The sequence below is a fragment of the Acinetobacter sp. ANC_7511 genome (assembly GCF_056779975.1).
On record NZ_JBWYIY010000009.1, the window covers coordinates 1 to 57,671 of the forward strand.

Annotated in this window: 55 protein-coding genes and 2 tRNA genes (1 of these 57 running past the window's edge); 19 read left to right on the forward strand and 38 right to left on the reverse strand. The window is 38.9% G+C overall.

Annotated elements, in window-relative coordinates; genetic code table 11:
- The 3 genes from AC1M9L_RS07310 to AC1M9L_RS07320 form a co-directional block, all read right to left on the reverse strand.
- A partial coding sequence (locus tag AC1M9L_RS07310) for a hypothetical protein (protein ID WP_481591762.1) occupies positions 1-347 on the reverse strand: 347 nt, incomplete at its 3' end.
- A 164-nt stretch (positions 348-511) separates the two neighbouring features.
- The gene (locus AC1M9L_RS07315) at positions 512-937 is read right to left on the reverse strand and encodes an SMI1/KNR4 family protein (protein WP_481591763.1); all 426 of its coding nucleotides are present in this window, start codon (positions 935-937) and stop codon (positions 512-514) included.
- A gap of 78 nt (positions 938-1,015) precedes the next feature.
- A complete protein-coding gene (locus tag AC1M9L_RS07320) occupies positions 1,016-3,910 on the reverse strand; it encodes a valine--tRNA ligase (protein WP_481591764.1) in 2,895 nt (964 codons plus the stop codon).
- Positions 3,911-4,097: 187 nt separating this feature from the next.
- Here AC1M9L_RS07320 and AC1M9L_RS07325 point away from each other — a divergent pair, with 187 nt between their 5' ends.
- Positions 4,098-4,778 (forward strand): hypothetical protein, encoded by a 681-nt coding sequence (locus tag AC1M9L_RS07325; protein WP_481590626.1) that lies wholly within the window; start codon positions 4,098-4,100, stop codon positions 4,776-4,778.
- Between the two features lie 18 nt (positions 4,779-4,796).
- Positions 4,797-5,603 carry an SDR family NAD(P)-dependent oxidoreductase gene (locus AC1M9L_RS07330; protein WP_481591765.1) on the forward strand — a complete coding sequence of 269 codons (807 nt, stop codon included), beginning with the start codon at positions 4,797-4,799 and terminating at the stop codon, positions 5,601-5,603.
- Between the two features lie 162 nt (positions 5,604-5,765).
- Here the strand turns inward: AC1M9L_RS07330 and AC1M9L_RS07335 are convergent, their stop codons facing one another.
- The 8 genes from AC1M9L_RS07335 to sdsA all read right to left on the reverse strand — a co-directional run bounded on the left by AC1M9L_RS07335 (position 5,766) and on the right by sdsA (position 16,397).
- Complete coding sequence (locus AC1M9L_RS07335) at positions 5,766-6,206, reverse strand: YbjQ family protein (protein WP_092766865.1); 441 nt, start codon at positions 6,204-6,206, stop codon at positions 5,766-5,768.
- Positions 6,207-6,215: 9 nt separating this feature from the next.
- Positions 6,216-6,566: a YbjQ family protein gene (locus AC1M9L_RS07340; RefSeq protein WP_092766864.1), complete on the reverse strand. Its 351-nt coding sequence runs from the start codon at positions 6,564-6,566 to the stop codon at positions 6,216-6,218.
- Positions 6,567-6,664: 98 nt separating this feature from the next.
- Complete coding sequence (gene adeK, locus AC1M9L_RS07345) at positions 6,665-8,116, reverse strand: multidrug efflux RND transporter AdeIJK outer membrane channel subunit AdeK (protein ID WP_035267849.1); 1,452 nt, start codon at positions 8,114-8,116, stop codon at positions 6,665-6,667.
- Positions 8,116-11,292, reverse strand: a complete 3,177-nt coding sequence (locus tag AC1M9L_RS07350; RefSeq protein ID WP_481591766.1) for an efflux RND transporter permease subunit — start codon at positions 11,290-11,292, stop codon at positions 8,116-8,118. The genes adeK and AC1M9L_RS07350 overlap by 1 nt, the downstream gene beginning before the upstream one ends.
- Positions 11,293-11,304: 12 nt before the next feature.
- The gene (locus tag AC1M9L_RS07355; protein WP_035267853.1) at positions 11,305-12,546 is read right to left on the reverse strand and encodes an efflux RND transporter periplasmic adaptor subunit; all 1,242 of its coding nucleotides are present in this window, start codon (positions 12,544-12,546) and stop codon (positions 11,305-11,307) included.
- Positions 12,546-13,181, reverse strand: a complete 636-nt coding sequence (locus AC1M9L_RS07360; RefSeq protein ID WP_035267854.1) for a phosphatase PAP2 family protein — start codon at positions 13,179-13,181, stop codon at positions 12,546-12,548. Before AC1M9L_RS07360 ends, AC1M9L_RS07355 begins: the two co-directional genes overlap by 1 nt.
- Before the next feature lie 163 nt (positions 13,182-13,344).
- A complete protein-coding gene (locus AC1M9L_RS07365; protein WP_481591767.1) occupies positions 13,345-15,396 on the reverse strand; it encodes a site-specific recombinase in 2,052 nt (683 codons plus the stop codon).
- Positions 15,397-15,419: 23 nt separating this feature from the next.
- Complete coding sequence (gene sdsA, locus AC1M9L_RS07370) at positions 15,420-16,397, reverse strand: All-trans-nonaprenyl-diphosphate synthase (RefSeq protein ID WP_035267858.1); 978 nt, start codon at positions 16,395-16,397, stop codon at positions 15,420-15,422.
- Positions 16,398-16,804: 407 nt separating this feature from the next.
- Here sdsA and rplU point away from each other — a divergent pair, with 407 nt between their 5' ends.
- The 5 genes from rplU (at position 16,805) to serS (ending at position 20,588) form a co-directional block, all read left to right on the forward strand.
- Positions 16,805-17,116: a 50S ribosomal protein L21 gene (gene rplU / locus AC1M9L_RS07375; RefSeq protein WP_035267860.1), complete on the forward strand. Its 312-nt coding sequence runs from the start codon at positions 16,805-16,807 to the stop codon at positions 17,114-17,116.
- A gap of 19 nt (positions 17,117-17,135) precedes the next feature.
- A complete protein-coding gene (gene rpmA, locus AC1M9L_RS07380) occupies positions 17,136-17,393 on the forward strand; it encodes a 50S ribosomal protein L27 (RefSeq protein WP_035267862.1) in 258 nt (85 codons plus the stop codon).
- Positions 17,394-17,610: 217 nt separating this feature from the next.
- Entirely contained in the window at positions 17,611-18,309 is a 699-nt protein-coding gene (gene lolA, locus AC1M9L_RS07385; protein ID WP_035267863.1) for an outer membrane lipoprotein periplasmic chaperone LolA, read from the forward strand.
- A gap of 109 nt (positions 18,310-18,418) precedes the next feature.
- Positions 18,419-19,204 carry an RsiV family protein gene (locus AC1M9L_RS07390; protein ID WP_481591768.1) on the forward strand — a complete coding sequence of 262 codons (786 nt, stop codon included), beginning with the start codon at positions 18,419-18,421 and terminating at the stop codon, positions 19,202-19,204.
- A gap of 112 nt (positions 19,205-19,316) precedes the next feature.
- Entirely contained in the window at positions 19,317-20,588 is a 1,272-nt protein-coding gene (gene serS / locus AC1M9L_RS07395; RefSeq protein WP_481591769.1) for a serine--tRNA ligase, read from the forward strand.
- A gap of 54 nt (positions 20,589-20,642) precedes the next feature.
- Here serS and AC1M9L_RS07400 read toward each other — a convergent pair whose 3' ends face one another.
- The 5 genes from AC1M9L_RS07400 to AC1M9L_RS07420 form a co-directional block, all read right to left on the reverse strand.
- On the reverse strand, positions 20,643-21,662 hold the full coding sequence (locus AC1M9L_RS07400; protein ID WP_481590631.1) for an AraC family transcriptional regulator: 1,020 nt from the start codon (positions 21,660-21,662) through the stop codon (positions 20,643-20,645).
- A 156-nt stretch (positions 21,663-21,818) separates the two neighbouring features.
- Entirely contained in the window at positions 21,819-22,661 is an 843-nt protein-coding gene (locus tag AC1M9L_RS07405; protein ID WP_481591770.1) for a hypothetical protein, read from the reverse strand.
- A gap of 60 nt (positions 22,662-22,721) precedes the next feature.
- Entirely contained in the window at positions 22,722-23,807 is a 1,086-nt protein-coding gene (locus tag AC1M9L_RS07410) for an LLM class flavin-dependent oxidoreductase (RefSeq protein ID WP_481591771.1), read from the reverse strand.
- A 30-nt stretch (positions 23,808-23,837) separates the two neighbouring features.
- Positions 23,838-24,359, reverse strand: a complete 522-nt coding sequence (locus AC1M9L_RS07415; protein WP_179997732.1) for a flavin reductase family protein — start codon at positions 24,357-24,359, stop codon at positions 23,838-23,840.
- 45 nt (positions 24,360-24,404) lie between these two features.
- On the reverse strand, positions 24,405-25,655 hold the full coding sequence (locus AC1M9L_RS07420) for a dienelactone hydrolase family protein (RefSeq protein WP_035267873.1): 1,251 nt from the start codon (positions 25,653-25,655) through the stop codon (positions 24,405-24,407).
- 199 nt (positions 25,656-25,854) lie between these two features.
- Here AC1M9L_RS07420 and cysG point away from each other — a divergent pair, with 199 nt between their 5' ends.
- From cysG to AC1M9L_RS07440, 4 genes are all read left to right on the forward strand, one after another.
- Positions 25,855-27,240: a siroheme synthase CysG gene (gene cysG / locus AC1M9L_RS07425; RefSeq protein ID WP_481591772.1), complete on the forward strand. Its 1,386-nt coding sequence runs from the start codon at positions 25,855-25,857 to the stop codon at positions 27,238-27,240.
- Between the two features lie 28 nt (positions 27,241-27,268).
- Positions 27,269-27,748 carry a tRNA (cytidine(34)-2'-O)-methyltransferase gene (locus AC1M9L_RS07430; RefSeq protein ID WP_035267879.1) on the forward strand — a complete coding sequence of 160 codons (480 nt, stop codon included), beginning with the start codon at positions 27,269-27,271 and terminating at the stop codon, positions 27,746-27,748.
- Positions 27,749-28,198: 450 nt separating this feature from the next.
- Positions 28,199-29,533 (forward strand): solute carrier family 23 protein, encoded by a 1,335-nt coding sequence (locus AC1M9L_RS07435; RefSeq protein WP_481591834.1) that lies wholly within the window; start codon positions 28,199-28,201, stop codon positions 29,531-29,533.
- A 108-nt stretch (positions 29,534-29,641) separates the two neighbouring features.
- The gene (locus AC1M9L_RS07440; protein ID WP_481591773.1) at positions 29,642-30,616 is read left to right on the forward strand and encodes an isopenicillin N synthase family dioxygenase; all 975 of its coding nucleotides are present in this window, start codon (positions 29,642-29,644) and stop codon (positions 30,614-30,616) included.
- Between the two features lie 61 nt (positions 30,617-30,677).
- Here the strand turns inward: AC1M9L_RS07440 and AC1M9L_RS07445 are convergent, their stop codons facing one another.
- Positions 30,678-31,757 (reverse strand): hypothetical protein, encoded by a 1,080-nt coding sequence (locus AC1M9L_RS07445; RefSeq protein ID WP_481591774.1) that lies wholly within the window; start codon positions 31,755-31,757, stop codon positions 30,678-30,680.
- 167 nt (positions 31,758-31,924) lie between these two features.
- Here AC1M9L_RS07445 and AC1M9L_RS07450 point away from each other — a divergent pair, with 167 nt between their 5' ends.
- Complete coding sequence (locus AC1M9L_RS07450; RefSeq protein WP_481591775.1) at positions 31,925-32,377, forward strand: hypothetical protein; 453 nt, start codon at positions 31,925-31,927, stop codon at positions 32,375-32,377.
- A 36-nt stretch (positions 32,378-32,413) separates the two neighbouring features.
- Here AC1M9L_RS07450 and AC1M9L_RS07455 read toward each other — a convergent pair whose 3' ends face one another.
- From AC1M9L_RS07455 to rpoD, 7 genes are all read right to left on the reverse strand, one after another.
- On the reverse strand, positions 32,414-33,955 hold the full coding sequence (locus tag AC1M9L_RS07455) for an outer membrane protein transport protein (protein ID WP_481591776.1): 1,542 nt from the start codon (positions 33,953-33,955) through the stop codon (positions 32,414-32,416).
- Positions 33,956-34,262: 307 nt separating this feature from the next.
- Positions 34,263-35,657 (reverse strand): APC family permease, encoded by a 1,395-nt coding sequence (locus tag AC1M9L_RS07460; RefSeq protein ID WP_035267885.1) that lies wholly within the window; start codon positions 35,655-35,657, stop codon positions 34,263-34,265.
- A gap of 267 nt (positions 35,658-35,924) precedes the next feature.
- Positions 35,925-37,109: an iron-containing alcohol dehydrogenase gene (locus AC1M9L_RS07465; RefSeq protein WP_481591777.1), complete on the reverse strand. Its 1,185-nt coding sequence runs from the start codon at positions 37,107-37,109 to the stop codon at positions 35,925-35,927.
- 2 nt (positions 37,110-37,111) lie between these two features.
- Positions 37,112-37,645 (reverse strand): hypothetical protein, encoded by a 534-nt coding sequence (locus AC1M9L_RS07470; RefSeq protein WP_035267888.1) that lies wholly within the window; start codon positions 37,643-37,645, stop codon positions 37,112-37,114.
- Between the two features lie 77 nt (positions 37,646-37,722).
- Positions 37,723-38,379 carry a lipoyl(octanoyl) transferase LipB gene (gene lipB / locus AC1M9L_RS07475; protein ID WP_035267889.1) on the reverse strand — a complete coding sequence of 219 codons (657 nt, stop codon included), beginning with the start codon at positions 38,377-38,379 and terminating at the stop codon, positions 37,723-37,725.
- 128 nt (positions 38,380-38,507) lie between these two features.
- Positions 38,508-38,795, reverse strand: a complete 288-nt coding sequence (locus tag AC1M9L_RS07480) for a YbeD family protein (RefSeq protein ID WP_035270687.1) — start codon at positions 38,793-38,795, stop codon at positions 38,508-38,510.
- A gap of 127 nt (positions 38,796-38,922) precedes the next feature.
- Entirely contained in the window at positions 38,923-40,860 is a 1,938-nt protein-coding gene (rpoD, locus tag AC1M9L_RS07485; RefSeq protein ID WP_228133303.1) for an RNA polymerase sigma factor RpoD, read from the reverse strand.
- Between the two features lie 297 nt (positions 40,861-41,157).
- On the opposite strand from rpoD, the gene AC1M9L_RS07490 reads away from it, so the two are divergent.
- Complete coding sequence (locus AC1M9L_RS07490; protein WP_092766845.1) at positions 41,158-41,364, forward strand: PA3496 family putative envelope integrity protein; 207 nt, start codon at positions 41,158-41,160, stop codon at positions 41,362-41,364.
- A 66-nt stretch (positions 41,365-41,430) separates the two neighbouring features.
- On the forward strand, positions 41,431-41,955 hold the full coding sequence (locus tag AC1M9L_RS07495; protein WP_179997742.1) for a YecA/YgfB family protein: 525 nt from the start codon (positions 41,431-41,433) through the stop codon (positions 41,953-41,955).
- Positions 41,956-41,981: 26 nt separating this feature from the next.
- On the opposite strand, the gene AC1M9L_RS07500 is transcribed toward AC1M9L_RS07495, so the two are convergent.
- The 3 genes from AC1M9L_RS07500 to trhO form a co-directional block, all read right to left on the reverse strand.
- Positions 41,982-42,590 carry a DedA family protein gene (locus tag AC1M9L_RS07500; protein ID WP_481591778.1) on the reverse strand — a complete coding sequence of 203 codons (609 nt, stop codon included), beginning with the start codon at positions 42,588-42,590 and terminating at the stop codon, positions 41,982-41,984.
- Between the two features lie 67 nt (positions 42,591-42,657).
- The gene (locus tag AC1M9L_RS07505; protein ID WP_481591779.1) at positions 42,658-42,999 is read right to left on the reverse strand and encodes a hypothetical protein; all 342 of its coding nucleotides are present in this window, start codon (positions 42,997-42,999) and stop codon (positions 42,658-42,660) included.
- A gap of 195 nt (positions 43,000-43,194) precedes the next feature.
- Complete coding sequence (gene trhO, locus AC1M9L_RS07510) at positions 43,195-44,127, reverse strand: oxygen-dependent tRNA uridine(34) hydroxylase TrhO (RefSeq protein WP_481591780.1); 933 nt, start codon at positions 44,125-44,127, stop codon at positions 43,195-43,197.
- 91 nt (positions 44,128-44,218) lie between these two features.
- Between trhO and AC1M9L_RS07515 the strand changes: the two genes are divergently transcribed.
- Positions 44,219-44,725, forward strand: a complete 507-nt coding sequence (locus tag AC1M9L_RS07515; protein ID WP_180027954.1) for a DUF1289 domain-containing protein — start codon at positions 44,219-44,221, stop codon at positions 44,723-44,725.
- A 58-nt stretch (positions 44,726-44,783) separates the two neighbouring features.
- Here the strand turns inward: AC1M9L_RS07515 and panD are convergent, their stop codons facing one another.
- The 9 genes from panD to AC1M9L_RS07560 all read right to left on the reverse strand — a co-directional run bounded on the left by panD (position 44,784) and on the right by AC1M9L_RS07560 (position 50,687).
- On the reverse strand, positions 44,784-45,164 hold the full coding sequence (gene panD / locus AC1M9L_RS07520; RefSeq protein ID WP_035269276.1) for an aspartate 1-decarboxylase: 381 nt from the start codon (positions 45,162-45,164) through the stop codon (positions 44,784-44,786).
- A 147-nt stretch (positions 45,165-45,311) separates the two neighbouring features.
- Positions 45,312-45,890 (reverse strand): aminoacyl-tRNA hydrolase, encoded by a 579-nt coding sequence (gene pth, locus AC1M9L_RS07525; RefSeq protein ID WP_035269278.1) that lies wholly within the window; start codon positions 45,888-45,890, stop codon positions 45,312-45,314.
- A gap of 19 nt (positions 45,891-45,909) precedes the next feature.
- Positions 45,910-46,206, reverse strand: coding sequence for a 50S ribosomal protein L25 (rplY, locus tag AC1M9L_RS07530; RefSeq protein WP_035269282.1), 297 nt, complete (start codon positions 46,204-46,206; stop codon positions 45,910-45,912).
- Positions 46,207-46,304: 98 nt separating this feature from the next.
- Entirely contained in the window at positions 46,305-47,258 is a 954-nt protein-coding gene (locus AC1M9L_RS07535) for a ribose-phosphate pyrophosphokinase (protein WP_035269283.1), read from the reverse strand.
- 36 nt (positions 47,259-47,294) lie between these two features.
- Positions 47,295-47,369, reverse strand: a tRNA-Gln gene (locus AC1M9L_RS07540).
- Between the two features lie 91 nt (positions 47,370-47,460).
- Positions 47,461-47,535, reverse strand: a tRNA-Gln gene (locus tag AC1M9L_RS07545).
- Positions 47,536-47,540: 5 nt separating this feature from the next.
- Positions 47,541-48,371 carry a 4-(cytidine 5'-diphospho)-2-C-methyl-D-erythritol kinase gene (ispE, locus tag AC1M9L_RS07550; protein ID WP_481591781.1) on the reverse strand — a complete coding sequence of 277 codons (831 nt, stop codon included), beginning with the start codon at positions 48,369-48,371 and terminating at the stop codon, positions 47,541-47,543.
- Between the two features lie 12 nt (positions 48,372-48,383).
- On the reverse strand, positions 48,384-48,968 hold the full coding sequence (lolB, locus tag AC1M9L_RS07555; RefSeq protein ID WP_092766842.1) for a lipoprotein insertase outer membrane protein LolB: 585 nt from the start codon (positions 48,966-48,968) through the stop codon (positions 48,384-48,386).
- 6 nt (positions 48,969-48,974) lie between these two features.
- Positions 48,975-50,687 carry a tetratricopeptide repeat protein gene (locus tag AC1M9L_RS07560; protein WP_481591782.1) on the reverse strand — a complete coding sequence of 571 codons (1,713 nt, stop codon included), beginning with the start codon at positions 50,685-50,687 and terminating at the stop codon, positions 48,975-48,977.
- 76 nt (positions 50,688-50,763) lie between these two features.
- Here AC1M9L_RS07560 and hemA point away from each other — a divergent pair, with 76 nt between their 5' ends.
- Positions 50,764-52,047: a glutamyl-tRNA reductase gene (gene hemA, locus AC1M9L_RS07565; RefSeq protein ID WP_481591783.1), complete on the forward strand. Its 1,284-nt coding sequence runs from the start codon at positions 50,764-50,766 to the stop codon at positions 52,045-52,047.
- Positions 52,048-52,070: 23 nt separating this feature from the next.
- On the opposite strand, the gene AC1M9L_RS07570 is transcribed toward hemA, so the two are convergent.
- Both AC1M9L_RS07570 and AC1M9L_RS07575 read right to left on the reverse strand, forming a co-directional pair.
- Positions 52,071-53,966: a DNA primase gene (locus AC1M9L_RS07570; RefSeq protein WP_481586485.1), complete on the reverse strand. Its 1,896-nt coding sequence runs from the start codon at positions 53,964-53,966 to the stop codon at positions 52,071-52,073.
- 129 nt (positions 53,967-54,095) lie between these two features.
- Positions 54,096-55,112, reverse strand: coding sequence for an outer membrane protein assembly factor BamD (locus AC1M9L_RS07575; RefSeq protein ID WP_481591784.1), 1,017 nt, complete (start codon positions 55,110-55,112; stop codon positions 54,096-54,098).
- A gap of 71 nt (positions 55,113-55,183) precedes the next feature.
- On the opposite strand from AC1M9L_RS07575, the gene rluD reads away from it, so the two are divergent.
- The 3 genes from rluD to AC1M9L_RS07590 form a co-directional block, all read left to right on the forward strand.
- Entirely contained in the window at positions 55,184-56,236 is a 1,053-nt protein-coding gene (gene rluD, locus AC1M9L_RS07580; protein WP_481591785.1) for a 23S rRNA pseudouridine(1911/1915/1917) synthase RluD, read from the forward strand.
- 17 nt (positions 56,237-56,253) lie between these two features.
- The gene (gene pgeF / locus AC1M9L_RS07585; protein WP_481591786.1) at positions 56,254-56,994 is read left to right on the forward strand and encodes a peptidoglycan editing factor PgeF; all 741 of its coding nucleotides are present in this window, start codon (positions 56,254-56,256) and stop codon (positions 56,992-56,994) included.
- A gap of 333 nt (positions 56,995-57,327) precedes the next feature.
- A protein-coding gene (locus tag AC1M9L_RS07590) for a hypothetical protein (RefSeq protein ID WP_481591787.1) crosses the window boundary here: on the forward strand, positions 57,328-57,671 show its beginning. The gene runs 952 nt beyond the window's last position; only the first 344 of its 1,296 coding nucleotides appear in the window; its start codon is at positions 57,328-57,330; its stop codon lies off the right edge, out of view.

The window sequence follows — 57,671 nt, forward strand, 5'->3', positions numbered from 1 at the left end:
GAATTTTCGTAAAGCTCAGAAGCCTGAGCCATTGCTGAAATTTCATAAACCTTAGAAGCTAGAGTTATTGCTGAATTTTCGTAAAGCTCAGAAGCCTGAGCCATTGCTGAAATTTCATAAACCTTAGAAGCTAGAGTTATTGCTGAATTTTCGTAAAGCTTAGAAGCCTGAGCCATTGCTGAAATTTCATAAACCTTAGAAGCTTGGGCCATTGCTGAATTTTCGTAAAGTTTAGAGGCTTGTGCTATTGCAGAGTTATCAGAGAATTTAGCAGTCTGAGCTAAAGTAGAATTCTCTGTTAAAGCTTTAATTTTTTCTAATGTTAATCTTCCCAAGCTTGTTTTCATGTTATGAAATTCTTAAGACGTAATTAATTGTTATTATAAATAAAACCCCCTCACTAAGAGGGGGTTTTTTGAATCAAATTACAGCATTAAAGCGCTGCAATCTGCTCCATATTCGCTTTAATTTTGGTCAGAGAATTCAGCACTTTATAGTCGAATAATACAATTTAAATGATTCCTTTATTTTGCATCACTTCTTTTAAGAAATCCTCAAAACGATCACATACTTTTTGTTGAGAATTACAAACTTCATATATCCCTAAATCATTACCAGTTTCATCGAGTTGAATAGCGTAGGCAGATATCCAAAGTAAATACTCAGAAAAAACGAAATAGTTAGGATAAGGGAAATCTTCTAAACCTTTGAAAATCTGAACAGGCTTAAATTCTTCCAAGCTAAAAAATGAAAATCCTTCATCACCTAAATTTCCTTCTCCTGTCCCATTAAAAAATAAAAAATATGCTTTTAAAATTTCAGGTAATCGAACTTGATAAGTTTGTTCAAAACGATCCATCTTTAGCTGAGTTGCAGGCTCATTGATTCGTAAGCCTTGTTTTAAACAATGTTGTTTTAATTCTTCAATCATCTTCATCGTTATCTCATTTATTTTAATGAAAAAGGGAAGCTACATAGAGCTTCCCTTTTTTAAGATTAAATCGCAAGCTTTAAATTAAAGCGCTGCAATTTGCTCCATATTCGCTTTAATCTTCGCTAATTGATCAGCGAACTCAGCAAGTTTCACTTTCTCGCCTTCAACCACAGCCGCAGGTGCTTTTGCCACAAAACCTTCGTTAGAAAGTTTGTTGGCAATTTGGTCATGCTGTTTTTGAACCTTGTCTAAGTCTTTTTGCAAACGACCCAATTCCGCTTTAGGGTCAATTAAGCCCTTCATTGGAACGAATACAGACACATGACCTACAACAGAAGAAGATGACAATGGCGGTTGTTCAGCATCGCTTAGGAAGGTAATGCTTTCAACTTTAGCCAATGCTTTAAACAACGGTTCAATACGTGCGATTTGCGCTTTCTCGCTATCCGTCGTGTTTTGAAGCAGAACAGGCAACAAGCGAGCATTACCTAAGCCCATCTCACCACGGATATTACGTACCGCACCAATCAAACCTTGAAGCCATTGCATATCAGCTTCAGCTTGTTCATTAATTAACGCTTGGTCAGCAACAGGGTACTGCGCCAGCATAATCGTTTCGCCAGAAATATTTAACTTCGGCGCAAGCGTTTGCCAAATTTCTTCTGTTAAGTAAGGCATTAATGGATGTGCCAAACGTAAAGATGCTTCCATCACAGAAAGAAGAACACGACGCACTTCAGCTTTACGCTCAACCGATACATTTTCATCATTGAGAACAGGCTTAGTCAGTTCTACATACCAGTCACAGTATTCATTCCAAATGAACTCGTAAATCGCTTGTGCAGCCAAGTCTAAACGATACGTATCAAATGCCGTTTGTACCGCTTGTTCCGCTTTTTGTAGACGGCTCACAATCCACTGTTCAGGCAATTCCCAAAGGTCTTGACGCACCTCTTGACCAATCACTTGCTCTTCACAGTTCATCATCACGAAACGGGTAGCGTTCCAGATTTTATTCGCAAAGTTACGGTAACCTTCAACACGTTTCATGTCGAATTTAATGTCACGACCCGTGTTTGCAAGCGCACAGAATGTGAAACGAACTGCGTCTGTACCGTAAGATTGAATACCTTCTGGGAATTCTTTACGGGTTGATTTTTCAATCTTCGCTGCTTGTTTCGGGTTCATCAAACCTGTTGTACGTTTTTGTACTAAAGTTTCAAGATCAACACCGTCAATCAAATCTAGTGGGTCAAGCACGTTGCCCTTAGATTTAGACATTTTCTGACCTTCGCCATCACGTACCAAACCGTGTACATACACAGTTTTGAACGGCACTTGTGGCGTACCATCTTCATTTTTCATGAAGTGCATCGTAAGCATAATCATACGAGCAACCCAGAAGAAGATGATGTCAAAACCAGTCACCAATACATCAGTAGGGTGGAAGGTATTTAAGAAATAGTTTTCTTTATCTTTCGCTTCGTCACCTGTCCAACCTAAAGTTGAGAATGTCCAAAGACCCGATGAGAACCATGTATCAAGTACATCTTCATCTTGATCTAATTGAACATCGGCAGGAATGTTGTTTTTCTCACGAACTTCAGCTTCATTGCGACCAACGTAAACATTGCCTTCCGCATCGTACCAAGCAGGGATACGGTGACCCCACCACAATTGACGAGAGATACACCAATCTTGAATGTTGTTCATCCAAGCCATGTACATGTTGCTGTACTGCTCAGGTACGAACTTGATACGGCCATCTTTTACGGCTTTGATTGCAGGTTCAGCAAGCGGTGCAATCTTCACGTACCATTGGTCTGTTAATAACGGCTCAACGATTACACCTGAACGGTCACCGCGAGGTGGCTTCAATGTGTACGGTTGAATTTGGTCTAACCAGCCTTCAGCTTCCGCTTGCTCTACTAACTTTTTACGCGCTTCAAAACGCTCTAAACCAATATAGTCCGCAGGTGCAGGAATGGTTTTAGAAATTTGCTCGCCCGCTTTTGCGATATATTCAAACTCAGCCAACACTTCAGCATTTTTGTTGAAGATGTTGATGATTGGCAATTCGCAACGTTTACCTACTTCATAGTCATTGAAGTCATGTGCAGGGGTGATTTTTACACAGCCTGTACCGAATTCTTTGTCAACATATTCATCTTTAACGATTGGAACAGCACGACCTGTAATCGGTAGGATAATGTTCTTACCAACTAAAGCTGCATAGCGTTCATCATCAAGCGCAACAGCAACCGCTGTATCACCTAATAATGTTTCAGGACGAGTCGTTGCCACAACGATATGATCTTTACCATCGTGCGTGCGAAGTGACTTATCTTCAAAGAAGTATTTGAAGTGCCACAATGAACCTTGTTCTTCTTTATCAGACTCAACTTCAAGGTCAGAAAGGGCAGTTTGTAATTTAGGATCCCAGTTAACAAGGCGTTTACCACGGTAGATCAAACCATCTTCGTGAAGTTTTACAAACACTTCTTTCACAGCATTTGATAAACCTTCATCCATGGTAAAGCGTTCACGTGACCAATCAACAGACGAACCTAAACGACGAATTTGACGGGTAATATTACCGCCAGATTGTTCTTTCCATTCCCATACTTTTTCGATGAATTTATCACGACCCAAGTCATGACGGCTTACGCCTTGCGCACCTAACTGACGCTCTACAACCATTTGCGTTGCGATACCCGCATGGTCAGTACCTGGTTGCCAAAGCGTGTTAAAACCTGACATACGCTTATGACGTGTCAAAGCGTCCATGATGGCATTGTTAAAACCATGACCCATGTGCAAGCTACCAGTGACGTTTGGTGGCGGAATCATGATACAGAAAGACTCGCCTTTTTCAGACGGCTTAAAGTAACCGCGTTCTTCCCAAGTTTGGTACCATTTTTTCTCGATCTCGGTCGGATCGTAGGTTGTAGCAATATTTTGCGCTGAATCAGTCATAGTTCGAACAGATCAAAAGTAGATAAAAAATTGCATCTATTGTAGCAAAAAAAATGCATGGAGAGGCACGTTAAGCAAATGCATTCTCGTTTCAAATCACACACAATCGAACAGTAATTGATTTTGAATAACACTAAAGCCAGCGTCAACTCGCGGAATCGGCCTGACAATAAAGGATAACAATCGCATGACCTATACTATTTCTTTGCGCTTACAACCTGAAACTTATCAGCAATATCAAACCATTCACCAAAAACTCAATGCAGGAGATCGTGAAGCGCAAGCTAAAATTCTTGGAGATAATCTGTCCAAAATTGCTTGTGAGATTATTGATCAAGCCTTTGGCACACTGGTCAAAGATTCTAATGCAAAGGATCAAGATTCAGCAAAAGTATTGAAACAAGTGCAAGATGCAATCTTGAAATACATGCCTTGGTCGGTATCATTTTTTGGTAATGATCGCTTAATGCCTATGGTGAATCATGTACAAAGTTTGATGTATGAACAAGATGGAAAATACTATATTTCATACCCAGTTGAAAAAGTTATTGTGAATGAGTTACTGGGCTGTGCAGAACGTATGCGTGAAGGTCAAAATCAATATGTTGCTCCCGGCTTAAAAGCCTTCACTAAAGTGGTTGATCAAGGCGTTACGAGCTTAATTCGTGAACCTAAAAAAATGCTGAAATTTAATATGGTGGTGGATAAAACCTTAAATGGTGTGATCAGTTTGACCACAGGATTAGGGTATAAGCGATTTGAAAATTTAAGCAAAATTCATGATGCACAAAGTATCGTGAAGTACTTTGACCATTTTTTGGTTTTTCTTGATAATGAAGGACAGCAAAAAGCAAAATTAAATGCTTAAACCATAAGGATAAAGGGAATGGCAAAGTTGGAACAGCTTGATCAGAAAGTGGTGTGGATTACAGGTGCATCATCGGGTCTTGGTAAAGCATTGGCTGCTGAATGTGCCAGCTTAGGGGCACAGGTTATATTGACGGCTCGTCGTTTTGAAGAGCTGGAAACGGTAAGACAGTCTTTGGCACACCCAGAACGACATATTTCCATTAAAGCGGATATCACAGATGAATCACAAGTTCGTCATGCTTATGAACAAGTTCTCCAACAAAAGGGACGTATTGATTGGTTAATCAATAATGCAGGTCTATCACAACGTGCATTAATTAAAGACACGACCATGCAAACTGAACGTGCGATCATGGAAGTTGACTATTTCTCTCAAGTCTTTTTAACCAAAACGGTTTTACCGACTTTTCAGCAACAAAAGTCAGGACGAATTGCCTTTATCTCAAGTGTCGCTGGGTTATTGGGCACACAATATCGTGCGACTTATTCGGCAGCCAAAGGTGCGATTCATATGTGGGCGAATAGCTTACGTGCTGAAGTTGCGCAAGATGGTGTGGGTGTCTCGGTAATTTTCCCGGGATTCGTGAAAACCAATGTATCCTTTAACGCTTTAAACGGTGAAGGAAAGCCCCAAGGTTATCAAGATGAGGCTATTGAAAATGGTTTAGAAGCAGAGGAATTTGCTACACAAACCGTACAGGCATTATTGAAAGGGGATGAGTATATTGTCGTGGGTGGGGCAAAAGAAAAATTAGGCGTCTTTATTTCACGGTTATCACCAGCAATACTGTATCGAATGATCCGAAAAATGAAAGTAAAGTAATTTTTAATGATCGTGACCCGCGTATCGATAAGAAAAATTTTATCAACTATGTCTGGTTTTCTATCTCAATGATCATGCGAGCGATAAGGGGTTTGAAGACTCCTCAAATAAAGTATAGGGCTTGAGTGACTACTACATACCTGTAAAGAAAAAGAGAGACTTTTAGTCTCTCTTTTGTATAGCAGTTCCGTAAGCGAATACTTCAACCATTCCACCTTGAAGTCCTAAATCTGTGGTGCTGAGTCTTAACCCTAAGATTTCAGTTGCGCCCATTTTTTCAGCTTCAAGTTTAAGTCTAACAATAGCTTCACGTCTTGCACGTTCAACAATACTTTCATAACTGCGTAAGCGTCCACCAAAGAAATTTTGGATTTGCGCAAGTACAAACTTAAAATAATCATGCGAAATCACAACATTACTGCTGATCATTTGTCCATGGTTTTCAGAAGTTTTAAAACGCTGACTATCTAACTTGATATAAGCTAAGCGCGCTTCTTGTTCATCAAGTTGCTTAAGATGCTTTTGTTCATTATAGCGACCAAATCCAAATCCAATACAAAATAGGATGAGAAAGATAACCACCTGAAAAATGATACCATCCATAACGAATCCTTAAGAGGTGAATGGATCAGGAATTTTAGGTGCATTCGGTGTGACATACACAGCTGTGCCATAAACAAATAATTCGGAAGCACCTTGGGTAATATTGGAAGTCGAGAAACGAATTCCGACAATCGCATTCGCCCCTAAGCCACGCGCTTTATCAATCATACGGTTCATTGCTTCTTGACGAGACTCTTCAAGTAATTCCGTGTATGCGGTAAGTTCTCCACCGACGATATTCTTAAGTCCTGCGAGTAAATCACGTCCAACGTGTTTACTTCTGACGGTACTACCATATACCACGTCAAATTGTTGTTGAATTTGATGACCAGGTACAGATTCTAAATTACTTAACAGCATGTGATTGAAGTCGTTATAAAAAGGATAATTAATGACAAAATATCAGTATTTGGGACAATAAAAAAGCCCACCGAAGTGAGCTTTGTTTAAACAAAAAATTACTTCTTGTCGTATTTTAAATCTGAGCTTGAAGGCTGATAAATCACTTGATCCGTAGTATTAGTTTTTAAGCCACCACCGAGTGATTTATAGAGCTCGATTTGGTTGTTAAGGTTCGCTTGTTCAAGCAGCAATAAACCTTGCTCAGCACTATACGATGTACGTTGCGCATCTAATACAGTTAAGAAACTGTCAATACCAGCGCGGAAGCGGGCATTTGAGAGTTTGTAGGTTGTATTGGTCGCATCAACTAAACGGCGTTGTGCAGTTAAACGTTCACCGATATTTTGACGCACTGCCAAAGCATCATTCACTTCACGGAACGCAGATTGAATTGATTTTTCATAATCAGACAATGCAATCTGTTGCTGTGTTTCAGAGACTTTAATATTGGCACGACGTGTACCCCAGTCAAAGATTGGAATATCTAGACTAGGACCAACAGACCAAACAAAAGCGCCAGACTTAAATAAATCACTTAAGTCTGTTGATGCATAACCTGCTGAACCTGTGAGGCTAATGGTTGGGAATAAACGCGCTTTTGCAGCACCGATATTCGCACCAGCCGCACTCAGCTGATATTCAGCCGCTTTAACATCTGGACGGTTGTTGAGTAGATCACTTGGCAAACCAGCCGCAAAAGCAGTGGTTGATGTCACACGTGTGATTCTCTCTTTAGGCAATAAATTGTCAGGTAGTGGTTGACCTACAAGGAGGTTTAACGCATTAACCGCTTGTGCAATTTGAGTCTTGTATTCAGCAACATCGCCACGTGCCGTTTCAACAGAAACTTGAGCCTGACGAAGCGGAACTTCACTGTCGATTCCCACATCAAAACGTTTTTTGTTGAGATTGTAAGATTCAAGTTGAGCTTTCAGCGTCTGTTCAGCGAGCTTAAGATTCGCTTGCGCATATGAGTAAGCCAACCAAGCTTGAGCTGTTTGGCTAATCAAGGCAATTTGAGTGGCATCACGTGCGCTTGCAGTTGAAAGATAAGTGTCTAGGGCATTGTCTTTCAAGCTTCTAACACGACCCCAAAAATCAATTTCATAAGCCGTTAAACCTAAACCTACATTATAGGTTGTTACTGGGCTTGGCGAATTGACCGTGTCTTGTCGTAAAACACCACCACTTGCACCAATCGTAGGCAATTGATTGTTTTGGCTGATTTGAAATTGTTGACGTGCTAATTCGATATTTAGCGTCGCTTTACGAAGATCACGGTTATTTGCCAAGGCTAAATCCAAAACTTGGATTAAGCGTTGATCTACAAAAAAATCTTTATAACCTTGCTCCGCAATAGATGGACCAGAAGCATTGCCAAGATAACTTCCTGGAATATTGGCTTGAGTGACCGGTTCTGGACCACGCATGCTTTGACATGCTGTCAAAGCAAGCGCAATTGCAGATACCGCAATGCTACGACCTGTAATAGACCATACGTTTTGCATCACGAAATTTGCTCCTGTTTATTTTGTTTTGGTTTTGTTTTAAAGATACTTCGGATCCATACATAGAACACTGGAATAAAGAAGATCCCTAAAAGTGTTGAGCTGATTACACCACCAAGTACACCATAACCCACGGAATGTTGACTTCCTGCACCTGCGCCAGAAGCGAGAGCTAGTGGAAGAACACCAAAACCGAAAGCCAATGTGGTCATAATGATTGGACGTAAACGCATTTTCGCGGCATGTAAGGTTGCTTCGAAGAGTTCTTCACCTTGATCTTGAAGCTCTTTCGCAAATTCTACAATCAAGATCGCATTCTTCGCGGACAAACCAATCACGGCAATAATCGCCACTTGGAAGTAGATGTTATTTGAAAGGTTTGGATCTTTCAAAATAATCATTCCCAAGAATGTTAAGGCAAGTGCACCAACAATACCCAATGGCACAACCATGAGTACAGAGAATGGGATAGACCAACTTTCATATAAGGCTGCCAAGCAGAGGAAGACAATCAATAACGAAAGAGCATAAAGGAATGGTGCTTGTGCGCCAGACTCACGTTCTTCGAGAGATAAACCTGTCCATTCGTAATCGAAGCCTTGTAAGCCCATTGAAGGAAGCTTTGCAATGATTTCTTCAACCGCGGCCATTGCATCACCCGAACTCACACCTGGAGCTGGAGTACCTGTGATGTTCATGGAAGAAACGCCGTTATAACGCTCTAAACGTGGTGAACCATAAGTCCATTCGCCTGTTGCGAACGCTGAGAATGGAACCATCGTACCTTGGTTATTGCGGACATACCACTTGTCTAAGTCTTCAGGCATCATACGAGAGCTCGCTTCACCTTGGACATACACTTTTTTCACACGACCACGATCGATGAAGTCATTAATGTATGAACCACCCCATGCCATACCCATCGTACTATTGATTTCAGCAATGCTGACTCCCATAGCACCTGCTTGAGCATGATCGACGATGACACGATATTGAGGCGTATCTTCTTGTCCGTTAGGACGAACACCTGTTAAACGCTGATCTTGAGAAGCTAAGCCGAGTACAGCATTACGTGCTGCTAATAATTGCTCGTGACTTTGACCTGCAGCTGCTTTTAACTGTAGGTTAAAGCCTGCACTCACGCCCAACTCCGGCATTGCTGGAAGTTGAAGAGGCATGATATAGCTGGCATCTTTCACAATCATATTCAGTGCCATACCACGTTGGATAATGGCACCGACCTGAGATTCAGGAGAGGTACGGTCTTTCCAGTCTTTCAACTTAATGAAGGCAAGACCCGCATTTTGACCAATACCCGTGAACGAGAAACCAGCAACACTAAATACAGATTCAACATGTTCTTTCTCGTTATTGAGGAAGAAGCCTGTCATTTGATCAATTGTTTTACCTGTTCGTTCAAGCGTTGCATTCGGTGGAAGCTGAACGAGAGTCATCACCACACCTTGGTCTTCATCTGGTAAGAATGAAGAAGGAAGGTTGACAAATAACCAGCCCATCACAGCAATCACAACACCATAGACCAATCCTGCAAATAGCTTGGCATGTGTTAAACGGTTTACGCCGTTTTGATATTTCACCGAAATTTTGTCAAAACCATTGTTAAACCAACGGAAGAAACGGGCAAAAATGTTATTGCTTTGAGGTTTGTTGACATCATGTTTTTTCAACATGGTCGCACACAATGCAGGGGTAAAGGTTAATGCAACAATCAATGAAAGAATCATTGCTGTAACGAGCGTGATAGAGAACTGACGATAAATTACACCTGTCGTACCCCCCATGAATGCCATAGGTACGAATACTGCAGTTAAGACAGAGGTAATACCAATCAATGCACCAGAGATCTGTCCCATCGACTTTTCAGTCGCTTCCACAGGCTCAAGATGCTCTTCTGCCATCACACGTTCAACGTTTTCTACGACGACAATCGCATCATCCACCAAAAGACCAATGGCGAGAACCATTGCGAACATGGTTAATGTGTTGATCGAGAATCCGAACATGTTGATCACGGCAAATGTACCCAATACAACCACTGGAACAGCCATTGTTGGAATAATGGTTGCACGCCAGTTTTGTAAGAACAAGAACATGACCAAGAATACGAGGATAATCGCTTCAATTAAGGTTTTCACAACACTTTTAATTGAGAGCTCAATAAATGGTGTTGTATCAAAAGCAAGTTTGTCCACCATACCTGTTGGGTAGTTTGGACGTAATTCTTTTAAACGATCTTCAATCGCTTGGGCTGTATCTAATGCATTTGCACCTGTTGCCAAACGAATCGCTACACCACCTGCAGGTTGACCATTAAATTTAGAGTCAAATGCATAATTATCTGCACCTAATTCAATTTTAGCGACATCACCTAAACGAACTTGTGCACCATTTGGTGAGTTCTTAAGGAAAATATTTGAAAATTGTTCAGGTGTTTGTAAAAGACTTTGAGCAGTTACAGTCGCATTTAAAACTTGACCTTGTACAGAAGGTGCACCACCTAACTGACCTACCGCCACTTGCGCATTCTGAGTTCTTAATGCATTTGCAATATCACTTGGTGTAACTTGCAAGTTGGCCATTTTGGATGGGTCCATCCAAATTCGCATAGCATATGAACCACCAAATACTTGCACTTCACCCACACCAGTCACACGGCTAAGTGGTTCAGAGATATTTGAATTTACATAGTCTTTAATGTCATTTGCATCTAATGCATCTGACTCAGAATAGAAAGCAATAACTTGTAAGAAGCTTGCGCCAGACTTGGTAACTTTTAAACCTTGACGTTGTACGTCTTCAGGCAAAAGTGCAGTCGCTGATTGAAGTTTATTTTGAACTTGTACCTGAGCAATATCAGGATCGATACCTTGTTCAAAGTTTAGTGTAATGGAAGCTTGTCCATTACCTGCACTGTTAGATGAGATGTAACGCAACCCATCCAAGCCATTCATTTGTTGTTCAATAATTTGCGTTACTGTGTTTTCTACAGTTTCAGCAGATGCACCCGGATATGTTGCAGAAATCGATACCGTTGGTGGTGCAATCGTTGGGTATTGCGCAATTGGCATCTTGGTGAGGGATAAAATACCCGCCAACATGATGACCAATGCAATCACCCAAGCGAAAATTGGGCGATGGATAAAAAAGTGAGCCATTCAGTCTACTCCTTATGCATTTGAAGTAGCTTTTTGTTCAGATTGAGCTGCTGGCTTTGCTTGTTGACCATCTTTGCCGGCTTGAGGTGCTGCAGCTTGAGGTTGATAAGGTTTAGCTACAACTTGTTGTTCAGGTTTAACTTTCGCCACACCATCTACAATGACCTTGTCACCTGTATTTAGACCTTTGGTCACAATCCAATCTTTACCTTGCACACCTGCAGTCTCAATTGGACGTACTTCAACTGCACCTTTCGCATTCACGATCATCGCAGTCGCTTGACCTGTTGGTGTACGGGTCACAGCCGCTTGAGGCACTAAAATCGCATTAGGAATTACACCTTGCACAATTTGAGCATTAGTGAACATTCCTGGCAATAATAATTGGTTCGGATTTGAGAACACAGCACGTAGGGTAACTGTCCCTGTTTCTGGATTTACACTTGCATCAGAGAATGCAAGATTACCTTCAATAGGGTAGATGCTGCCATCTTCAAGTTTTAAACGAACTTTAGTATTGTTGCTGCGGTCGATGCTGCCTTGACTCAACTGTTGACGTAAACGAAGAAGCTCAGCACTTGATTGGTTGATATCGACATAGATTGGATCAAGCTGTTGGATTGTTACCAATGCTTCAGGTTGATTAGCCGTTACCAATGCACCTGCAGTCACACTAGAGCGACCTGATTGCCCTGAAATTGGTGAGCGAACAGTAGAATAACCTAAGTTAATCTGCGCATTTTTCACTGCTGCTTCTGAAGCTGCAACATCTGCTTGTGCCAATTTAACTTGTGCTTGTAGATCATCAAATTCTTGCTTAGACACAGCATTGATACCGACAAGTTGGCGATAACGGTCAGCTTTAACTTGAAGCGCATTGAGATTGGCTTTTTGACGAACTAAGGCTGCTTTTGCACTGTCTAAGTTCGCACGGTTGGTATTTGCATCAATTTCGTACAGAGGTTGTCCTTCACGGACAAAACTACCTTCAGCAAACAGACGCTTTAAAATCACACCGCTTGCTTGCGGACGTACTTCAGAAATTTGATAGGCTGAAGTTCGACCCGAAAGCTCGACAGTTTGTTCAACACTTTGTGGTTGAGCAACGATGACACCAACTTCAGTTGGCGGCATTTGCTGTTGTGCAGCGGCTTGCTCTGCATCTTTTGGATCTTTGCTACAACCCACAAGTGCAATACTTGTTGCAAGAGCACAAGCAGTGAGGGCAGGGGCCCAAAGCTTTGCCGACATCATTATTCCACCTCGTTAGATTTTTCTCTAAAAATAATTGTTTGCTTTGCTATCCGTTGTGATAGGACTAACCACAGTATAGTCAGCCATATCAACGCAATACTCCAACCTGCAACAACATCTGTCGGGTAATGAGCACCGAGATAAACCCGTGAAAAACCCATGCCAACAAACCATATACAGGCAGCGACAAAAATGATTCTACTTTGATGATGGTTTCGAAAGATCATGATCATCAAACCAGCAATCACTGCTGCATAGAGACTATGTGCGCTTGGAAATGCGGCTCCATAAGTTTCAACGATTTGATAAATTGCATTTGGACGAGGTCGGTCGAAAGCATATTTGAGTAACCAGCCAAGACAGGCACCACCAACGAGACCAAGTGAGATAAATAGACAGTTAGCATATTGTTTTAATCGCCATTGCTGTAAGGTCCAAATTGCCACGCACATCAGCATGATCGGTAAACCGCCAACATGAGACAATAAAACCGCAATTCCATCTATGAGGGGATTGCGGTGTTGACTCATCCATGAAACAGCAGTGAGATCGAGCTGTTGTATCGTTGGAATATAGATTCCTATACTACTTATCGTTATTCCTAAACAACCTATTAAAATCAGTAAGTAAGGCATATAAAATAACCTAAGTTATATTATAGTGGCATACATTTATTGCATGAATGCGTCAAAGTGTACTCGCCAGTACACTTTTTTTCAAGTCAGTGTAAAAGCATAATTTATAGTAATTTCATTACAATGTGCATCTTATTTTTAGCACAAAAAATAACACAAATATCTAATGAGAAGATTTCTTTGGTGAAATTGGATCTTCGACCTCTAAAGGTTGTTTTGGGGGCCAGAAAAAGTCCATTGGTCGTGTAACAAAGTGAGTAAATACTAATTTTGCCAGAGGTTTCCATTGTTCAAAACGAACACGTCGTGCGCGTAATGCCACAATAATAGTGAGACTAAAGCTGACAAATAAGTTGGTCAAACCAATTAATAATACACCAAGGAATGAAACAATAATGAGTCCTATTTCAGGTGTGCCATTGATACTCAATAGGCCCTGCATAAAGTTTGCTGAAGCAAAGGCAATATGGCGAATATCTAAAGGCAGACCAAGAATAAAACCAATTGTCCCCATGCTGCCTAGCATGATTCCGAACAGGAAATTCCCGGCTAGTGCGCCTAAATTACGTTCAATATAGTTTGCAAACTTTTCCAGTCTGTCAGCACCTAGCCAGTTTTTTAAGCGATGATGTGCTTTTAAGCGAGGTCCGACTTTACGATACACTGCCATGTTGTCGAAGTAACCTGCGATCAAACCAGATAAAAATAGACATACACCTGCAATAGCTGCATGTGGGACTGCTAGGGATGTAAAAGGATTCAAACTATGAAGTAAATATGTTGCTTTACTGTGATTGAGTAATTGTTCACCCAGAATCAACGGCCACATCATGGTGATCAATGCTGCAACCGGAATTGCAATGGAAATATTGCCGAGAATAGCGACAAACTGCGTACGGATAATATTGATAATCAGTGCAGCAAGTTCTGCAATTTGTGCAGTTCGAGACCCTTTCTTTTGTTGAACTGTCGCGGCTAGGGCAGCTGCAGTCATAGCAGGTTGTTTGGTTGCAACGGTAAAATGCAGTACATGGATCAACATGAAACCTAATGCATAGTTCATGCTATACGCGAAGGCTTGCATGATAGGTGCCATGGCGATGCGCGCAGTGAGAATCTTCAAGGTCGCCATGATAGCGATAATGACGCCTGCACCTGCGGCTGATTTGTACATACTGAAGAAACCAGCTTTATTGGTGCTTACATAATGTTCGCCTGTTTTACTGGCATTTTCAGTGACTTGTAATGCGATTAATTCACTGTTTGTTTTTAAAAGCTCTCGAACACTTCGCTCCTCATAGTGAGCCGCAACTAAATCTTGACATAACTCAGCTAGTGCTAAGTATTGAACTTTTCCAGTTTCAGTCAATAAGTTCAGTAATAGTTCAATACGATCTAAACATTGCTCAAGCAAAGACAATAAATAAGTGAGACTTAAACTCACCCCAATTCTTTTCGTAGCACGACGAATCTTTAAAACAACATCGCGACACTGCTCAATCATCACCAAAGCCTGGTTGGCGTCGGGTACGACCATTTCAGTAAGATCATCAGCTTCACTATAATGTTTTTTGTATAGCTCAATAAATTCAATGATTTCACGATTCTGCACCAAAAAAGGTGACTCATATTCAGTCAGTTCTGGTTGTGCATTAATAAACTCAGGATAAAGTCCAATACCGCTGATACGGTAAGATAAAACTGTAATGGCTTTAATCATGTCGCGTTTGATGCCAAATTTTGCATCTAAGCTGCCATTACTTTGATTGACAATCTGAAAAAACTGAATCCATTGCTGATCTTCAATATTTTCTAGCCAATATTTATCGCTACGTAAATGAAAGACACGGAAGACTAAATCTTTTAGATCAGTTTCATCGGTCAAAAGGGGAAGAACATGCGCTCCCATTCGTTGACCCAACTGATTCCAAAAACCATCTAGAGAAAGAATCCCACTGTCCGCATAAATAGTGGTTTGTTTATAGCGATTGATCAGATGAACGATATAGGCTTGAAAAGTGGTGGCAGCAGTCGGCGTAATTAATAACGCTTGTATCAACGCCTGAAATTTTTGATTAATTTCTTCTAGGTTATAACTGTCTGATGGACGGATGCGATTAACGAGTTCAATGAGTATGTTTTCGTCTGGAGCAGCTTGATGATGGGCAAGTTGCTCCTGCATTTGTTTAAAAAGATCATTAAAGTTTATATGCATACGCAAATTTTTTTAGTTGAAGTTTATTGGATTCGATCTAATGCTAATTGCGCCAAATTATCAAGCGCTTGACGATAAATACTTTCAGGCAGTTGTAACAATGCCTCACGAGCTGCTGTAGTTTCTTCAACAGCACGTTCGCGACAGTAATCTAGTGCACCAGAGTTTTGAACAATCTGAATCACTTGATCCAAATGTTCAGTACCACCTGTAGTGATGCTACGACGGATAATATCGTGCTCTGCTCCAGAAGTTTTTTGTAGAGCAGCAATCAGTGGCAGTGTTGGCTTACCTTCCATTAAGTCATCGCCAATATTTTTACCAAGTGTTTCTGCGTCAGAGGTGTAATCGAGTATGTCATCTATGATTTGAAATGCATTCCCGAAATGACCTGCGTATTTTCTGAGTGCCTCACGATATTGATGTTGATTGGCAAGAATCGCAGCGCCTTCAGTCGCCAATTCAAACAAACGAGATGTTTTGCCGTGAATAATATCTAAATACGTCGCTTCAGTGGTTTCAGGTTGATGTTGAGATTGCAGTTGAAGTACTTCTCCTTCAGCAATTTCACATGTTCCTGTTGAGAAGTCTTTTAATAACACCATATTGTTCAAATCTACGAGCAAATCGAACGCTCTAGAAATCAGGAAGTCTCCAACAAGTACAGCGGTTTGGTTATTCCATGTTGCATTCGCTGTAGGACGACCACGGCGTAACCCAGACTCATCTACGACATCATCATGTACCAGTGTAGCGGTATGCAGCATTTCAATAATTGCAGCTAACTTTTGGGCATGCTCTAGGTTGGTTTCACCGCAAGCGCGAGCAGCCAATAAACACATAATAGGACGCATGCGTTTACCACCTGCCTCAACCACATGTTTGCTGACTGACATCACCAAAGCAACTTTAGAGCTGATTCCTTCATTAATAAGTTGGTCCATCGCAGCAAAGTCTGTAGCAACAGGTGCGAGAATGTCTTGCTTAAAATCGATGGCCATAACAATGAAGTCCTTATACAAACAGTAGATGTTACTCAGCTAGTGTAACAATTTAAGTGAAAGTTTTGGTCGCTTTGCCACATGAATATGCATGATTTTCTTAATGTTGTTCAGTTTCTATTCATGTTTGTGATTTAATCTTCATAATACCAATAAAACTTGATACGTTATTTGATATTCGAAGTAGTTCATTTTGTGAATAAATATAGTTTAATCAATCAGCAAATTGTTATTTTCATGTAAGAAATAGATATTTCGGGATGAAAGTTAACTTTTAGACAAAAGACCTTGTTGTTTATTTCATTATCACTTAAAATCCTTGCCCTTGAATAACCCCCAGTGGCGTTCGTTTTAAGATCGATATATTCCTTTATCGGCACGACGACACGGGCCTGTTGGAGTACATTATGTACGCAGTAATCCAAAGCGGTGGTAAACAACACCGTGTTGTTGAGGGTGAAACCCTTAAAGTTGAATTATTGAAAGCTGAAACTGGTTCTACTATTACGTTTGATGACGTATTAATGTTAGTGAACGGTGATAGCATTCAAATTGGTGCTCCAGTTGTTGCTGGTGCTAAAGTAACTGCTGAAGTAGTTAGCCATGGTCGTCACGACAAAATCCGCATCATCAAAATGCGTCGTCGTAAACACTATCGTAAACAACAAGGTCACCGTCAATGGTTCACTGAGTTGAAAATTACAGCTATTTCAGGCTAATTACGAGGAGTAAATAGACATGGCAACTAAAAAAGCCGGTGGTTCGACACGTAACGGTCGTGACTCAAATCCTAAAATGTTAGGTGTTAAAATGTTCGGTGGTCAAGCTGTGACTGCTGGTAACATTATCGTTCGTCAACGTGGTACAGAGTTCCACGCTGGTGCTAACGTTGGTATGGGTCGTGACCATACTTTATTTGCTACCGCTGATGGCGTGATCAAATTCGAAGTTAAAGGTCAATTTGGCCGTCGTTATGTATCTGTTGAAACTGTATAAGTTTTATCAGGCATAACCAAAAAACCCACTCTTGAGTGGGTTTTTTTATATCTGAAAGAAAGTTTTTGAACTGAAGTGAATCTTCATCATGATGAAGTATTTTCAACAATTTAGCTAAATAACAATACAAAAGTTCTTATTTTCTCAATTATTAGCGATCAAATTTGGTTTAAGATGACTCCATATCAAATGATGATCAATAACAAAAGGTGGGATCATGACAATGCTTCGTAAAACGATTGGTGCAATTACAATGAGTGCTGCAATGATGGCACCAGTCGCAAGCACTCAAGTTTTCGCAGCGCCAGTGGCTGCTTCGGAGCAACAAGCGACCGCAAACTTGGTTCGTCAATTAAACGGAATAAAAAGTTTAACGGCAAATTTTGAACAAACAACGAAAGCAACTAAATCTAGTAAAGCACCACAAAAACAAGGTTTGAGTGCTCAACATATGAATCAGACTTTTACTGGGGTGATGAAAGTTGCTCGTCCAGGTAAGTTCTATTGGGAAACTACAGCACCAGCAAAACAAACAATTGTGACTTCTGGAAAGATGATTTGGATCTATGACCCAGATCTACAGCAGGCAATTCGTCAAAATATGGATGAGCAAGTTGCCAATACACCAGCATTATTATTGTCTGGTAATACCAACCAAATTATGCAGTCATATCGTGTAACACAGCCAAATAAAGCTAAAACTTATTACACGTTATATCCTAAGCAGAAAGATGGTGCCTTTCAGAGTCTGACCATTAGTTTCGGTGCAAATAAAGCGCCAAGCTTAATGATTTTAGAAGATTCATTAGGACAAACTACACACGTTAAATTTAGTAATGTGAAAGTGAATGCAGGTATTCCGGATTCAACATTTAACTTTACACCGCCTAAAGGCACAGACATTATTGACCAATAATATAAAAGCAGCGTTTATCGCTGCTTTTTTAACTACAAATTTCAACTGAATTCATGTCATCTAGAATTTATAGTCTCTGTGTTAAACACTCATTTTTATTGGAGGCTATATGCTAAAACACATGAATCGGTTTGGAAAATTGAGTGTTACTTGTGCATCAATGATCATGTTAGGCGCTTGTCAGCCTAAATCTGATGCAGAAACTAAAAAAAGCAATGAGACTGCTGTGCAAGCAAAACAATCAGAATCTTGGTATATCGAATCGAAGAACGTCGAATTAAAGCCTAAACTGAAGCAAGTATGCGATGAGGCAGGGTGTACAGAATATTCATTCCAAACGGTTGAAACTAATCATCCGTGGATTAATACGTATTTTAAAAATCGAATTGAAAAAGCAGACCCTATACCATTCCAATCGGCTACTAAGAATACAGAGACAACTACTGTGGATCCGCTGAAGTTGAGTCAGAGTCAGACTGTGGTACGTTATTTAAGTCAACATCAGAATATAGCGAGTTTTGAATATCTGAGCTATGTATATCCTGCTGGTGCAGCACATGGGATGTACCACAAAGAATATGTTCATTTCGATTTAAAAACTAAAAAAAGAATAGCACTACAAGATTTAATTGTGAAAGGTCAAAATAAAAAGCTATTAGAAACACTTTATAGTGCTAATAGTATGTGGCTTACAGATCACAATATTGAACAAGATAAACTCGAATTAAGTGACAATTTCTATTACGGAGTTGATGGTATCGTCTTTGTTTATCCGCTGTATGAACTCGCGTCCTATGCTGAAGGAATGTCTCAACTCACTTTACCTTATGTGAGTGTGAATGGTTTGATACAGTCAGAATATCTTCCAAACCTACCCAAACTCGCTGCTGAGTAATTGACTCTATTTTAATTTGATTCAATAAGCTTCAGCTGTCAGCGCTTCGACTGTATTTTTTTCAACGAAGCGCTTACACTATAGGCAGTTTTTTTCCCTGAAAAGATTAACCATGATCGACCCGAAATTACTTAGAAATAATATAGAGGCTGTAAATTTAGCCTTAGCTAAACGTGGCGTGCAACTCAACGTAGAAGAATGGGCATCTTTAGAGGCTCGTCGTAAAGAAATTCAGTCTAAGACTGAAGCTTTACAAGCAGAACGTAATTCGGGTGCTAAACAAGTTGGTCAAATCAAAAAAGCAGGTGGTGATGCCTCTGAAATCATGGCTCGTATGAGCGCGATCGGAGATGAAATTAAAGCCGCTGAGCTTGCGTTAACAGAACTACAAGCTGAAATTGAAGCAAAATCACTTTCTATTCCAAACCTACCTCATGAGTCGGTGCCAGAGGGCAAAGATGAGAATGACAACGTTGAAATTTTAAAATGGGGTACGCCTCGTGAATTCAACTTTGAAATTAAAGATCACACTGATCTTGGTGAGTGGATGGGTGGACTCGAGTTCGAAACAGCGACTAAGTTAACAGGTACTCGTTTCAGTGTGCTCAAGGGTCCGCTTGCACGTTTACAACGTGCACTAACGCAGTTCATGTTAGATACACATACATTGAAAAATGGCTATACAGAAGCTTATGTACCGTATTTAGTAAATGCTGATTCATTACGTGGAACTGGTCAGTTGCCTAAATTTGAAGAAGATTTGTTCAAGCTTCAAGGTGACAAAGAATATTACTTGATCCCAACTGCTGAAGTACCTGTGACTAACTTTGTGCGTGATGAGATTATTGATCCTGAGCGTCTACCGTTAAAATATGCTGCTCATACACCTTGTTTCCGTAGTGAAGCTGGTTCTTATGGTCGTGATACACGCGGTTTGATTCGTCAGCACCAATTTGACAAAGTTGAAATGGTTCAAATTGTTAAACCTGAAGACTCTATGCAAGCATTGGAAGATTTAACAGGGCATGCTGAGGGTATTTTACAGGCGCTTGGATTGCCATATCGCAAAATCATCTTATGCGGTGGTGATATGGGCTTTGGTGCAACGAAGACTTATGACTTAGAAGTTTGGGTACCAAGCCAAAATACCTATCGTGAAATTTCATCGTGTTCAAACATGGGGGATTTCCAGGCTCGTCGTATGAAAGCTCGTTACCGTGCTGATCAAAAGAAAACAGAGTTTGTTCATACTTTGAATGGTTCAGGTTTAGCAGTTGGTCGTACTTTGCTCGCGGTAATGGAAAATTATCAACGAGAAGATGGTTCGATTGAGATTCCTGAAGTCTTGCGTCCTTATATGGGTGGACAAAGTTTTATCGATTAATCGATAAAACACAAAAAAGCTAACTCAATTGAGTTAGCTTTTTTTTTGAGTGTTTTAATGAATGAGTTGAGCACTGCCTGTTTGCCTTTCAATAATTTTTTTTAAGGTCTCACTCGGTTTTTCCCCAAATGCATCTTTATACTCAAGTGAAAAACGACCTAAATGTGTAACACCCCATTTATAAGCAATTTCAGTAATATTAATTTTATGCGTAGACTGTGAAATTTCATTATAAATACATTTAAGTCGGTAATGGCGTATATAAGCATTTGGACTGCATTTTAAATATTTTTTGAAAATTGTATTCAGCTTTTTTTTGCTTAATCCAGATGCATATTCTAAATCTGAAATTTCAATTTTTTGATGTATATTTTTTTGTATGAATTCTAACAAGCGAGTAAAGAAGTCAGGATAATCTAAAGTATTTTTATAAATTAAATCACTATAGTTATTGGGTTGAGATAATAATAATGACTTCACAATAATATATTCAAAATCTGAGCGCATTTCTTGAAAAAATGAAGTATTGGTAAAATTGTTTGTGAAATTTTTAATACTGTCAATTAAATCCCACCATGCTTTAATTTTCGGGTTGTTTTGATCCATCACATTTTGAAATACCAAAGGTTCGGTAACTGGCTGAGAGATTAAATCTGAAAGTATTTTTTCAACAAAAGTCTTTGAAAAAGAAATGAATGTTTGCACACAGTCTTTGTCAATAATTAGTTCAAATTTATCTTCAGGTGAAACAATGGATGCTTGATCATAACAGGCGTAAAAAGTTTGACCATCTTTTTTAAATAGTGGTCGCCCATTTTTAGGGCGCGTTATACAAAAGTGGTTCATATTTTCATGCGTATGCGTTTTGAAAATTACATCTTTACCATATGTTAAATCCCCAATAATCATACGACCGATTTGCGATCCATTAAAACTAAAATCCAATGGTTCATATTGATTAAAATCGACTAAATCATGTGGGCCAATGATTAAATCAAGACAATGGTTGGCATCATGAATATTCTGCGTATGTGATTGAATCGTAGAAATAGACCTGTGTTGCTGGCTATACATAAATACCTCTATCCTTAGCTTGCTTATCATTACTTATGCAAAAATCAATCCATGATTTTGCTTTTTTTGTTTTATCTCAAATAAATAAATTAATCTAAAATAGCAGAATATAAAAATACTCTTTTGGTACTAAATTAGATTAATTTGATATGTTATTTAAAAGTGGTAAGCGACACGTAACATAGGGCTACTCGCGGTCGCTCCTGAACCAGCAACACCAGATGCATCATTACCATATTTATTTTTCCAGTATTGATAAGCAATCCCAGCTTTCAATTTTGGTTGATTGGCAGATTTATCTTTAAGTAAAGAATACATTAAAGACATGTCTACAAAGATTTCACTGGCGGTAGGCTCACCAAAAGGATCTTTCCCTTTGGTACTCATCCAAACACCTATGCCTTGATAATTCCAATTCGATTGCATAATAGGAAAATCCCAAAGCACTTGAAGTGCTAAGTAAGGATCATAGGTATATTTTTTACTCAGTACATTAGCATCATTGCTCTCGTAATAACCTAGCAAACTGAGATTAAGATAGCCTGGTGTATTTAATGTGACACTTGGACCAGCAACATACATTTGTCGATTTGAACCATAATCATCATTCTTTGTATTCCAGTCAAAACCTACTGTAAAACCATATGTCTTGAACCAACTAGAATCATTCAGTTTGTGTTGCGTGATACTTGGGATATCTAAGGTATGACGATAAATTGCATATGCCTCTTGAGCTCCTTGACCAGAAGCTTTGTTTGCATTTGGTTCAGCTGAGGATTGATGCATATTGAGTTGAAAAAAATTGGTGCCATATTTATAGCCGCTTAGGTGTACAAGACTAAAAATATACTTGTCAAAATCACCGTCTTTAAATGGTTCTGAGAAATCTTGACCATAACTGACAGCCAGTGAAGTATCACTCCAATTTGCCGCTTGAACTGCAGTGCCTAATGCAAAGCAGATTGATCCAGTGAATAACCCCTTTAAAATATAATTCACAGCTAAATTCCCTCTTAAAATAAATAAGCCGACAGTGAAACGGTCGGCTTAAGTGGTGGATTAACGAATATTATGCTTTTCCAAAATTGGTAAAACATGATCACGGAAATACGGAAATTCGCGGCTATAATCGAGGAATGAAAGAGTCGTTCCTCTAAAACCAGCTTCATGTAAATCTAAAATACCTTGCGCGACTTGTTCAGGTGTACCGACTAATGGAAAGCCACCATGGCCTACACTCATTGCATCACGAATGGATTGTTGAACCTCTTTTGGGAAACTTTGAGCATGTGCAAACATTAAGCTCATCAGATTGTCAACGGCAACAGTATCAGCATTGTTTAATTGACGATCCCATTCTGCTTTGGCTTCCTCTGGTGTAGGTCTGCAAATGACATGGGAGAAGGTCATCACATTGACTTCTCGGTTTACCTCGCGACCTGCTTGTTTAAGCTCATCAATTTCAATCTTGCTTCTGCCCAAATCTGAAGCTGGTGTAAAAAGAAAGTCCGCATTATTAACGGCAAATTCACGTCCATTTTTTGAACCAGCAGCATTGAAGATAGGCGGATGTACAAGTGGTTTTGGTTTTCCATAAGTTCCTTTGGTTTTGAAAAACTTACTTTCAAAATCAAATTTTTCTTCACTGGTCCATACTTTTTTAATCAGGTCATACCAGTCTTGTGCATAACCATAACGAGTTTCGTGATCATCAGGTAAATGTAGACCGAGTGCTTCATATTCAGGTTTATTCCAGCCTGCAACGATGTTGAGTCCAATACGACCTTGACTAATCTCAGATAGCGTTGCAATCTGCTTGGCAACTACAACTGGATGATTGGGGACGGTCTGAATTGTCGCGAAAACTGTAATGTCTTTGGTTAAAGCCAATAATGCGGCCGCCCAGGTCATGGTCTCTAAAATTGTTCCCTGAAAGTCTGTTTCACCGCCATAGCCTGTAAAGCGAGCAATCGGTAACATGAAGTCGATACCAGCTTCATCTAGCATTTTTCCAAGTTCGAGATTCTTTTCCCAGCTCGCACTCCATCGATCTTCAAGAGTTGAAATGGTCATTCCACCTGAGCAGTTAGAAGCAAATGAGCCGAGTAGAAAGCGATTATCATTGAAAAAGTGATGTTGATTCATTTTAAAAAATCCTTAAATTTCGTGAATTCGCTATACACCAGCAAATGCTTGATGAAGATTTGCTTGTTTATATTGCCCGTTATGGAACACCAATGGATTTCCAAGCTGATTACGGCAGGCTTCAATTTGTCCCACAATAATGTAGTGATCTCCAGCTTCATGAAGCTCATACTGACGACAAACAAAAGTGGTTAAGGATTTATTTAGAATGGGGATGCCCATATACTCATCAACGTCATCTAAGCCTTCGAATTTGTCATCAGAAGATTTTGAGAAATGCTTAGACTCTTGATACTGATCTTCACTCAAGATATTGATGGCAAAATATTCTGCCTGTTTGAAATCTTCGAAATGTGTCGCAGATTTTGCGATGTTCCATAAAATTAAAGGTGGATCAAGCGATACAGAAGTAAATGAGTTCGCTGTCATTCCAATTTTTTTATGATTTGAATCTAATGCAGTTACTACTGTAATCCCAGTTGCATACTGACCTAAGAGTTGGCGTAACGAGCGTTGCTCCAACTGTATTACAGGTGTCATTTCATTTAACATGATCATAATCCTTCATCTTAATTCTGATTGTCAGAATGAGTTCCTTTATTCGCCAATCGGTTTATTTTCACTGGATGGCCAAGTTGGCATCAGTTCATTTGAGGGTAAAGTTTCATCTAAAAGTTTCTTGGCAGTTTCAACACCTGCAACAGGTAGTCCAGTTGGATCTAATACGCCAATTTGCACCAGTAAACTTGCCTGATCCCAATAGATATGCTCATGACATAGTTTCGGTCCACGGAACTTGATAATGCCGAGCATTGGAATCTCTACATATTTTCCCGTCGGTTTAATTCCAGGAATTAACCAATCAATTTCCTCATCATGAGTAAAACTCATAATGAATTCATCAACGACTTGAGTTGCGCCTACAGTTCGTGAAATAGGCGTCAGTTTCATATCTTTTGGATTGTTATGAACAAAATGGTATTGATAGAAGCGAGCTAATTGTTTGTAGCCGACGCCACCTGTCAATGTTGGAATGTGATTGACATAAGGCTCTGCCACCATTGTTGCCATCGTGTCTGGAACATTTCGAGTGTCAAATTCAAATCGAACATGCTCTTCCCATAGCGCAGCAAGGTCGTAATTTGGTCCTATTGCTTTGCGTAAAGCTGTAATGGTTCTTTCATGTGCCATGAGTGCACTAGGCTTGTGATAATGCATACTCTGTGGGCGAGCAAAGGCATGATCGACATCTGGATAAATATATGTTTCGACTTTTGAGTTATTTTGCAGAGCAAGTAGGATTTGATCACGAGTGTTAGAATCACAGAACTGATCTTGTTCAGCAAAATGAAGAACCAGTTTGGATTGAATGTTGACTGCTTCTTCTAGGTTTTGCTCGATTCCTACACCGTAGTAAGAAACAGAACACTTTAAATCTGGAATGCGGCAAGCTGCGAGATATGCCAATTTACCGCCTAGGCAGTATCCGACCAATCCAGTACCTGCATCTTGATCAACTGTTTCAAGGGATTTGAGTGTTTCAATTGTAGATTTGATATCCTCAATACCCAGATCTTGATTAAATTGAGTATATAAGTCATATGCTTTTTGAAAGTCTTCTTCGGTATAACCGAGTTCTACATTAGGTTGAATACGCCAAAATAAATCAGGAACAATAACGGTATAACCTTCTTCAGCCAAAAAGTCTGCCTTTTGACGCATAACTTCATTAACACCGAAAATTTCCTGACATAACACAAGACCAGGACCTTTACCTGCTTCAGGTACTGAAAGATATGCTTTAAACGAACCTGCTGATGAATGTACATCAATATATGAACCAGCCATCTCGATAATCTCCTTTACTGTTGAACTTATCATCGGCATCAGCAGGATTTTTGACTATCCAAATAGAGTTCAAGTTTTATCCGTTTTAGGTCCCTTCATCGATATGCATCTGTTAAAAAAGCTACCACTTGCTTACTTTTAAGCAGCTTGAGTCGTGGAGAAGATGCTAAAATAGAGTGGGCATATGAGGATCGATTCAGTGGATATTTTTCCAATTTCATTAAAATTGCAGCAGCAACCTTGTTTGATTGTCGGTGGAGGGCATATTGCTTATCGCAAAGCACTGTTACTGCAAAAATCAGGAGCAAAAATTTCGGTTATTTCACCTGAGATTGAGGCGCAACTTTTAGAAATTGTCGAGAAAAGCTCTGGTCAATATATTCAAGCTCATTTTGATGATCACGATTTAAAATTAAACGATTACCGTTTAGTGATTGCTGCCACAGATCAGCCTTTAGTGAATCAACAAGTTTTTGAAGAATGTGAAAACTTAAATGTATTGGTGAATAGTGTTGATGATCCACCACATTGCCGATTTATGGTCCCTGCAATTGTTGATCGCTCTCCACTTGTTATTTCAATTGCGAGTAATGGGACATCCCCAGTATTGTCCAGACAGATTAGAACTCAACTTGAGACTGTAATCCCGCATGGAATCGGAACATTAGCTAAAATCTCTGGTGAATGGCGAAAACGTGTAAAACAAAAAATTGAAAATCCTGATGAACGCCGTATCTTTTGGGAAGAGCTGTATGCTGGACCTTTCAAAGAGCGTGTATTTAATAATAATCTGGCTGAAGCAGAAAAAATTATTCATCAGTCTTTAATAGAATGGAACAAACCCAAAGGTGAAGTTTATTTAGTTGGGGCAGGTCCAGGTGATCCCGAGCTTCTCACACTCAAAGCTTTAAGGTTGATGCAACAAGCAGATGTTGTGATTTATGACCGTTTAGTTTCTGGTGCTATTATGGAGTTATGCCGCCGGGATGCTGAAAAAATCTATGTGGGTAAAGCAAGGTCAAATCATGCTGTTCCACAAGAAGGTATTAATGCTTTACTCGTGAAATATGCGAATGAAGGCAAACGTGTCTGCCGTTTAAAAGGAGGAGATCCTTTTATTTTTGGGCGAGGTGGTGAGGAAATTCAAGAACTCTATGAGGCAGGAATTTCATTTCAGGTCGTTCCCGGAATTACCGCAGCATCAGGGTGTTCAGCATATGCGGGTATCCCTTTAACTCATCGTGATTACGCACAAAGTGTTCGCTTCTTGACTGGACATTTGAAGGAAGGTTCTCCTGAACTTCCATGGAATGAACTCGTGTATGAACACCAAACATTGGTACTGTACATGGGGCTTGTTGGATTAGAAAAAATCTGTGAAAAGCTTATTCAACATGGTCAACGAGCAGACATGCCTGTTGCTTTAATTTCTAAAGGTACGACACCAGAACAAAAAGTTGTTGTGGGGACTTTGGCAGATATCGCTTCGAAAGTGTTAGAAAATCAAATTCAGGCGCCAACTTTGACCATTATTGGTGAGGTGGTGAAATTAAGAGAACAGTTGAAATGGCAAGACGAACTGTAAAAGTCTGCTATAAAGTTGAGAAATTATTGTGATTCATGTTGTTTTATACGAACCAGAAATTCCTGCAAATACAGGAAACATTATCCGTTTATGTGCAAATACAGGAGCACAATTACATTTGGTCAAACCGCTAGGTTTTGAGCTGGATGATAAGAAGTTAAAGCGTGCTGGATTAGATTACCATGAATGGGCTCGCATGCAGATATGGGATAATATTGAAGCATGTCTGGAAAATCTAGCGAGTCAAGGTGTGGATCAAGATTCGATTTATCCTTTAACGACCAAAGGTACCGAAACACCACATACCTCGAATCTGAATAGGCCAGTTGCTTTACTCATGGGGCCTGAAACGCGCGGACTACCTGAACATGTTCGTATGATGTTCCCAAAGCAACATTGGATTCGTTTGCCCATGGCGCCAAATTCTAGAAGCTTAAATTTATCTAATGCTACGGCAGTGATTGTTTATGAAGCATGGCGACAACAAGGATTTAAAGATTTAACTTAAGTCAGTAAGGTCATCGAAAGGTGACCTTTTTTAATGCATAAAAGTTTAGTAAAACTTGGCTAATATGATGAAATATTCATTAAGAATAAAATTAAAATAATGATTTTAAATACGATTTTATTTTATATTTCGGGAATCCAATTTTTTTGAGTAAAAGTCTAAAAAATATACAAAACGGTCAAATTTTTTCATTTGTTAATGAAATTAATATTTATATAAAACAGAGTATTAGGTTTTATTTTTGTTGATCTTAAACTAGCTGCCAACCAAACGAAATATTAGAAATTCGACCAATTGGTATATTTGTTGCTTAGTTAAAGTGAATATATGGTTCCGATAAATTTGATAGACGAACTGTGATTTGTACTTAAACGAAATGAATTTATCATTGTACAGCCAATGTCTAAAGATGTTCGACATTGGCTCACATTACCAATGGGGTGGTATGTGATGAAAGAGAATTGGTTTTCCAAATTTACTCCTTTTCAAGGAGATATTGAAAAAACTCCCGTTGCCATGAACGAGTACTTGCCTACAGGACAAAGTATTGTACTTGGACTTCAACATACATTTGCCATGTTTGGTGCAACAGTGTTGGCACCGCTGCTCATGGGGTTTGATCCTAGTCTAACGATCCTGTTATCTGGTATAGGCACGATATTATTTTTCCTTATCACAGGTGGGAGAGTGCCAAGCTATCTTGGGGGTAGTTTTGCTTTTATTGGTGCTGTGATTGCTGTAACAGGCTATACCGGTTCAGGGTTAAATCCAAATATTGGGATTGCCTTAGGTGCAATAGTGGTATGTGGTATTTTCTATGCCTTGATGGGTTTACTTGTAATGAAAACGGGTTCTCAATGGATGGAGAATCTTTTACCACCAGTTGTTGCTGGTGCAATCATTATGATTGTTGGATTAAATTTAGCACCTGGGGCGATTAAAGCCGTATCAGGTAATGAGTTTGATACATGGATGGCTTTATTGACCGCAATGTGTATTGGTGGTGTCGCAGTATTTACAAGAGGAATGTTGAGACGATTATTGCTATTGGTGGGTTTGATAGTTTCGTATCTTGTATATTTTGTTTTAGCTAACATGATGGGAATGGGCAAACCAATCGATTTTAGCTCGGTTTCAAATGCGGCATGGTTTGGTTTACCAACTTTATATCAACCTGAATTTCAAATGAATGCAATTCTGCTGATTCTACCTATAGCATTTATTCTTATTGCTGAAAATCTTGCGCATTTCAAAGTTGTAAGTGAAATGACAGGCAAAAATATTACACCCTATATGGGTAGAGCATTTTTGGCAGATGGGGTATGTACCTCTATGTCTGGTGCAGTAGGAGGAACAGGATTAACTACATATGCAGAGAATATTAGGGTCATGGCGGCAACGCGTATTTACTCTACAGTGGTTTTTGTAATTGCGGGTATTGTCGCCATTATTCTGGGATTATCACCAAAATTTGGAGCACTCATTAGCACATTACCTGTCGCAATTTTGACAGGGACTTCAATGATTGTTTTCGGCTTAATTGTAATCGCTGGTGCGAAAATCTGGATCGAAAATAAAGTCGATTTTACTCAAAACGGCAACATTATTGTGGCATCAGTGACTGTGATTATGGGCGCAGGGAACTATTCGATTATGGTTGGTGGACTTGATCTCGGCGGCATTACAACGGCGACATTTGCGGGAATTATTCTAAATCTGATTTTTAATCGAGCTAAGCAAAAGCAGAATCAAATAGTAGCAGACGTTGTACCAGAAAAAACTTAAGTTTGAGACTTAGCTTTTAAGACAAATTTTAGTCAATCCTAAATTGTCGAAAGTTTCAGCAAGATAATGAAAACGTAAAAGATGTATACCTGATACAAGGGGATAAAAATGGGAATACCAGTAATTGATTTAGCAGGCGTAGATATAAACAAACCAGAAAGTGAGGCGACTAAACGTGCAGTTGCTGAACTGAGAAAAGCTGCGATGCATTCAGGTTTTTTCTATGTGAAGAATCATACAGTTCCTTTAGAAATGATGACGCGACAGTTTGCATTAGCAAAAGAATTATTGGCGCTTCCAGAAGACGTTAAGCAAAAATATGATGTACGTAATTTTTTTGGATTCCGTGGATTTGATAAACTAAATGGTCAGCAATTAGACCCTTACGGCAAGCCAGATTATAAAGAAGGGTTTTATTGTGGTCGTAATTATCCTCAAGATCATCCTTTTGCAATCGCTAAATATCAAAACTATGGTCCAAATCAGTGGCCTGAAGAATTACCTCAATGTGAATTGATTTGTCAGGAGTACATCGATGAAATGTATAAACTGGCAAATTTTCTGATGCAACTTTTGGCATTAACGTTAAATCTGCCATCGAACTATTTTGATGCTTCTAGTAAAGATCCTATGGGAACATTACGTATGTTGCGTTATCCACCTACACCTAGAGATGATGATGAAACATATGGCGTTGGCGCGCATACAGATTGGGGGTCAGTCACCATTTTGGCACAAGATCAAATAGGCGGATTAGAAGTGTGCATGCCTGACGGAGAGTGGGTTGCAGCACCACCAATTAAAGGAACATTTGTAGTTAATCTAGGTGATATGATTCCAAAATGGACCAATGGTCTATATCACTCCAATCCACATCGAGTAAAAAATAGTTTTTCAAATGGTGCTTATCGTTACTCAATTCCATTTTTTTATGAACCAGACTATCACGCTGTGATTGAGCCAGTTCCAGGAACATTGAAAGAAGGTGAATTACCTTTATATGCACCATGTACAGTAGGGGAGCATTTAGAAGAAATGTATAATCGTTCATATAAAAAAGCGGAAGAGAATGCAGTAGCTTAAATCTCGCGATACAAAAAAAGCATTATCTATATAATGCTTTTTTTTAAATTATTCTAATGATTTATGAGCGATATTGATTGATAAAGTCCTCAGAACTTAGCCCTTTTTTAGCATAATGAATTGATGCTCTTTCCGCATATATTTGTCTAATATAGCGCGCTATGTCGCAGCTATCTGCAAACATATTATATTTCCAACCCAAACCATAGGACCATAAATTAATATTATCCACGGTCATGATTTCAATATTTGTATCCTCATGATCTAAATAATGGTCAATCATCTTGCGAATGACCTCTTTGGTACAGCTTAATTTATATGCATGCCACTCATCATGAGGACACGCATTTTTTGGTGGCTGCCTAAATGGGTATTGAATGCCTCTTCCAGGGCGATTAAGACCGTGACCTTCCCATGGGCTGTATTCTTGGGACCATGTATTTAATGGTCCGTTTGGAACCGCAGGACGTATTTGCCCCCAATGCACCAAATTTTGATTTAACCAATCATCTGCAAAACTATCGCAGTTGAAAGGATCAAGTTTTCTAATCGCTTCTTGGTCATGTTGAAATGAGATATAAGATTCGATTGGATTTTCGATTTTGAAAATACAGTGGCTATAGTCCATCGCCATTTTAAATGGAATACCTTGATGATTGACTAAAGCTGCAACTTTTTCTACCCGGCGATAATCTTCAGACCAATTATCTACGTGATTTTCAAAGGTAATGGTTATACCCTTACTTTGAGCATACTCATAAAAATATAAATAGGCATCAGCAACTTGTTGATCATTAAGATAGTTGAATTTACTGTCTTTTGCTGCAAGCATAATGTTGTGGTATTTGGCGCCTACGGCACATGTAAGCTCGATATTTTCTTTGAATATTTTTTCATGTTCTCCCCAAATATAGCATCCGTAACCTGAATAAACTGGAATATTGTATTTTTGACTCCCTTTAATGTAATCATCAATCATTTCACGATGAGTCGGAATGTGATCGATAAAATCCCACACGCTCGATTCTGCAAGTAGATCGAATTTTTCCATTATTGATGGTTCTTCAAGAGATACTGGATGTTCAAATGATGAGGCTTGTATGCCTAGTCCAGCACAGCCTAATGGAAACATTTTTTTCATAAATTCAATACCAAAAATATATAATTAAATCAGTGAATTGATAATGCAAAAAAAATGCCTTAATCCCTTAATATTTCAATCTATTACATTATTAAAATGGCTTTTTTAAAATATCAGTTGTCTAATACGAACATAAATTTATCGAAATAAATTAGATACGGGGATGTATGATTAAAAACATTAAAAAATACAGCTATGGAATTATAGTAATCATCTGTGCAGGAATGACGACCTCTAAAGTGATGGCACAAAATGAAAATAAAGAACAAGCGGATTTAAATAATATTAATCCATTGACTCAACAGGAAATCGATCAAGCATTAGCTCAGATGAAAGCAAAAATGTTCAAAAATTTGGAAAATTGGAGTGCGGCGTTAAAACGAAATGATTTCGAGCGGACAGGAAAAAATTTGGTGTTAAAAAGTAAGAAACAGCTTGAATTATGTCATATATATCAAGCTTCTGTAGATGAAACATATTCTTTAGCGCAAAAAAATCGCCATCGTATGTCAATAGATGAACAGAAAATTGTGGATGATCGAAATAGGTTTATTGAGTATTTAGGATTCAAAGATAATCAAATTGATACTAAATTAGGTTTTAGTTGTCGATTAATTTAAAAAAAGCACGGATGAAAAATCCGTGCTTTTTAAACTCTAGAAACGGTAACCAATTTTAAAGCTATATCCAATAGCTGTATTGTCTTTAAAGTCAGCATCATAACGTGTTGTTCCAAACCAACTCGCTGATTGTGATTTTGCATCGCCTAACCAAAAATATCGTGCACCCGCTTGAACGAAGGTATTTTTGTTAAAGCTATATTGACCACCTAAACCTGCACTCCAAAAACCTTCAGATGGACCTAGGGTAGAAACATATTCACCTGCACCAGAATCCCAACCACCGATAATGGTTAATGCGAGTTTGTCATTTAATTTACGAGCAATACCAAAGGTCGCGGAAATTTGATCTTTTTCATATGCGACAAGATCGAATCCACGTGTTCCTTTCCCTTGACTCTTTGTAATTTCAGATACGAGTTGACCAAATTTGTGAGGGCGGATCTTAAACTCAGACCAATCCACCCAACGCAAATTAATATACGCCAAAGTATCGGCCATGATACCTGTTTGGAAATCAAGATTAACTGATTGTGGGGTTGAGGCAGAAGTTTTGCCTTCAGTATAAAAATTTGAGTCTATACTAAGAAGTGGAATTTTATCCTTATCAGAAATTGCCCCTCCTACAGAGCCAAAGGAATCTTGTCTAACTTGAGGCATTGACTCTTCAGCTTGAACTTTATAATTAATTTTGGATCTGTAGGTTAGAGAGGCTCTTAGAGCAATTTCTGGAATTTGGTAAGCTGCACCAGCAAGCCAACCAAATGCCCCCTCTTCAGAAATAGACGCTTGATATCCAGCATATTGTTGAGAAGAATTTCCTTTCTCATTGAATGTGGTACAAGCTTTAGGTTGCGATATTGGTAAAGGATCGGTTACGGGTTGGTTATTACATAAATAGCCTCCTAAAAGACTATATGCTGTACCACGTAATAATACATCAGCTTCCACTGTCTGATAGACAGGGCCTGCATAGAGATTTATATTTTCATTCGGTTGAAAGCCGAAAACTAAAGACAAGCTATTAGTATTGACTTCAGCTTGAGTACCACCATATTTCTCACTGTGAAAGGAACCATATTCTGTGGCTTCTTTATATTGTCCACCTGTTGGAATTTGTATAACATTTGGTTGAACTGGATCATGTCTTTTATCTATAGTTTTATATGACGCTTTGGCTCCAAAGGGTTGATCGAAAATAATACCCATTGAGACTTTATCTGTTACCTGATATTTAAAATTAATATTGGCAAACCCAAAGGTATCTGCAATATCACTTAATTTTGAACCACTTAATTCTGTGCCAATATTTCCTTGATCAGCAGTTGGCATATTCCAACCAGCTTCGCCATCATGAATATCTGTATAATCACCAGCAGGCCCTCCTGGACCTGATGTACCTGTCCTCATATTTCCAGAAAGATCAGCATCCAAAATTGAGTAACTAAAATCTACATAGTTTCCTGGCTGTAAAAAGCCATTCATCGATTGGCCTGAACGATCCATAGCTGCAGCATAAGCGCCCGCGGTTGGAAACATTGCGACCAAAATCGCCCCAGTAAGTGTATTCAAACGCATTATTACATTCCCTGTGTAATGAATATTATTAGAGCATTTACTCAAATATTTTGCTCTTTATACACATCGTGTAATTTTTGGTCAATGAGTATCCTGACAAATATGTAATTTTTTGCCAATCATTTTTTATTTAATTTCATGTATTTGCGTTTAAATGTGTTATTTCTCTCATTATTTTGAAATAAAGCTGCCTATTAGGATGTAGAGTTTATTTTTTAAATTAGAAATTTTGATTGATGTTTGATCATTTTGGTGAATTTGCATAATAAAAAAAGGCGCCTAAGCGCCTTTTCTAAAAAATCAATTTTTAACGATCATTAAACTCATCATGTTGAGGAGCAGGGTATTTAAAGCCTTTGGTTTTATAACCTAAATACAAAATACCACCAATCGCCCAAATCAAACCATATTTAAGCGATGCTTGATCGACCTCTAACCACAATGCAAATACTGCAATAAAACCGAGTAATGGTACGATAACGAAATTAATAATTTCTTTCGCTGTTTTAGTACGACCATCACGTAACGCATACCGTGAGATAACAGATAAGTTCACAAAGCTAAATGCTGTTAACGCACCGAAGCTAATTAATGAAATGACAAAGTCTAAATCCATAAAACCAGCGGTTAATGCGACTGCACCTACAATCATGATGTTATATGATGGAGTGAAGTTTTTAGGGCTGATGTGACCAAAAATTTTCTTATTGATGACACCATCGCGTCCCATAACATACATGAGGCGTGATACACCTGCATGCGCAGAAATACCAGATGCCATAACAGTAATGATGGCAAATGCAAGTACATAAGACTGGAACAAAGATCCACCAACCAACAACAAAATTTCAGGTTGAGTTTCTGCAATATTCTGGAAGTATGATCCCGGATTATTAGGGAAATAGATCTGCATGAAGTAAGTGCTGACGATAAAGATAATCCCTGCAATTAAAGCAGTTAAGAAAATCGCTTTTGGTAGCGTTTTCTCAGTATCTTTAGTTTCTTCGGCGAGAGAACTGAGTGAGTCAAATCCTGTGAATGAGAAGCAGAGTAATGTCGCACCTGTGATTAAGGCACCCACTGAAGTTAACTCATTCCAAAATGGTTCTAAACTCCAAAGTTGGTAGCGTTGTTCAGCAGAGATTGGACCATCCGCGTTATATCCCATTTGGAGCTTGGTATAGACCATCCATGTAAATACAGCGATCACAATTAATTGTACGAATACAATTAAGCTGTTGAAATTTGCAACAAATCGCGCACCACGAAGGTTAATACCTGTCATAAATGCTGTAAGCACAATGACCCAGACCCAATGATTGACATCAGGGAATAAAGCCTCAAGATAAATCACCGCAAGGATGATGTTGACCATGGGTGAGAGCAGGTAATCTAACCATGATGACCAGCCAACCATAAAACCAACGTTAGGGTGGATAGATTTTTGAGCATAGGTATACGCTGAACCTGAAGATGGATATCTACGGATCATATGACCATAACTCAATGAAGTCAGTAGGATTGCAACAAGTGCAAAAATATATGATGTAGGAACGTGGAAATTACTTTCTTCTGATACCAAACCGAAAGTATCAAACAACGTCATTGGCTGAATATAAGCTAAACCGATAATAATGATGTGCCAGAGTCCTAGCGTTTTTTGCAGTTTAGCTGCCGATTGAGTCCCAGTTATATTAGTCAACGGCTTTATCCTCTTAATCGTTGATCAAGGATCAGTCAAATCAATTAAGGATCGTTTGAGACGAACGATCCCCCCTAATGTTTTTTCAAAAGTGCGCCAATCTAAACCAAATTGATGCAGTTTGTCAGTAGTTTGTGCGAGTTTTTTTAGCAGGATTTATGCCAAAGGTATTGAACTCATGAGTTAAAACAACTAACAAATGAAAAGCCTGATGTCTAAAAAAACATCAGGCTAGTTTTAAGCGTATCTTTACTTATTTTGAGAAATTTACCAAGCTTTTTCTAAGATAGATTTCAAATCTTTTAATGTTGCTTCTTTAGGGTTGAAAATGATTGATCCGTCATTTAACGCTTTTTCGGCAACTTCATCTAATTGAGATTGCGTAACTTTGCCTGTCTCACGTAATGTACGTGGCAGTTTAGTTAAATCATAAATGCGATCACGCATTGTGTTGATAATCGCAATAGCTTTATCTGCACGTTGATTTGCTGGTGTCTGTGCATAGATATCAGTACCTGCAAGCGGTAATAACAGATCAGCAATCTTATCGCCATTCACATCCTTGTTGTAATCAAGCACATAAGGGAGGAATAAGTTCATGCACAAACCATGTGGTAAGTGAGCAACGGCACCTAAAGCATGTCCAAGGGAGTGAACAATACCGACCATTGCGTTTGAGAATGCAATACCAGCCATGGTCGATGCTTGAGCAAGTTCTAAACGGGCATCAGCATCTTTTGGATTTTCCAAAACTTTAAACAAGTTTTCACTAATTTTTTTAATTGCAGCAGTAGCGTAAGCATCACTGATAGGATTCGCTGCCAAACACGTATAGGCCTCAACTGCATGTGTCATTGCATCCATTCCTGTCATTGCTGTCAGGTGTGGAGGTAGTGTTAAAGTCATACGTGGATCTAAAATTGCAGCACTAGGCATTAAATATTTTGAAGCAAATGCCATTTTTTGATTATTCGCTGTATCTGAAACCACAGCAACCATCGTGACTTCAGAGCCTGTACCTGATGTTGTTGGGATAACAAAAAAAGGCTTTAATGGGCGAGGCAGGTTGTGAGCACCTGAATATTTCAGAAGGTCATCGCCTCCTTCCGAGACGAGAATATTTGCAGCTTTTGCTGTATCGATGACTGAACCACCACCAATTGCAATAATTGCATCGCATTGATTGTTACGATACATCTCAGTCACTGCTTTTACTGTTTCTAAACTTGAGTCCGGCGGAACTTCATCAAAAATTGAGCCAATTTTTACTTCTGTTGCTGCAAAAGCAGCTTCTACTGGTTCAAGTAGACCATTGGCACGTACGCCTTTGTCTGTGATAATAAGTGGTTTTTTTGAACCCATTGAATCTAGCTCAAATGGAATGTGTTCAAGCGCAGCATTACCGGCAATCACTTTAACTGGACAGAAAAATTCGTAATATGGTTTAGCCATGCTTAAGCACTCCCTTTAATATATGACTGAGCAACTTTGAGATAAATATTTGCTGCACCTGTCAATTTTTCTTTTAATGACAGATTGACTGGATATTCTTTGACTGCAAGTTCAGCGACTAATTTTGGAAGAATAAGGGCTTCCATTTTATTCAGACAACGCACTAAACGTATTGCATGACCTAAATCGCCATCAGCAATCATACGGTCATTTGCAAATGCTTGTGCAGTACTTTCTTGGAAAGAAAATACCAAAAAAGCATGATGCATATGTTTAAAGGTAATCGTTAAATCTGGTTTTTTTGATGCATGGTCGATTAAGACAAGTTGATGTTGTGGATTCACTTGTGCAATAAATGCTGCATCACTGTTGAAAACGTCCATTGAAATCGTGAAGCCGACAGGAAATTTAGCAATTTCCTGTTTTATTTCTTCATCGACTTGACTTGCCATCGCTAAGCCTCTGCCAATCACGTCAAGCATGAGTTTGACATAAGCTTGTTCTAGCGCGGGCTTTACAGAGTTAATAGAAATCACTCACTTGTCCCTTATCACATAGTTTTATAATTTAGAGTAAATACTCTAAAATTATCTAATGACAAAGTAAAGGAGTTTTAATGATCATTCACGATAATTTGACTGAACAGGTCACTTTTTTTTAGATAGGCAATGAGGTCTTGAACTAACATATCAAAACTTGGGTAGGGATTTATCAAATCAGAGATTCTGACCATTTCAAGACCTGCATAACCACATGGATTAATAGTTTGGAAGCCTTCCAGGTCACAATCTATATTAAGTGAGAGTCCATGATAACTGCGACCTTTTCGGATTTTAAAGCCCAGAGATCCAATTTTTCTACCATCAACATAAACACCAGGTGCATCTGGTTTAGCATAAGCTTCGATACCGTATTTTTTTAATAAATCGATCATGACATTTTCTGCATAGCTGACTAAAGTACGGACATTCCAGCCTAATCGATTTAAATCAAACATAAAATATGCAACTAATTGTCCTGGACCATGCCAAGTGACTTGTCCACCACGATCAGTTTGAACAACTGGGATATGGCTAGGCACTAATATATGTTCTGGTTTGCCAGCTTGTCCTTGGGTAAGCACAGAATTGTGCTGCAAAATCCAAAATTCATCTGCTGTTTGTTCGTCACGCTGTTCTGTCATCAGCTTCATTTCTTGGAAGCGATCTTCATAAGAAGTGGTTTGGGTATAGTGACGAATAATCAATTGAGGTTTGGTTTTGACATCCACGGAGGTTAAGGCTCACATTCAAAAATGAGTTTTATTATAGACAATATTGTTGAATTAAGTGTGACCTAGGCACATACTTGATGAATAATTAACAAACATAAAAAAACACGCATGAAGCGTGTTTTTTATTAAAGTGCAGTTTTAATTAAAGGGCAAGCAGCCAAGTCTGCATATACTTGATGTACTTGCTCAAGCTCTTCAAAACGAAGTTGCGCAGTAATTGAATGATACTTGCCTGTACGCGATGGTGTCACTGTCATTGCATTCCCATCAAAATCAGGGAAATGTTTAACAAAAATGTCATTCACGGCTTTGCGTAAATCCTCACCTGCAAGACCAATCAATTTAATTGGATAATCCATCGGAAACACCCAAAGATGTTCTTGTAGTTCGCGTGATGGAGTGCGATCGATCATGTCAGTCATAGGACACCTCATTAGTAAAAATACCTGCTAGGCGCAGGTATTTAGAATTATTTGCTACATGCTTTATATTATGGGGGAGTGTCCCCCATATTCAAGCCTGTATTATCCTATGGATAGATTAGTCATTCTCAAGGAACGAGCGTAAATGTTCAGAACGCGATGGATGACGTAATTTACGTAACGCTTTTGCTTCGATCTGTCGAATACGTTCGCGTGTTACATCAAACTGTTTACCAACTTCTTCCAACGTGTGGTCCGTCGGCATATCAATACCAAAACGCATCTTCAAGACTTTAGCTTCACGTTCAGTGAGGTTTTCAAGTACCTCACGTGTTGCTTCTTTCAAGCCTTCTGAAGTTGCAGCATCAACTGGTGAAGTGATGTTACCATCTTCAATGAAGTCACCAAGATGTGAGTCTTCATCATCACCGATCGGTGTCTCCATCGAAATTGGTTCTTTAGCGATCTTAAGCACTTTACGAACTTTGACTTCATCCATTTCAAGGCGTTCACCTAACTCTTCAGGGGTAGGTTCACGTCCCATTTCTTGAAGCAATTGACGAGATACGCGGTTGATCTTGTTAATGGTTTCAATCATATGTACAGGGATACGAATCGTACGTGCTTGGTCAGCAATTGAACGTGTAATCGCCTGACGAATCCACCAAGTTGCATAAGTCGAGAACTTATAACCACGACGGTATTCAAACTTATCTACGGCTTTCATCAAGCCAATGTTACCTTCCTGAATCAGATCGAGGAACTGTAAACCACGGTTGGTATATTTTTTCGCGATGGAGATGACCAAACGTAAGTTCGCCTCAACCATTTCTTTTTTAGCACGACGTGCTTTTGCTTCACCAATCGCCATACGTTTAGAAATATCTTTAATTTCACGTACAGTAAGGTCGAGATCTTTTTCGATATCAGCGATTTTTTGTTGGAAAGCAAGAACGTCAGGGCGTACTTTCTCTAAGTATGGTTTTTGGTCAGCAGTGGCTTTAGCAATTTGCTCATCTAACCAAGCTGGGTTTGATTCTTGACCAGGGAACGTTGTACGGAATTGAGTACGATCCATACGACCACGACGAACTGCGTAGCGCATTACTTCACGTTCTGCTGTACGAATTTGTTCATGCGTGCCACGAATCATTTCAGAAATGATGTCAAACAAACGTGGTGTGAACTTAAACATCATAAAGACGGTTGCGAGCGACTCAAGAGCTGCTTTACCTTCTTTACTGTTACGACCATGTTTTGCGATCGCATCTTTAGTCGCATTCCACGCAGCTTCTAACTCTGCAAAACGCACTTTTGCGATTTCAGGGTCTGGACCTGAATCACCCTCAGAATCATCATCACTTTCAGACTCTTCTTCATCATCGTCATCAAGTTTTACATCTTTAGTTGGTTTAGTCTCTGTTTCTTCTTCAAGATCAGCATCAACTTCTTCTAAAACTTCTGGAATTTCTTCATCAGACTCTGGATCTAAATAGCCTGAAAGGATATCGGCTAAACGACGCTCGCCAGTTTCGTAATCTTTATATTCTTGTAATACAACTTCAACCGCATTTGGCCAATAAGCAATTGAGTTTAAAACGTCACGAATACCTTCTTCGATACGTTTTGCAATCTGAATTTCGCCTTCACGAGTCAACAGTTCAACTGTTCCCATTTCTCGCATATACATACGAACAGGGTCAGTTGTACGACCAGGCTCATTTTCTACAGATGCTAAAACTGCAGCTGCTTCTTCTTCAGCAACTTCGTCAGTCGTTTCTGCGCTACTACCATCAAACATTGCATCGTCAGATTCTGGCGCACGTTCGTGTACAGGAATACCGACGTCTTGAAGCATCTGAATGATATCTTCAATCTGTTCGCTTTCAGTGATCGAGTCTGGGAGATGATCGTTAACCTCAGCGTAGGTTAAGTAACCTTGTTCTTTGCCTCGGCTAATCAGAGCCGCTACTTGTGAAGTAGGGGAATGCATATCGCTCATCTTTGCTCTCTTCTCGTTGAATCTGTGGCGGGGAAAAACCGTGCATTCTAGCACAATTAACTTATCTTTAGTATCGTATTAACTCAGTATAATTGGTTTTGAAAACCAATGAATTAAGTTGTTTAAGTCAATATTGGGTCAAAATTGTTCATTTCAAGCACATCATGCTTTTTATTTTAAACCAGCAATAAGGATTTGATCCTTGATTAAATAATGACATATTTTTTTGTCCAAAAAAAACTAAAATTTGTATAAATATCAGCGAAAAATAAAATAAAACTTGACAAGTATTCTGAACAAAGATAAATAGCGCCTAGCCCCATTCATTTTTTCACACATGAGGTAGTTTTAGTGTCTTCTACAGATTTTGAACTAGATGATAACTACGGTGATGATGATGTTAGTTTTGATGAAACTACGAGCAAAATTAGCGCCAAAGAATCATTAGAAAAGCGTCGCTTGATTGATGACTTACTTGCACAGCGTCGTTTAGATCGTGAATTGAAAGATCTTGAATATGATTTTGACGATGATGATTTCGACGATGATGAAGACTAAATTAGATTGGGTATCCTGATCTAAAATGTTATTCTACGGAATTAAGATACAACCTTTGGAAATACAATGAGTGCATTAGATTTAGACTTGTTAAGTGACTACTTAGATGGCGACCAAAATGAGCATGGTCTAGATTTTGCTGCAACTCATGGTTTTTTGTGTGCGACAGCTGTAGGTCCTCAATTTGATCGTTGGTTGGATGAGTTATTTGACAATAATCAAAAGAAAGTGCCTGCAGAGATCGTAGCTCAAATTAAACTTTGGTTAGAAGATTTACGTCAAAAACTTGCCAATGAAGAAGGTATTGAATTTCCTTTTGAAATTGAAGAAGCAGATGTAGAGTCAAGCCTTGGGGATTGGAGTGTAGGCTTTGTCGATGCAATGTTCTTAAATGAAGATGCATGGTTCACACCTGAGTTTGAAGAGCAATTGGTTGATCTCACTCTGCCAATTATGGTGTTTAGTGGAGTTGACGAAGAAGATCCTCAAATGGAGTCTTTCCGCCGTAACGGTCAATTAATGGATGAGCTTGCAGAAGAAATTCCAGATAACTTGAATGAATTGTATTTGATGTATCATACGCCGAACTAATTAAAAAGCACCGTAAGGTGCTTTTTTTATTTTGAGTTCTTTCTTTTTTGTCTGCGGTACACAATCCAAATGATTATGCTGATCACAATAGCAATAATTAGATAGCTTACTTGGCTAAATATTTTGTGCATCATTTCAGTATTATTTCCAAAATAATAACCCACATATGCTAAAAAGGTGGTCCATATAACCGTGCCTAAACCACTATAAAACATAAACTTTACAAAAGGCATTTTGCTCATGCCTGCAGGTATACTAATCAGAGATCGTACTGCTGGAACCATACGTCCAAAAAAAACGATTCGATGTCCATATCTTTCAAACCATTCTAATGATTTATCAACATCAGCTACTTTAATAAATAAATACTTGCCATATTTCTCAACGAACGCATAGAGCTTTTGATCAGAGATCTTACGTCCTAACCAATACAGCGTAGCGGCAGCTAAGAGCGAACCTATACTTCCTGAAATAATGACACCGATCAAAAGTAATTGACCCTGAGAAGCGGTATAGCCAGCTGAAGGCATAATAATCTCTGAGGGTATAGGTGGAAAAACATTATCGAGAAACATCAATAGAGCAATGCCGAAATAGCCCATTTGCTCCATCACTGAAATGATCCAATCTTTCATAAGTGATTTGTATTTTAAAGTTAAACCTATGCTAGATGTTTTTAAGAAAAAATACAGTGAAATTAAGTTAATGCATTAATTTAGGATGTTGAATTTGTATAAGTGTATGAACATAGACTTCTCGTAGGATATAGCTGACGAGAAGGGGAGCTATGCTGATGATGAAGATAAGACTCATTGAATTTCTCATCTGAAAACCGATTGCTAAAGCAATAATTGCGCCGATACAAGCACCTAACGTTACGATAAAATAATGGGATTGGTTACGTATATGCAATCTAACATCAGAATTATGTGAATCGAGATATATAAATTTTAAATGTGTCGGTACAGCTGATACACGATCTAAATGATTATGGTGAGCAAAATTCCGTTGAATAGGAAGATATTTGAATGGCAATCGATTCATGACTTTCATCCTTGAGCTAAATTTATTTCCTTCGTATTAAATTTATCTGAATGACTTCATGTGTTATGTGTTGTTATAAAATAACTTTGTAATGGTGATATATCAGAATTGAAATTTTGTTTGTTCAATGTAAAAAGCGTCATCTACACTGTAATGTAGACAACGCTTTTGTAAGTTAAATAAAATATTTTTTATTTAGAGGCGTTTACGTTTTGCAGCAATAATCTGAGACTGGCGCATACGGAAACCTTCTTTCTGCTTTTCTGTTGTTTTATCGATACAATAAACACATGATACGCCATGTTCGTAACTTGGTAATGCTACTTCTTCAGGGGTTAATGGCCAACCACAAGCATGGCACTTCACATTTTGACCTTCTTCCACTCCGTGTGTAACCGCAGTACGACCATCAAAAACAAAGCATTCACCTTCCCATAAACTTTCTTCAGGAGGGGTTTCTTCTAAATATTTAAGAATACCACCTTTGAGGTGATATACCTCTTTAAAGCCTTCTTGAAGAAGTAGTGAAGTTGATTTTTCACAACGAATCCCGCCTGTACAAAACATGGCAATCTTTTTATCTTTATGCTGTTCAAGATTGTTTTTTACATATTCAGGGAATTGGCGGAACGTTTCAGTTTTTGGATCAATTGCCCCTTTGAATGTGCCTGCTTTGTATTCGTAATCATTTCTTGTATCGACTAAGATCACGTCATCACGTGCAATGAGTTCATTCCATTCTTTAGGGTCTAGATAGTGACCAACTAAGTCGCGTGGCTTCACTGGAACACCTAAAGTCACGATTTCTTTTTTATGTTTGATTTTCATTTTACGGAATGGTTTTTCGTCACTGTGTGACTCTTTATATTCCATGTCATTAAATCCTTCATTTAAAAGGAATTGATGAATGACATCAATTGCATGGCGGTCACCTGCAACTGTTCCGTTAATCCCTTCATGGGCAACAATAAGAGTACCGCATAGGTTGATGGTTTTTACCAACTCAAGTAATTTTTGTTGAAGTGCTAGAGAATCTTCAACTTCTTTAAATTGATAAAGTGCCGCAACAACCCAACCAGTGGTCGCTTGCTGTTCTACAGGTGCAAGCTGTTCTACAGTAGCGTTCATGGAGTACTCCAAATGTATTAATATAGGGATAAAATCAGGCGCGTATTCTAACGCGATTTTTGAAAATATGCGAGAAAGCCATAGAAAATTTATGGTTTTATATGAGGAAAATGTTTTGAATACAGCGCGTCGAATCCCTTCATTAACACCATGTGCGGGACGTTGTTCAACAGTGTTTGGTGATGCGGTATGTCGTGGTTGTCGACGTTTTAATCACGAAGTAATTCAGTGGAATACTTATAATGAGGAACAACGACTGAGTATTTGGAAACGTTTAGATCAACAACTGGATCAAATTTTGGTTCCAATGCTTCCTCATGCTCAACTTTCTGAGGTGGAAAAATTCATTGAATCAAAAAGAATCCGAGTATTGGAGAATGCTTCAAAAGGCCGAAAATTATATCATGCGCTTAAAATTTGTGAAAAAAACAAGCATTTAGCAGAGCAGAGTGGTTTAGGTATTTCAGCTCCACATGTTAAACCGATCTGGACTGAGTTTGAACGTCGGGTTCTAGCTTTGGCGAATGCCAGTTATGAATTAGCTTGGTTAAGAGCAGATGGGATTAGCCAGAGCTTGCAGTTGGTGGATGAAGAGTAATTCTATGATAATTTGTTATAAAAAAACTCGCTCAAGTAAGCGAGTTTTTAGTCAATCATTAAGCAACTTGGACAGGAATACAGTTTGCTGTGTGATTCACAGTGTTATCTGGATTTGCATAAACCAAACGTGGTTTATGTGCATCAGCTTCTGCAACAGTAAAATCACCGAAAGTCGCGATAATAATAATGTCACCTAAATCTGCTTGGTGAGCAGCACCACCATTTACAGAAATAATACCTGAGTTTTCTTCACCACGGATTGCGTAAGTTGTAAAACGCTTGCCATTAGTTACATTCCAAATATGAATTTCTTCATATTCACGAATACCAGCTAAATCTAGTAATACACCATCAATTGCACATGAACCTTCATAATGAAGTTCAGCTTGTGTTACAACTGCACGGTGGATTTTAGCTTTTAATAAACGAGATAGCATGGGAAGCGTCTCCTGAGTTGTTCTAAGATTGTTTTATTATCTAGAAACAACAGTTTTTTAATTTGGGTGAAGCATTTGAAAGCGCATTTTGCCCTCAAATTTTCATCGTGGCAAGAAAAATTGTTGAACAAAAATTAAATTTATCAACTACGGCTTGTAGGCATTTATTTGATTCATTGCCTGCTGAATTTCACCATTCACTAATAATTTTGTACGACTTAGTGCGTGATGAATTGCATCGTCAATGAGCGTTTGTTCACTTGAGGGTGCTTTACCTAGAACATGACCTGATACACGGTCTTTTGATCCAGGGTGTCCAATTCCAATACGTAAACGATGGAAGTTAGGGCCAGTATGAGGAACAATGTCACGTAAACCGTTATGACCACCATGACCACCACCCGTTTTGAGGCGAATGATACCTGGATCCATATCAAGTTCATCGTGAGCAATAAGCATTGCTTCTGGAGAGATTTGGTAGAATTTTGCGAAGGGTACAACACTTTGACCAGAACGGTTCATAAAGGTTGAAGGTAATAAAAGTCGAACATCTTGTCCTTCTACATTACCGCGACCACTTAATCCATTAAACTTAGGGTCATTTTTAAGTGTTATGCCATATTGTTCTGCAAGACGTTCTACATACCAGAAGCCTGCATTATGGCGGGTTTGAGCATACTCTTTACCAGGGTTGCCCAAACCAACAATCAGTGAAATATGAGACACTAATTTACACCATCAACACTTATGCGCGTTTGAAGTCAGCGTGCATTGGAGTGTTTTTAGCTGGGTGACGTTGTAAAGCTTGGATTTTAACGCTTTCAACTTTACCATCAACATCAATTTCAATTACTTCTTCAAAGAAAGCGTTGTCTTCTAAGTATTTAACAAGCTGACGAAGCTCAAGTGTAATTGCTACAGGTGCAGCATCACCACCATAGATGATAGCAGGAACTTTAGATTGAAGACGAAGGCGGCGGCTCGCACCTTTCCCTTGTACTGCTTCTTCACGTGCTACTGCATTTAATACGAAGTTTGCCATGAGAGACATCCTATTTAAGTTAAGTGAACTAGATCTGCGACCGATCTAGTGATAGAAAGCCCTACCAAAAGGCAGGGCTTTAAAATTTTAGCGCTCTATTATAGATAAGAATCAAACATTGCGCTAATAGATTCTTCGTTGTTAATACGACGAATTGTTTCAGCAACCATACTCGCAACTGAAACTTGGCGAATCTTACCAAGAGCTAAAGCTTCTTCTGAAAGCGGAATTGTATCTGTCACAACAAGTTCGTCGATAACAGAGTTTTTCAAATTCTCGATCGCTTTACCAGATAAAACAGGGTGAGTAGCATATGCTACGACACGACGCGCACCAAAAGTCTTCAATGCATCAGCGGCTTTACATAAAGTACCAGCTGTATCAACCATGTCATCAACGATCACACAGTCGCGATCTTTAACATCACCAATCAAATGCATCACTTGTGATTCATTTGCTTTTTGACGACGTTTGTCGATGATAGCTAAATCGATATCGCCCATTTGTTTCGCAACAGCACGAGCACGAACAACACCACCAACGTCTGGCGAAACAACCATAAGGTTGTCATGAGACTGTTGACGTAAGTCAGCTAAAAGCGCTGGCGTACCGTAAATGTTGTCTACAGGGATGTCGAAGAAACCTTGAATTTGGTCAGCATGAAGATCGATCATCACAACACGGTCAATACCTACAGTTGTTAGCATATCTGCTACTACTTTTGCAGTAATTGGAACACGTGAAGAACGAGGACGACGGTCTTGGCGAGCATAACCGAAATAAGGAATCACAGCAGTGATACGACCAGCACTTGCACGACGCAATGCATCTGCCATTACTAAGATTTCCATAAGGTTATCATTAGTTGGAGCACAAGTAGGCTGAACGATGAATACGTCTTTACCACGGACATTCTCAGTGATTTCGACAGCGATTTCACCATCAGAGAATTGACCTACAGATGCAGCACCTAGAGGGATATGCAAGTGGCTAACGACTTTTTGGGCGAATTGTGGATGCGCAGTTCCACTAAAAACGACAAGATTGGGCATGAAGCACCCTTGGCGGTTGAAATGTATAGAATGAGATGGCAGGGGCGGCTGGATTCGAACCAACGGATGGCGAGATCAAAACCCGCTGCCTTACCACTTGGCGACGCCCCTAATGCGGCAGAACTTTAATGGTTTTATATGGGTTTGTCAAGATTGTTTGACTCAACTCATGATACCAATGTTCTGTCTTTTTGAACTAAATTGGCAGGGGCGGCTGGATTCGAACCAACGGATGGCGAGATCAAAACCCGCTGCCTTACCACTTGGCGACGCCCCTATCATTTAAACGATGATTTGATTCAATGGTGATTGTTCTAAACTATTCACTAAGTAAGCTTTACAAGGTGAATGAGCAAGAATGTCATCAATGTTCATTTCAGTCGTTACTTCAGTAAAAACACAAGCACCTGTACCTGTAAGTTTTGCAACACCGAACTGATCTAAATATTGCATTGCTTCATCGACTTCAGCATATAGACTTCTTGCCAGAGGTTCAAAGTTATTTCTGAAATCAGATGGCTTTATCTGATAGGCGCAAAATTTAGAGGTCTTCGTGTCTCTTGTCAACGATTTTTGTGAAAAAAGCAGTTGAGTGCTGATAAAACAGTCAGGTTTTAACACAATGTATTGTTTCTGATCTAAGTCTATGAATGTTAAGTGTTCACCAATACCTTCTGCCCATGCATTACGACCATGGATGAAGATGGGAACATCAGCACCCAGTTGTACACCAATTTCTGCTAATTGATTACGATTTAAGCCACATTGCCAAAGTTGATTCATGATTAATAACGCGGTAGCCGCATTTGAAGAGCCACCACCGAGTCCTGCACCCATCGGTATATTTTTTTCGATGTTGACATGAATGCCTAATTTTTCACTTTTGGCATAGGGTTTCAGCATCATCATTGCACGATAAATCAAATTTTGTTCAAGACTTACTTCTGATAGGCCTGAAATGGAGATAGATTGGTTAGAGATTGGAGTAAATTCCATCCAATCACAAAGATCTATCAACTGAAAAATAGTTTGCAACTCATGGTAACCATTTTCACGGCGCCCCGTAATGTGTAAAAACAAATTCAGTTTTGCAGGGGAGGGTACACGAATCATAAATAATCAAACTTAACGATTTTGAATTACCATTGTAATACGATTTTCAGTTCCATCTTCAAGTTGTTGCTTTAAAATCAAACGGTTTGGTTGTGTAGATTGACCGTTGTAAGATAATTGAATATGCCAACCTTGTTCTTTAATTTCACTGATTCGCATCGATTCGTCTTTTTGAATTTCAGCTTCTTCAGTCGCTTGCTTAGCTTGTACCCAATCGACTAAATAAGTAATTGGTGCTTCCCAACCTGTTGCACGAAACAATAACTCTTCAGGTGAGTTGGCTGTAATTTCACCAGTTTTGGCACTGTTCAGTGTCACTTGACCAGGTTGACCTGAGATTTGAGTTTTACCGACTCCAAGAATTCCGCTTAACTCGATATCAAACTGTTCATCTTGCTGTTGCCAAGTAAAAAAAGCACTGCCTGATTGCTTGGGGGTCTTAACGCCAATTTTACCCTGAAGATTAAATTGATTTGATTGTTCAAGGTTTTGCGTTGTTGGCGGTGATGGTTGAGTTTGAATTGCTTGACAGCCAGTTAACCCAAGAAGCGCACTACTTGTGGCAATCAGCAATAATGATTTTAAATTTAAGATCATACAGTATTAACTCTTTTTGATATTTTGTGGCAACAATAAACTATCGAGTTGATCCAATTGAGGATGATTTGGATGATTTTTATGGAGTTGATGTAACACTTGGCTAAATTCTTCCAGTGAACCCAGCATATAAAGCGATTTAGCATATCGAATGCCGATATTTGGACTTTGGCTGAGTTGATATGCTTTCGCAAGTACACGGGTGGAAGTGTCAAAATCGTTTTGAAGAAAGCAGATATAGCCTAAGGTATCTAAGATAGATGCTTGTTCTGGGGCATTGTCTAAAGCTTGTTCGGCATATTGTCTCGCCTCATCTAAACGACGATTTTGCAACGCCAGAGTATATGCATACGCATTCAGATATGTTGGACTATTGGGTTCGATCGTGAGTAATTTTTTAAGCAATTCATCTAATTGATCGCGATCCGTAAATGGATCAAGTAATAAGACTTGAGAATATAAAATTTCAGGGTCATCAGTTAAGTTTTTAGCCGCTTCTTTGAGTAAGCCCAAGGCAGCTTTGTTATTGCCCATTTTTTTGAGTATTTCAGCTTGTGCTTGATATAAGAAACTCGCATGTTGGGGGTAATTCACCCGTTCCTGAGTCAGAAAGCGCAGCACATCACTTAAGCGATTTTGTTTGTCATAGATTGAAATTAGATTTCGTCTAGAAACCATATATAAATTACCATCTACAAGTCGATAATAAGCTTTAGCTGTTTCAAAATGTTGTTTTCGTTCAGCATTTAATGCCAAATAAAAATAAGCATCATTTTGATACTGTCCAGATGCACGTAGTTCGACCAAATACTGTTCAGCAAGCTCATATTCTTTGAGATCAATTGAGGTTAGACCAGCGATAAAAAGAGCTTCTTCCGAATCAGGCCATTTTTTTATGATGCGTTTTAATTTGCTTAACGCCTGTTCATTTTTATTCAGTTTAATTAAGTAGCGGATTTCAGCCAGACTGAGCTCTAAATTATTACGATTTTTACGAGCACTTTTTTCAAACCATTTTAGCGTCTGTTCTTCGTCGCCTAAAGCCATGAGTAAGTTTGCTTTCAGTAAGATAAACCCTGTTGATTTGGGGCGTTTTTTTAATGCTTTATTTAAAGTAATTAAGGCATTTTCGATTTCATTATTTTGTGCTTGTAAACTCGCAATCAAAACGAGAATTGAAGGATTGTTACGCGTTTTACTATTACGCAAAGTGTTTAATAAATATGCTCGATCCTCAGGGGATTCCGGAGAAATTCCTTCAAGAATTTGTTCTAAATCTGATTCAGGATCTAAATTTAAAATATCATCGAGCACATCAGCAGCAAGTTCATATTCGTGTGACTTTAATGCGATATGCGCAAGATAGAATTTTGCAGGTACATCTTTGGGTTCTTGCACGACCCAATGGGTTGCAATATCTAAAGCGGCTTGTAAGTCGTTTTGTTCGAGTGCGACGTTAAGTGCACGTTGTTTTAAAGCTGTTGAACTGGTTTGGATTGCAAGTACGGTATAGTTGTGTAAAGCAGTCGGTGTGTCATGTGCAGCTAAAGCAAATTCTGCAACCATAGCCTGTTGTAAAACTTTATGATTTAAATTGGCATGGTAAAATTCTCCAGATGCTCTAATATGAGCACTGTAAGTCATGCTACTCACTAACAAGAGTGTGGTAGAATACTGTCGAATTGTTATGCCGGTTGTGCGGCTCATTGTTTGACGCAATTTTTTTATCCAAGTACTGCTTTTTATGACACCGTTATTGCACAATAGCATAAATTTAGCCAATTGATGATCTGATATGTCTTTCTTTGCATTGGGTGTCAACCATCAAACAGCCTCAGTTGAATTACGAGAGCAAGTTGCTTTTAACCCTGAAAAGTTAAAACTATTGTTGACTGAACAAAGTCACCATGACCAGCTGAACGATATGGTTGTGGTGTCAACCTGTAATCGTACTGAAGTCTACGCCATCGCCGATAATGCGGAGATGGTATTAGATTGGCTCGCTCAAAAAAATGGCATTGATGTAAAACAATTACAAAATCATATTTACCGTTATGAAAATACAGATGCTGTGACACATTTGATGCGTGTTGCATCAGGATTAGATTCACTCATGCTTGGAGAGCCTCAGATTATGGGGCAAGTTAAGTCTGCACTTAATTTAGCAAAAGAGTCTGAAGTTGTTTCACAAAATTTAAATCGTATTTTTGAATATGCATTTTATGCTGCTAAGAAAGTGCGTTCAGAAACAGCGGTCGGTAGTCATGCTGTATCCATGGGTTATGCGGTAGCACAGTTAGCACTACAAGTTTTTAGTAAGCCTGAAAAATTAAGCGTTATGGTGGTTGCAGCAGGTGAAATGAATAGCTTGGTTGCAAAGCATTTAGCCGAAATGGGCGTTGCTAAAATTTTAATTTGTAACCGTGGTCAGGAACGGGCGGAAATTTTAGCGCAAGAAATATCACATCGCGTTGCGGTTGAAATTATTCCTTTTGCTGACTTAGCTCAAAATTTACATCGCGCAGATGTGATTTCAAGCTGTACAGGAAGTTTACATCAGGTCATTTCCTATCAAGATGTTAAGTCAGCACTCAAAAAACGTCGTTACCGTCAAATGTTGATGGTGGATTTGGCTGTTCCTCGCGATATTGAATCTAAGGTTGAAAATTTGGATGGTGTTTACCTTTATGGGGTGGACGATCTTCAAGGTGTTATTGATGAAAACTTAGCGCAGCGACGCCAAGCCGCTGTTGAAGCTGAAGTGATGGTCAATCAACTAGCAACACAATTGGTGACTCAGCAGAAAGTTTCACAAGCTGGAGCTACAATTAGTGAGTATCGTGCTCATGGAGATAAAGTTAAAGCATTTGAATTAAACCATGCATTAGATCGTTTAGCCTCTGGCGATGATGCAGCCATTGTCATGCAGGAAATGGCTCATCGTTTGACGCAAAAGCTATTACATCCTACTTCCATCTTACTCAGAGAAGTCGCTAAAGATGAAAATCCTGATGTCTATGAAACGATTAAAGAACATTTAGAAGATATTTTTAGTGCTCAGCGAAAACTAAAAAAATAAAAGCGGTCACTGACCGCTTTTATTTATTCATGTAGTAAGCGTAGTCCAATTTTTTTGGTTAGCTCATTCAGTTGTTGTCTTAAGTTTTTAGACTCGTTTAATGATTTTGCTGCTTTAAATTTGATTCTCAGATATTTTTCTTGAAGTGAAAGCGAGTATTCTGAGGCAAGTTTATCAGCCATTTCAGGGGCTTCAGTGAGTGTTTGAATATTGGTACGTTTTAAAATCTCAGAGAGTTCATGATGAAATGGGCTACATGCACCCAAAATATAATAACTCGCCAACTCTTGGTCATCTGGCAGATCATCAAAAATGACATTAAAGATTTTTAATACTTTTGCAAGCAATTCATCTTCAGGAATCACTGCGCGTAATACTTCAAAATGAATATAAAGAAAAGGATGGTACATTAACATTGCCACTGCGAAATCTTCATCTCGTGTGCGAATATTAAATGATAATGAAGCGTCAAGACTCACTTGAGGCTGCCACTTTTTATTGAATCCTAATTTCTCTTTGAAATATTGACGAATCAAATAGCGATACGAACCTTGCTTAGGCATCAGATTGGTGAGTTGATTTAACTCAGCCATGACCTGACTTTTACCTTCAGGTGTATTGATTTGATATTGTTGACTGAGAAGAGAAAAAGCAAACTCTGATAAGAGTGGTGATTGTTGCCAAAGTCGATTGAAAGTTTCAACACCGTCCTTACGAACTAATGAGTCAGGATCATGCTCCGCAGGTAGAATAAAAAATTTCAGTTCACGACCATCATTTAAGAGGGGAAGTGCAATTTCTAAAGTGCGTCGAGCTGCTTTTTGACCAGCCGAATCACCATCAAAAGCAATAGTTAACTGATTGTTTTGTTTAAATAATAGATTCAAATGATCAGCATTGCTCGCCGTCCCCAAGGTGGCAACTGCGCCAGGAATGCCAGCTTGCTGTAATGCGATGACATCCATGTAACCTTCAACCATTAACCAATGATTGGCTTTGAGCTTACGACCTTCATATAAGCCATAGAGTAGTTGGTTTTTATGGAAAACTTCAGAGTCAGGCGAGTTGATATATTTGGGTTTGATCTCGTCATTCAATGCTCGTCCACCAAATCCGACAACGCGACCTTTTGCATCACGTATAGGAAAAATGACACGTTCTCGTAGTAGATCAAAATCACGACCAGAATCACTGGTTCTGATCAAACCGAGTAGTTTTAATCCTTCAATATCTTGCGGAAATGCTTTTTCAAGATGTTGCCAATCTTCTGGCGCATAACCTAATCGCCAATACTTAATCGTGGTATCACTTAGTCCGCGTCGCTGAAAATACTGTTGCGCAATTTGGCTATTTGGAAGTTGTTTTTCATAAAATAAAGCAACATTTTCAAGAAGATCGTATAAATTACCTTCAGGTGCGACCTCAACTGAATTCAAGTCATCTGAATTAAATTGATACTCATCGAATTCATAGTTTTGAAATGCTTCAAAAGGATCTACATCAAAAGCTGAAGCAGGCGGAGAAATGATTTCTCCTGCATCTGCTTCAATGGGTGCCTGCGGTTGCTTTTCTGGGTTAGGTTTAATAGGTTCTCTCTTGTATGAGAGTTTTTTATTATCTTGATTGTCTTTAGGTAATTCGATACCGGTTTGGCTTGCCAGGTCTTTAATCACCTCGATGAAATTGCGATTATCAATATCCATCATAAAGCGAATAGCATTTCCATTGGCTTGGCAACCGAAACAGTGGAAATATTGCTTATCACGGTAGACGTGAAAAGAAGGTGTTTTCTCTTGATGAAAAGGACAACAGCCTGAATAGGTACGACCTGACTTTTTTAATTTCACACGTTGGCCAATAAGATCGACGATGTCAGTTCGATCTAAAATTTGATCAATCGTATGTTGTGGAATTGCCATAATTAAAAAGCCATAAGAATGAGGACTAAAGTGATTGAATTAAGTCTATCCTAAACACTTAAGACGATAAATAAAGCCATGCAATAAAAAAGGTGGGTAATCCCACCTTTTTTGATTCGTAAGAATGGATTATTGACGCTGTGGGTCGTACATACTTTCATTTGCTGGCGCACTTTCCACATTGTGATCTTTATTACCAAGCAAGCCAAAGCTTAAGCGATTCAATAAACCGGGTTGTGTATTGGTGTTGTCAGATTGCTCTGCTGATACTTCAGCCGTTGTTTGACTGCGTGCTTCACGACCTAAAATACCCAAGGTTGCACGATTTAACCAACTTCCATCTTTACGTGCTGCGCGTAAATCGACCTCACCATTAGACTTCACAAGATGAGGGTAGTTTAGCTTTAGCACTTCAACGTATTGTTGAGATGTTGCCTTGTCACCGAGTTTATCGTATCCGTAAGCAAGCGTTGCAAGCGCTTCTGGTACTTGAGGTGTTTGAGGAAAATGTTCCACAACCCATTGTCCACGCTCAACTGCTGCAAGCCAAGCTTTACGCTTTAAGTTAAAGCGAGCCGCATTCATTTCACTTTCAGCAAGTTCTTGACCAATAAATTTCATGCGCTGAGCAGCATCTACAGCATACTGACTACTTGGGAAACGACGAATGAAATCAACAAAATTTTGATATGCAACTTTTAAGTAGCTGACATCACGATGAGCCTGTTGGAGTGATGTATAGCGGATGAGACCATCATAGTTTTGCTCCATATTCGCCACACCACGAACATAGTAAGCATAATCAACATTAGGATGTTGAGGATTTAAACGAATAAAACGGTCTGCTAGCGCAATAACAGCTTCATAGTCTTTTTGTTGAAAACGAGCATATAAAAGATCGAGTTGAGCTTGTTGAGTATATTGACCTGTAGGGTAATAAGTTTCAATTGCTTCTAATGATTGTGCTGCATCGCTATATTGACCACGATCTAATGCTTTTTGTGCTTTATCGAAATAAGATTGTTCGGTTGATTTAGGTCCAGTATCCACAACATCCTTCTTGGGATTACTGCTACAGCCCACAAATGTTGCTGCTAAGCCTAGCGATAAAGCAAGCATTGTAACTTTATAACGTGGTAGCGACATAAAAATTCCTCTGTTTATACGGGCAATAGGCTACAATTGCACTATTAAACCACTTTTGTCCGAATGAGCAAATGACTTCAGCACAAACTTCTAATTCTAATTTCCCAGAAATCGACATCAATTTACTTGAAGATTCTGAGGATGCAGATAACCATACTTCAGCCCCAACTGCAACACGTTTATCGTTGCAATTTCAAGTGGATGAGAGTTCTCTTGGTCAGCGAATAGATCAAGTTGCAGCCCTCGCTTGGAACGAATTTTCGCGTGAAAAATTGAAACAATGGTTGAAGGATGGTCATTTGTTGGTAAATGGTCAAGTTGTGAAACCAAAATATAAAAGTGAAGGGAATGAGCTACTCACGCTTAATGTAGAGCTTGAAGCCCAAGTCACCAGCCAACCTGAAAATATTCCCTTAGATATTATTTATGAAGATGATGATATCTTAGTCATTAACAAGCCAGTGGGGATGGTTGTACATCCTGGTGCAGGAAACCCGAATGGTACTTTGGTTAATGCTCTTTTATATCATTTTCCAAAATCAGCAGAATTATCTCGAGCTGGTCTAGTACACCGTATCGATAAAGATACCAGTGGTCTCTTGGTTGTAGCTAAAAATTTAGAAGCTCAATTTTCCTTAAGTAAACAGTTAGCGAAAAAATCAGTTTATCGAATTTATGATTTAATTTGTTATGGCAATATTATTGCAGGCGGTAAAATTGATGAGCCGATTAAACGTCATCCTGTAGATCGTGTAAAAATGGCGATCTTACCAGGTGGTCGTGATGCCGTGACTCACTATAATGTGAAAGAAAGATTCCAAAATTTCACACGTGTTCAAGCACAATTAGAAACTGGACGTACTCATCAGATTCGTGTGCATTTCACTTATATTGGTTTCCCTTTGGTCGGTGATCCAGTTTATGTCAGTCGTGTCAAAGTACCTGCGGGTGCTTCGGAAAAACTTGCTACTCATTTACGAGAGTTTAGACGTCAAGCGCTTCATGCATCAAAATTGGGGTTAATACATCCACGGACAGGTGAAGAAATGATGTTTGAAGCACCATGGCCTGAAGATTTCACAGCATTACTTGAGACTCTTCGTACGGAAAATAAGGCTTACTAAATTAAAGGAAAGTTTACATGCAAATTGTGCAAGGTTTGCCCAAAGGTGTCGTGGTAGGACAAACAGAATTGAGTCACCCTCACGCACTGAAAACACCACAGACTGATTTAGAAGGTTTTAACTTGGCGTTGCATGTAAATGATCAACCAGAACGTGTTCATCGGCATAGAATGAGCTTGTTAAATTACTTTTCAGTCTATGGGGTGAATCGATTAACTTGGATGAACCAAACGCACAGTACAATCTGTCACGTTGTAAATGATGACATGAGCTTACACGCCCTAAATGGCGATGGTTTAGTGACACAGCAAAAACAACATGCATTAATGATGATGACGGCAGATTGTTTACCGGTGGTTCTCGGTAACAAAGATGGTACTGAAGTCGCTAATTTGCATGCAGGTTGGCGAGGATTGGCAAATGGCATTATTGAAAATACAGTCAATGCCATGAGCACTCAACCCTCTTGGGCGTGGTTAGGTGCGGCAATTAGTCAGCCATGCTTTGAAGTGGGTGAAGAAGTAATGCACACATTCTGCGATAGGATTCCAGAATTAAGTTCAGCATTTCAAAAGGGAGATCTAGAGGGTAAGTATTACGCAGATCTGTATGCGATTGCTCGCCATATATTGAAAAGTTTAGGGGTGGAACAGGTTCTTGGAGGTGAGCGATGTAGCTACACGGAGGATCAAACATATTATTCTCATCGCCGTAATTCTAAAACCGGCCGCATGGCGACATTTGTCTTCATGGAGTGAAAAGAATTTATTTAGTTTCAATCAGATCGTCTGGGTATTTAAATGATGACTTTCTTAAAGCTCATCATCTTTACTTATGTTTGAGATTTTATTTAATCACTTCGATCTGTTGTTTATTTAAATGAAAGATTTAAATAAAAATACATTAATTTACAAGTTACTAAGTTGATATAAGTGATTCATTACTAGACCATTTTTTTTGAAATATGAATTATTCAAATACAAAAAATGTTAGATCAATCACAATTTGATAGTAAAAATTTATATAATAGTGAATATTACATTGTCTTTTTGTTAGACAAGACATAAAAATAAAAAATTGTGGAGACAATGATGATCTTAATAGGATTCGCGAAATCAAGAAATTTTTGTATTCCTGTCATCTATGGATTGACTTCAATAACATTAGCGTATGCTGCTCCAATGCAAGAACTGACTGACGCTGAACTTTCACATGTTGAAGGTAAAGCACTCATGAGCTTAAGCTATATTTCACCTGCAGATTCCGTCAATAAGAATTCTGGTCAAAATATTGGATTTTATAAAATGGGAATGGAAGCCCAATTAGATTTAAATGCTAACATCAAAAGATTGCAACTTGGATGCGGTGGAGTCAATGGTGCAAACGGTTGTGATATTGATATCGATAACTTAAGTTTGTCAGGGGTTGCAGAAAC

What these genes read in the sequence shown, in the direction of transcription:
- pgeF (WP_481591786.1), top strand. Translation starts at nt 56,254, where the DNA reads ATGCAAATTGTGCAAGGTTTGCCCAAAGGTGTCGTGGTAGGACAAACA.
- AC1M9L_RS07340 (WP_092766864.1), bottom strand. Translation starts at nt 6,566, where the DNA reads ATGCTGTTAAGTAATTTAGAATCTGTACCTGGTCATCAAATTCAACAA.
- AC1M9L_RS07360 (WP_035267854.1), bottom strand. Translation starts at nt 13,181, where the DNA reads ATGCCTTACTTACTGATTTTAATAGGTTGTTTAGGAATAACGATAAGT.
- AC1M9L_RS07390 (WP_481591768.1), top strand. Translation starts at nt 18,419, where the DNA reads ATGCTAAAACACATGAATCGGTTTGGAAAATTGAGTGTTACTTGTGCA.
- rplY (WP_035269282.1), bottom strand. Translation starts at nt 46,206, where the DNA reads ATGGCAAACTTCGTATTAAATGCAGTAGCACGTGAAGAAGCAGTACAA.
- AC1M9L_RS07575 (WP_481591784.1), bottom strand. Translation starts at nt 55,112, where the DNA reads ATGTCGCTACCACGTTATAAAGTTACAATGCTTGCTTTATCGCTAGGC.
- ispE (WP_481591781.1), bottom strand. Translation starts at nt 48,371, where the DNA reads ATGATTCGTGTACCCTCCCCTGCAAAACTGAATTTGTTTTTACACATT.
- AC1M9L_RS07335 (WP_092766865.1), bottom strand. Translation starts at nt 6,206, where the DNA reads ATGGATGGTATCATTTTTCAGGTGGTTATCTTTCTCATCCTATTTTGT.
- hemA (WP_481591783.1), top strand. Translation starts at nt 50,764, where the DNA reads ATGTCTTTCTTTGCATTGGGTGTCAACCATCAAACAGCCTCAGTTGAA.
- AC1M9L_RS07435 (WP_481591834.1), top strand. Translation starts at nt 28,199, where the DNA reads ATGAAAGAGAATTGGTTTTCCAAATTTACTCCTTTTCAAGGAGATATT.
- AC1M9L_RS07480 (WP_035270687.1), bottom strand. Translation starts at nt 38,795, where the DNA reads ATGATCGATCGCACTCCATCACGCGAACTACAAGAACATCTTTGGGTG.
- adeK (WP_035267849.1), bottom strand. Translation starts at nt 8,116, where the DNA reads ATGCAAAACGTATGGTCTATTACAGGTCGTAGCATTGCGGTATCTGCA.
- AC1M9L_RS07440 (WP_481591773.1), top strand. Translation starts at nt 29,642, where the DNA reads ATGGGAATACCAGTAATTGATTTAGCAGGCGTAGATATAAACAAACCA.
- AC1M9L_RS07350 (WP_481591766.1), bottom strand. Translation starts at nt 11,292, where the DNA reads ATGGCTCACTTTTTTATCCATCGCCCAATTTTCGCTTGGGTGATTGCA.
- AC1M9L_RS07455 (WP_481591776.1), bottom strand. Translation starts at nt 33,955, where the DNA reads ATGCGTTTGAATACACTTACTGGGGCGATTTTGGTCGCAATGTTTCCA.
- AC1M9L_RS07495 (WP_179997742.1), top strand. Translation starts at nt 41,431, where the DNA reads ATGAGTGCATTAGATTTAGACTTGTTAAGTGACTACTTAGATGGCGAC.
- AC1M9L_RS07445 (WP_481591774.1), bottom strand. Translation starts at nt 31,757, where the DNA reads ATGAAAAAAATGTTTCCATTAGGCTGTGCTGGACTAGGCATACAAGCC.
- AC1M9L_RS07365 (WP_481591767.1), bottom strand. Translation starts at nt 15,396, where the DNA reads ATGCATATAAACTTTAATGATCTTTTTAAACAAATGCAGGAGCAACTT.
- serS (WP_481591769.1), top strand. Translation starts at nt 19,317, where the DNA reads ATGATCGACCCGAAATTACTTAGAAATAATATAGAGGCTGTAAATTTA.
- AC1M9L_RS07515 (WP_180027954.1), top strand. Translation starts at nt 44,219, where the DNA reads ATGGTTTTATATGAGGAAAATGTTTTGAATACAGCGCGTCGAATCCCT.
- AC1M9L_RS07325 (WP_481590626.1), top strand. Translation starts at nt 4,098, where the DNA reads ATGACCTATACTATTTCTTTGCGCTTACAACCTGAAACTTATCAGCAA.
- AC1M9L_RS07505 (WP_481591779.1), bottom strand. Translation starts at nt 42,999, where the DNA reads ATGAATCGATTGCCATTCAAATATCTTCCTATTCAACGGAATTTTGCT.
- AC1M9L_RS07320 (WP_481591764.1), bottom strand. Translation starts at nt 3,910, where the DNA reads ATGACTGATTCAGCGCAAAATATTGCTACAACCTACGATCCGACCGAG.
- AC1M9L_RS07465 (WP_481591777.1), bottom strand. Translation starts at nt 37,109, where the DNA reads ATGGCTAAACCATATTACGAATTTTTCTGTCCAGTTAAAGTGATTGCC.
- sdsA (WP_035267858.1), bottom strand. Translation starts at nt 16,397, where the DNA reads ATGGCCATCGATTTTAAGCAAGACATTCTCGCACCTGTTGCTACAGAC.
- AC1M9L_RS07535 (WP_035269283.1), bottom strand. Translation starts at nt 47,258, where the DNA reads ATGCCCAATCTTGTCGTTTTTAGTGGAACTGCGCATCCACAATTCGCC.
- AC1M9L_RS07570 (WP_481586485.1), bottom strand. Translation starts at nt 53,966, where the DNA reads ATGGCAATTCCACAACATACGATTGATCAAATTTTAGATCGAACTGAC.
- AC1M9L_RS07500 (WP_481591778.1), bottom strand. Translation starts at nt 42,590, where the DNA reads ATGAAAGATTGGATCATTTCAGTGATGGAGCAAATGGGCTATTTCGGC.
- rluD (WP_481591785.1), top strand. Translation starts at nt 55,184, where the DNA reads ATGACTTCAGCACAAACTTCTAATTCTAATTTCCCAGAAATCGACATC.
- panD (WP_035269276.1), bottom strand. Translation starts at nt 45,164, where the DNA reads ATGCTATCTCGTTTATTAAAAGCTAAAATCCACCGTGCAGTTGTAACA.
- AC1M9L_RS07315 (WP_481591763.1), bottom strand. Translation starts at nt 937, where the DNA reads ATGAAGATGATTGAAGAATTAAAACAACATTGTTTAAAACAAGGCTTA.
- lolB (WP_092766842.1), bottom strand. Translation starts at nt 48,968, where the DNA reads ATGATCTTAAATTTAAAATCATTATTGCTGATTGCCACAAGTAGTGCG.
- AC1M9L_RS07420 (WP_035267873.1), bottom strand. Translation starts at nt 25,655, where the DNA reads ATGGCTGGTTCATATATTGATGTACATTCATCAGCAGGTTCGTTTAAA.
- rplU (WP_035267860.1), top strand. Translation starts at nt 16,805, where the DNA reads ATGTACGCAGTAATCCAAAGCGGTGGTAAACAACACCGTGTTGTTGAG.
- AC1M9L_RS07330 (WP_481591765.1), top strand. Translation starts at nt 4,797, where the DNA reads ATGGCAAAGTTGGAACAGCTTGATCAGAAAGTGGTGTGGATTACAGGT.
- AC1M9L_RS07400 (WP_481590631.1), bottom strand. Translation starts at nt 21,662, where the DNA reads ATGTATAGCCAGCAACACAGGTCTATTTCTACGATTCAATCACATACG.
- AC1M9L_RS07450 (WP_481591775.1), top strand. Translation starts at nt 31,925, where the DNA reads ATGATTAAAAACATTAAAAAATACAGCTATGGAATTATAGTAATCATC.
- rpmA (WP_035267862.1), top strand. Translation starts at nt 17,136, where the DNA reads ATGGCAACTAAAAAAGCCGGTGGTTCGACACGTAACGGTCGTGACTCA.
- AC1M9L_RS07415 (WP_179997732.1), bottom strand. Translation starts at nt 24,359, where the DNA reads ATGTTAAATGAAATGACACCTGTAATACAGTTGGAGCAACGCTCGTTA.
- trhO (WP_481591780.1), bottom strand. Translation starts at nt 44,127, where the DNA reads ATGAACGCTACTGTAGAACAGCTTGCACCTGTAGAACAGCAAGCGACC.
- lolA (WP_035267863.1), top strand. Translation starts at nt 17,611, where the DNA reads ATGACAATGCTTCGTAAAACGATTGGTGCAATTACAATGAGTGCTGCA.
- AC1M9L_RS07355 (WP_035267853.1), bottom strand. Translation starts at nt 12,546, where the DNA reads ATGATGTCGGCAAAGCTTTGGGCCCCTGCCCTCACTGCTTGTGCTCTT.
- AC1M9L_RS07410 (WP_481591771.1), bottom strand. Translation starts at nt 23,807, where the DNA reads ATGAATCAACATCACTTTTTCAATGATAATCGCTTTCTACTCGGCTCA.